At 34.3% G+C, this 57,671-nt stretch carries 51 protein-coding genes and 2 pseudogenes (1 of these 53 cut by a window edge); 23 read left to right on the top strand and 30 right to left on the bottom strand.

What is annotated here, in order from left to right:
- Nucleotides 1-103: 103 nt before the first annotated feature.
- Nucleotides 104-745: a porin family protein gene (locus CW752_RS10610; RefSeq protein WP_101239680.1), complete on the bottom strand. Its 642-nt coding sequence runs from the start codon at nucleotides 743-745 to the stop codon at nucleotides 104-106.
- Between the two features lie 181 nt (nucleotides 746-926).
- On the opposite strand from CW752_RS10610, the gene ppk1 reads away from it, so the two are divergent.
- From ppk1 to CW752_RS10585, 6 genes and pseudogenes are all read left to right on the top strand, one after another.
- Nucleotides 927-2,999 carry a polyphosphate kinase 1 gene (ppk1, locus tag CW752_RS10605; RefSeq protein WP_101239679.1) on the top strand — a complete coding sequence of 691 codons (2,073 nt, stop codon included), beginning with the start codon at nucleotides 927-929 and terminating at the stop codon, nucleotides 2,997-2,999.
- On the top strand, nucleotides 2,996-3,880 hold the full coding sequence (locus CW752_RS10600; protein WP_101239678.1) for an exopolyphosphatase: 885 nt from the start codon (nucleotides 2,996-2,998) through the stop codon (nucleotides 3,878-3,880). Before ppk1 ends, CW752_RS10600 begins: the two co-directional genes overlap by 4 nt.
- A 397-nt stretch (nucleotides 3,881-4,277) precedes the next feature.
- The gene (locus CW752_RS16900) at nucleotides 4,278-4,424 is read left to right on the top strand and encodes a bacteriocin-like protein (RefSeq protein ID WP_185117611.1); all 147 of its coding nucleotides are present in this window, start codon (nucleotides 4,278-4,280) and stop codon (nucleotides 4,422-4,424) included.
- Between the two features lie 60 nt (nucleotides 4,425-4,484).
- Nucleotides 4,485-4,595 (top strand): annotated as a pseudogene (locus CW752_RS10595) (IS1595 family transposase); the annotation flags it as partial.
- A gap of 68 nt (nucleotides 4,596-4,663) precedes the next feature.
- Nucleotides 4,664-5,317, top strand: coding sequence for an NAD-dependent epimerase/dehydratase family protein (locus CW752_RS10590; protein ID WP_101239677.1), 654 nt, complete (start codon nucleotides 4,664-4,666; stop codon nucleotides 5,315-5,317).
- Nucleotides 5,318-5,694: 377 nt separating this feature from the next.
- Nucleotides 5,695-6,084, top strand: coding sequence for a DUF3060 domain-containing protein (locus CW752_RS10585; protein ID WP_101239676.1), 390 nt, complete (start codon nucleotides 5,695-5,697; stop codon nucleotides 6,082-6,084).
- 66 nt (nucleotides 6,085-6,150) lie between these two features.
- Here the strand turns inward: CW752_RS10585 and CW752_RS10580 are convergent, their stop codons facing one another.
- Both CW752_RS10580 and CW752_RS10575 read right to left on the bottom strand, forming a co-directional pair.
- Nucleotides 6,151-6,399, bottom strand: a complete 249-nt coding sequence (locus CW752_RS10580; RefSeq protein ID WP_045500144.1) for a NifU family protein — start codon at nucleotides 6,397-6,399, stop codon at nucleotides 6,151-6,153.
- Between the two features lie 46 nt (nucleotides 6,400-6,445).
- On the bottom strand, nucleotides 6,446-7,552 hold the full coding sequence (locus tag CW752_RS10575; RefSeq protein WP_101239675.1) for an Mrp/NBP35 family ATP-binding protein: 1,107 nt from the start codon (nucleotides 7,550-7,552) through the stop codon (nucleotides 6,446-6,448).
- A 150-nt stretch (nucleotides 7,553-7,702) separates the two neighbouring features.
- On the opposite strand from CW752_RS10575, the gene CW752_RS10570 reads away from it, so the two are divergent.
- Nucleotides 7,703-8,158: a hypothetical protein gene (locus CW752_RS10570; protein ID WP_101239674.1), complete on the top strand. Its 456-nt coding sequence runs from the start codon at nucleotides 7,703-7,705 to the stop codon at nucleotides 8,156-8,158.
- A 177-nt stretch (nucleotides 8,159-8,335) separates the two neighbouring features.
- On the opposite strand, the gene CW752_RS10565 is transcribed toward CW752_RS10570, so the two are convergent.
- Nucleotides 8,336-10,678: an outer membrane beta-barrel family protein gene (locus CW752_RS10565; RefSeq protein ID WP_101239673.1), complete on the bottom strand. Its 2,343-nt coding sequence runs from the start codon at nucleotides 10,676-10,678 to the stop codon at nucleotides 8,336-8,338.
- A 96-nt stretch (nucleotides 10,679-10,774) separates the two neighbouring features.
- On the opposite strand from CW752_RS10565, the gene CW752_RS10560 reads away from it, so the two are divergent.
- Nucleotides 10,775-13,576: a GH92 family glycosyl hydrolase gene (locus tag CW752_RS10560; protein ID WP_101239672.1), complete on the top strand. Its 2,802-nt coding sequence runs from the start codon at nucleotides 10,775-10,777 to the stop codon at nucleotides 13,574-13,576.
- Nucleotides 13,577-13,769: 193 nt separating this feature from the next.
- Here CW752_RS10560 and CW752_RS10555 read toward each other — a convergent pair whose 3' ends face one another.
- Both CW752_RS10555 and CW752_RS10550 read right to left on the bottom strand, forming a co-directional pair.
- The gene (locus tag CW752_RS10555; RefSeq protein WP_101239671.1) at nucleotides 13,770-14,492 is read right to left on the bottom strand and encodes a phytanoyl-CoA dioxygenase family protein; all 723 of its coding nucleotides are present in this window, start codon (nucleotides 14,490-14,492) and stop codon (nucleotides 13,770-13,772) included.
- A gap of 11 nt (nucleotides 14,493-14,503) precedes the next feature.
- Nucleotides 14,504-15,754, bottom strand: a complete 1,251-nt coding sequence (locus CW752_RS10550) for a dicarboxylate/amino acid:cation symporter (protein ID WP_101239670.1) — start codon at nucleotides 15,752-15,754, stop codon at nucleotides 14,504-14,506.
- Between the two features lie 221 nt (nucleotides 15,755-15,975).
- Here CW752_RS10550 and CW752_RS10545 point away from each other — a divergent pair, with 221 nt between their 5' ends.
- The 4 genes from CW752_RS10545 (at nucleotide 15,976) to CW752_RS10530 (ending at nucleotide 22,043) form a co-directional block, all read left to right on the top strand.
- Nucleotides 15,976-16,458: a BON domain-containing protein gene (locus CW752_RS10545; protein WP_101239669.1), complete on the top strand. Its 483-nt coding sequence runs from the start codon at nucleotides 15,976-15,978 to the stop codon at nucleotides 16,456-16,458.
- A gap of 6 nt (nucleotides 16,459-16,464) precedes the next feature.
- A complete protein-coding gene (locus CW752_RS10540; RefSeq protein ID WP_101239668.1) occupies nucleotides 16,465-16,884 on the top strand; it encodes an SH3 domain-containing protein in 420 nt (139 codons plus the stop codon).
- An 89-nt stretch (nucleotides 16,885-16,973) separates the two neighbouring features.
- Complete coding sequence (locus CW752_RS10535) at nucleotides 16,974-19,739, top strand: TonB-dependent receptor (RefSeq protein WP_101239667.1); 2,766 nt, start codon at nucleotides 16,974-16,976, stop codon at nucleotides 19,737-19,739.
- 444 nt (nucleotides 19,740-20,183) lie between these two features.
- Nucleotides 20,184-22,043, top strand: a complete 1,860-nt coding sequence (locus tag CW752_RS10530) for a CocE/NonD family hydrolase (RefSeq protein ID WP_101239666.1) — start codon at nucleotides 20,184-20,186, stop codon at nucleotides 22,041-22,043.
- 277 nt (nucleotides 22,044-22,320) lie between these two features.
- Here CW752_RS10530 and CW752_RS10525 read toward each other — a convergent pair whose 3' ends face one another.
- The 3 genes from CW752_RS10525 to speB form a co-directional block, all read right to left on the bottom strand.
- Nucleotides 22,321-22,932, bottom strand: a complete 612-nt coding sequence (locus CW752_RS10525; RefSeq protein ID WP_101239665.1) for an alpha-ketoglutarate-dependent dioxygenase AlkB family protein — start codon at nucleotides 22,930-22,932, stop codon at nucleotides 22,321-22,323.
- Between the two features lie 393 nt (nucleotides 22,933-23,325).
- Complete coding sequence (locus CW752_RS10520; RefSeq protein WP_101239664.1) at nucleotides 23,326-24,168, bottom strand: bifunctional helix-turn-helix domain-containing protein/methylated-DNA--[protein]-cysteine S-methyltransferase; 843 nt, start codon at nucleotides 24,166-24,168, stop codon at nucleotides 23,326-23,328.
- A 69-nt stretch (nucleotides 24,169-24,237) separates the two neighbouring features.
- Nucleotides 24,238-25,095 carry an agmatinase gene (gene speB, locus CW752_RS10515; protein WP_101239663.1) on the bottom strand — a complete coding sequence of 286 codons (858 nt, stop codon included), beginning with the start codon at nucleotides 25,093-25,095 and terminating at the stop codon, nucleotides 24,238-24,240.
- A 186-nt stretch (nucleotides 25,096-25,281) separates the two neighbouring features.
- On the opposite strand from speB, the gene CW752_RS10510 reads away from it, so the two are divergent.
- Nucleotides 25,282-25,941, top strand: coding sequence for an HAD family hydrolase (locus CW752_RS10510; RefSeq protein WP_101239662.1), 660 nt, complete (start codon nucleotides 25,282-25,284; stop codon nucleotides 25,939-25,941).
- 121 nt (nucleotides 25,942-26,062) lie between these two features.
- Here CW752_RS10510 and CW752_RS10505 read toward each other — a convergent pair whose 3' ends face one another.
- Nucleotides 26,063-27,457: an arginine decarboxylase gene (locus CW752_RS10505; protein ID WP_101239661.1), complete on the bottom strand. Its 1,395-nt coding sequence runs from the start codon at nucleotides 27,455-27,457 to the stop codon at nucleotides 26,063-26,065.
- 499 nt (nucleotides 27,458-27,956) lie between these two features.
- Between CW752_RS10505 and CW752_RS10500 the strand changes: the two genes are divergently transcribed.
- Nucleotides 27,957-30,632, top strand: a complete 2,676-nt coding sequence (locus CW752_RS10500; RefSeq protein WP_101239660.1) for a M36 family metallopeptidase — start codon at nucleotides 27,957-27,959, stop codon at nucleotides 30,630-30,632.
- 79 nt (nucleotides 30,633-30,711) lie between these two features.
- Here CW752_RS10500 and CW752_RS10495 read toward each other — a convergent pair whose 3' ends face one another.
- The 4 genes from CW752_RS10495 to CW752_RS10480 all read right to left on the bottom strand — a co-directional run bounded on the left by CW752_RS10495 (nucleotide 30,712) and on the right by CW752_RS10480 (nucleotide 33,850).
- The gene (locus tag CW752_RS10495; RefSeq protein WP_101239659.1) at nucleotides 30,712-31,587 is read right to left on the bottom strand and encodes a tyrosine-protein phosphatase; all 876 of its coding nucleotides are present in this window, start codon (nucleotides 31,585-31,587) and stop codon (nucleotides 30,712-30,714) included.
- 134 nt (nucleotides 31,588-31,721) lie between these two features.
- Entirely contained in the window at nucleotides 31,722-32,351 is a 630-nt protein-coding gene (locus CW752_RS10490) for a thiamine diphosphokinase (RefSeq protein ID WP_101239658.1), read from the bottom strand.
- The gene (locus CW752_RS10485) at nucleotides 32,341-32,910 is read right to left on the bottom strand and encodes a cob(I)yrinic acid a,c-diamide adenosyltransferase (RefSeq protein ID WP_101239657.1); all 570 of its coding nucleotides are present in this window, start codon (nucleotides 32,908-32,910) and stop codon (nucleotides 32,341-32,343) included. The genes CW752_RS10490 and CW752_RS10485 overlap by 11 nt, the downstream gene beginning before the upstream one ends.
- 358 nt (nucleotides 32,911-33,268) lie before the next feature.
- The gene (locus tag CW752_RS10480) at nucleotides 33,269-33,850 is read right to left on the bottom strand and encodes a hypothetical protein (protein WP_101239656.1); all 582 of its coding nucleotides are present in this window, start codon (nucleotides 33,848-33,850) and stop codon (nucleotides 33,269-33,271) included.
- A 185-nt stretch (nucleotides 33,851-34,035) separates the two neighbouring features.
- Here CW752_RS10480 and CW752_RS10475 point away from each other — a divergent pair, with 185 nt between their 5' ends.
- Nucleotides 34,036-34,527, top strand: coding sequence for a DinB family protein (locus tag CW752_RS10475; RefSeq protein WP_101239655.1), 492 nt, complete (start codon nucleotides 34,036-34,038; stop codon nucleotides 34,525-34,527).
- Between the two features lie 64 nt (nucleotides 34,528-34,591).
- On the opposite strand, the gene CW752_RS10470 is transcribed toward CW752_RS10475, so the two are convergent.
- The 4 genes and pseudogenes from CW752_RS10470 to lptB all read right to left on the bottom strand — a co-directional run.
- A complete protein-coding gene (locus CW752_RS10470; protein WP_101239654.1) occupies nucleotides 34,592-35,545 on the bottom strand; it encodes a helix-turn-helix transcriptional regulator in 954 nt (317 codons plus the stop codon).
- Between the two features lie 43 nt (nucleotides 35,546-35,588).
- Nucleotides 35,589-37,316, bottom strand: a complete 1,728-nt coding sequence (locus CW752_RS10465; RefSeq protein ID WP_101239700.1) for an ABC transporter ATP-binding protein — start codon at nucleotides 37,314-37,316, stop codon at nucleotides 35,589-35,591.
- 166 nt (nucleotides 37,317-37,482) lie between these two features.
- Nucleotides 37,483-37,749 (bottom strand): hypothetical protein, encoded by a 267-nt coding sequence (locus CW752_RS10460; RefSeq protein WP_101239653.1) that lies wholly within the window; start codon nucleotides 37,747-37,749, stop codon nucleotides 37,483-37,485.
- 325 nt (nucleotides 37,750-38,074) lie between these two features.
- Nucleotides 38,075-38,800 (bottom strand): annotated as a pseudogene (gene lptB / locus CW752_RS10455) (LPS export ABC transporter ATP-binding protein); the annotation flags it as partial.
- 154 nt (nucleotides 38,801-38,954) lie between these two features.
- Here lptB and CW752_RS10450 point away from each other — a divergent pair.
- Nucleotides 38,955-39,254, top strand: a complete 300-nt coding sequence (locus CW752_RS10450; protein ID WP_101239651.1) for a TM2 domain-containing protein — start codon at nucleotides 38,955-38,957, stop codon at nucleotides 39,252-39,254.
- A 56-nt stretch (nucleotides 39,255-39,310) separates the two neighbouring features.
- Here the strand turns inward: CW752_RS10450 and hemB are convergent, their stop codons facing one another.
- On the bottom strand, nucleotides 39,311-40,300 hold the full coding sequence (hemB, locus tag CW752_RS10445; RefSeq protein ID WP_101239650.1) for a porphobilinogen synthase: 990 nt from the start codon (nucleotides 40,298-40,300) through the stop codon (nucleotides 39,311-39,313).
- 118 nt (nucleotides 40,301-40,418) lie between these two features.
- Here hemB and CW752_RS10440 point away from each other — a divergent pair, with 118 nt between their 5' ends.
- The 3 genes from CW752_RS10440 (at nucleotide 40,419) to CW752_RS10430 (ending at nucleotide 43,101) form a co-directional block, all read left to right on the top strand.
- Nucleotides 40,419-40,769 carry a T9SS type A sorting domain-containing protein gene (locus tag CW752_RS10440; protein ID WP_101239649.1) on the top strand — a complete coding sequence of 117 codons (351 nt, stop codon included), beginning with the start codon at nucleotides 40,419-40,421 and terminating at the stop codon, nucleotides 40,767-40,769.
- A gap of 105 nt (nucleotides 40,770-40,874) precedes the next feature.
- The gene (locus tag CW752_RS10435) at nucleotides 40,875-41,786 is read left to right on the top strand and encodes an ABC transporter ATP-binding protein (RefSeq protein ID WP_101239648.1); all 912 of its coding nucleotides are present in this window, start codon (nucleotides 40,875-40,877) and stop codon (nucleotides 41,784-41,786) included.
- Nucleotides 41,787-41,790: 4 nt separating this feature from the next.
- Nucleotides 41,791-43,101: an ABC transporter permease gene (locus CW752_RS10430; RefSeq protein ID WP_101239647.1), complete on the top strand. Its 1,311-nt coding sequence runs from the start codon at nucleotides 41,791-41,793 to the stop codon at nucleotides 43,099-43,101.
- Between the two features lie 221 nt (nucleotides 43,102-43,322).
- Here CW752_RS10430 and CW752_RS10425 read toward each other — a convergent pair whose 3' ends face one another.
- The 9 genes from CW752_RS10425 to CW752_RS10385 form a co-directional block, all read right to left on the bottom strand.
- Entirely contained in the window at nucleotides 43,323-43,991 is a 669-nt protein-coding gene (locus CW752_RS10425; protein ID WP_101239646.1) for a porin family protein, read from the bottom strand.
- Nucleotides 43,992-44,010: 19 nt separating this feature from the next.
- Nucleotides 44,011-44,883, bottom strand: coding sequence for a succinate--CoA ligase subunit alpha (sucD, locus tag CW752_RS10420; protein WP_066698256.1), 873 nt, complete (start codon nucleotides 44,881-44,883; stop codon nucleotides 44,011-44,013).
- Between the two features lie 90 nt (nucleotides 44,884-44,973).
- Nucleotides 44,974-45,876 (bottom strand): UDP-3-O-(3-hydroxymyristoyl)glucosamine N-acyltransferase, encoded by a 903-nt coding sequence (locus CW752_RS10415; RefSeq protein ID WP_101239645.1) that lies wholly within the window; start codon nucleotides 45,874-45,876, stop codon nucleotides 44,974-44,976.
- Nucleotides 45,877-45,943: 67 nt separating this feature from the next.
- Entirely contained in the window at nucleotides 45,944-46,510 is a 567-nt protein-coding gene (gene efp, locus CW752_RS10410) for an elongation factor P (RefSeq protein WP_101239644.1), read from the bottom strand.
- 12 nt (nucleotides 46,511-46,522) lie between these two features.
- Nucleotides 46,523-46,876, bottom strand: a complete 354-nt coding sequence (locus CW752_RS10405; RefSeq protein WP_101239643.1) for a hypothetical protein — start codon at nucleotides 46,874-46,876, stop codon at nucleotides 46,523-46,525.
- Between the two features lie 7 nt (nucleotides 46,877-46,883).
- Entirely contained in the window at nucleotides 46,884-47,672 is a 789-nt protein-coding gene (gene lpxA, locus CW752_RS10400; RefSeq protein ID WP_101239642.1) for an acyl-ACP--UDP-N-acetylglucosamine O-acyltransferase, read from the bottom strand.
- On the bottom strand, nucleotides 47,673-49,070 hold the full coding sequence (locus CW752_RS10395) for a bifunctional UDP-3-O-[3-hydroxymyristoyl] N-acetylglucosamine deacetylase/3-hydroxyacyl-ACP dehydratase (RefSeq protein WP_101239641.1): 1,398 nt from the start codon (nucleotides 49,068-49,070) through the stop codon (nucleotides 47,673-47,675).
- Nucleotides 49,063-50,094, bottom strand: a complete 1,032-nt coding sequence (gene lpxD, locus CW752_RS10390; protein ID WP_101239640.1) for a UDP-3-O-(3-hydroxymyristoyl)glucosamine N-acyltransferase — start codon at nucleotides 50,092-50,094, stop codon at nucleotides 49,063-49,065. The genes CW752_RS10395 and lpxD overlap by 8 nt, the downstream gene beginning before the upstream one ends.
- A gap of 71 nt (nucleotides 50,095-50,165) precedes the next feature.
- The gene (locus tag CW752_RS10385; protein WP_101239639.1) at nucleotides 50,166-51,392 is read right to left on the bottom strand and encodes an HD domain-containing protein; all 1,227 of its coding nucleotides are present in this window, start codon (nucleotides 51,390-51,392) and stop codon (nucleotides 50,166-50,168) included.
- A gap of 268 nt (nucleotides 51,393-51,660) precedes the next feature.
- Between CW752_RS10385 and CW752_RS16995 the strand changes: the two genes are divergently transcribed.
- From CW752_RS16995 to CW752_RS10365, 4 genes are all read left to right on the top strand, one after another.
- Nucleotides 51,661-53,301 carry a S41 family peptidase gene (locus CW752_RS16995; protein WP_101239638.1) on the top strand — a complete coding sequence of 547 codons (1,641 nt, stop codon included), beginning with the start codon at nucleotides 51,661-51,663 and terminating at the stop codon, nucleotides 53,299-53,301.
- Nucleotides 53,302-53,433: 132 nt separating this feature from the next.
- A complete protein-coding gene (locus CW752_RS10375) occupies nucleotides 53,434-54,978 on the top strand; it encodes a bifunctional response regulator/alkaline phosphatase family protein (RefSeq protein WP_101239637.1) in 1,545 nt (514 codons plus the stop codon).
- 111 nt (nucleotides 54,979-55,089) lie between these two features.
- Nucleotides 55,090-55,383, top strand: coding sequence for a YciI family protein (locus tag CW752_RS10370; protein ID WP_101239636.1), 294 nt, complete (start codon nucleotides 55,090-55,092; stop codon nucleotides 55,381-55,383).
- Nucleotides 55,380-56,144, top strand: a complete 765-nt coding sequence (locus tag CW752_RS10365) for an exodeoxyribonuclease III (RefSeq protein ID WP_101239635.1) — start codon at nucleotides 55,380-55,382, stop codon at nucleotides 56,142-56,144. The genes CW752_RS10370 and CW752_RS10365 overlap by 4 nt, the downstream gene beginning before the upstream one ends.
- A 56-nt stretch (nucleotides 56,145-56,200) precedes the next feature.
- Here CW752_RS10365 and CW752_RS10360 read toward each other — a convergent pair whose 3' ends face one another.
- Entirely contained in the window at nucleotides 56,201-56,572 is a 372-nt protein-coding gene (locus CW752_RS10360) for a septal ring lytic transglycosylase RlpA family protein (RefSeq protein ID WP_101239634.1), read from the bottom strand.
- A gap of 566 nt (nucleotides 56,573-57,138) precedes the next feature.
- Nucleotides 57,139-57,671: the 3' portion of a hypothetical protein gene (locus CW752_RS10355; protein ID WP_101239633.1), read on the bottom strand. Its footprint extends 202 nt past the window's final position; the window shows 533 of its 735 coding nt (coding positions 203-735); the start codon falls outside the window, past its right edge; its stop codon occupies nucleotides 57,139-57,141.

Genomic DNA, 57,671 nt, shown 5'->3' with positions numbered 1-57,671 from the left:
ACAAAAACAAAAACCCCGATATTATCGAGGTTTTATATGAATTAATATGGAAATTTTTTCAGCTAAACTACATCAATGTGCCATAGATTACTCTTAATTCAGATTAAAAAACATATCCAAATGATATATTAAAATTGGAATTATATATTTTAGGAGCATCCTGTACCACTGCCGAATTAGGAGTATACATCAAGGCATCCTTATAAATTTTTGTCATTCCGAGATAATATCCTACCGATGCCAGATAATGCTTGCTATATACATAATGGATTTTTGCCTTTATTCCGGCATCCAATGATTGCATATTATCCGGTTTATATTTGGTTTTCCCATTGACTACTTGATTGTACTCAACTTCTTTACTTAATAACATCCCAACTTCCGGCCCTAATGAAACTGAAAAATTTTCTACAGGATGATAAGTGAATAGTACAGGCAATCTCAGGTAATCTGTTTTTAATTTTCCGCTCAACGTAATGGGAGTAGCTTCAATAGAAGGGAAGATTGTTTTAAAATCAGCTCCCATTTGTGAATAGGCCAGCTCAACATCAATAGAAGCTTTATCAGATAAGTAGCTCCAAATAAATCCACCGGCATGGAAGCCCGTTCGGGAAGAGAAACCTTTTGAATCTGAACCGGAAAGACTGCTGAAATTTACCCCGGCAAAAAGTCCATATTTAGATTTATGCTGAGCATTCATTAATCCTACTGAGAGCAATAAGCTCAATAAAATTGTTTTTTTCATGGTATTCTAGTTTGATAATAAAAATATAAAAAAGCATTGAAATTCAGTCATATGATCATGTGTTATTTTCAATCAAAAAAGCCCTGGTTACCACTGCCACAAAATTAATTAAAGTTTAACCTAAGAAATAGGGTTAGAAATTGGACGAATTATTATTTTTGATAAAATATACACTTATATAATGTCACTACACTTTAATCCACGAGATATTACCTGGCTTGCCTTTAATGAAAGAGTTTTACAAGAAGCCATGGACGAAAAAGTTCCTTTACATTTAAGAATACGTTTCCTTGGGATTTTCTCCAACAATTTAGATGAATTTTTCAGAGTACGTGTTGCCGGATTAAAGCGTGCTATGGATTTTAAAGAAAAAGTGATTGCAGAATCATTTTATCAACCCCCTTCCAAAATCCTTCAGCGCATCAATGATGTAGTGATGAAACAACAGCTCAACTTCGACAAAACCTGGAAAAAAATCCAGACTGAGATGGCTGATCATAAAGTATTTATTAAAAATGCTAAAAACCTGACAACAAAGCAAAAAGAGTTTGTAAGACAATATTTTGATGAAGTGGTGGAGTCTAATGTGATCCCTATCCTGCTTCATGAAAATACACCAATGCCTTATTTAAGGGATAAGAGTCTGTACCTGGGAGTTGCCATGAGAAAAAAAGACTGGCAATATTCCAGCAACTATGCCATTATTGAAATTCCGTCCCGTTTTGTAGGAAGATTTGTACTGTTGCCAACAGAAGATCCGGAAGAAAAAAACGTTTTACTGTTGGAAGATGTTATCACTTTCAACCTGCCCCATATTTTTTCTTATTTCGGATATGATGAATTTGCTGCCAATGCATTTAAAGTAACCAAAGATGCAGAATTGGATCTGGATAATGATATCCGAACCAACTTTGCAGAAAAAATAGAAAAAGGCCTTAAAAACAGGAGAAAAGGAAAACCAACTCGTTTTGTTTTTGATAAAGATATGGACAAAGCTTTGCTGGAACTTTTGATCAGAAAATTGAACCTAACTAAAAAAGACAGCATCATTCCGGGTGGAAAAATCCATAATTTTAAACACTTTATGGATTTCCCTGATGTTTTTGAAGCCTACGAAAGACCTGTTGAAAGAACCTCTTTTACCCATCAAGCCTTCGAACACGGAGAAAGGGTAACTGATGTTATTTTAAAAGAAGATGTACTGCTTACATTTCCTTATCATAAATATAATCCTGTAATAGACCTTTTACGTGAGGCCGCAATGGATCCTGATGTAAAGTCTATACAGATTACGGCCTACCGTCTGGCAAGCAGCTCGAAAATCATCAACGCCTTAATCTATGCAGCGAGAAACGGTAAAGAAGTAACCGTAATGTTGGAACTTCAGGCAAGATTTGATGAAGAATCCAACCTGGAATGGAAGGATATGCTGGAGCCGGAAGGAATCACCGTTTTGGTTGGACTCCCGAATAAAAAAGTCCATGCTAAGTTGTGCGTCATCAAAAAAAGAGCCCACAACAAAACCATCCAATATGGATTTGTAAGTACCGGAAACTTCAACGAGAAAACAGCAAGAATCTATGGTGACCATTTGCTCCTGACTTCCGATCGTGGCATTATGGCAGATATCAATAAAGTATTTAATGTTTTGAAAAAACCGAAAGAAGATTACGTTTCGATTTTGAAAACTTGTAAAAATTTATTAGTTTGCCCACAATTCATGCGTGAAAAGATCGTTCATCATATCGATAAAGAAATTGAAGAGGCCAAAGCAGGAAGAAAAGCAGAGATCATCGTCAAAGTCAATTCTTTAAGTGACAGGTTATTGATCGAAAAGCTGTATGATGCCGCCACTGTAGGAGTGGTTATAAAACTGATCGTAAGAGGAATCTACTGTGCGGTCAACCAAAAAGAATTTAAAGAGAAAATAAAAGCTATAAGTATTGTAGACGAATATCTGGAACATGCCAGAGTAATGTATTTCTATAATAAAGGAGCCGAGGATATGTATATTTCTTCTGCCGACTGGATGACCAGAAACCTTGATTATAGGATTGAGGCAGCAGCTAAAATTACCGACAAAAATCTAAAAAAGGAATTAAAAGATATTCTTGATATCCAGCTTAGAGACAATGTAAAAGCAAGGATTTTAGATAAAAAGCTGAGTAATGAATATATAAGAAATGACAAAAAAGAATGTCGCTCCCAGATAGAAACCTATAAATATTTAAAAGCTAAAACCAGCAAAAAATGAAGATAGCAGCAATAGACATAGGAAGTAACGCCGCACGACTTCTGATTAATGAAGTAAAAATAAACAACAGAAAACCTGAATTCATTAAACTTAATCTGCTCAGAATCCCTCTCAGACTGGGTATGGATGTTTTCACCATTGGAAAAATAGGTACAGAAAGAGAAAAAATGGTCATCGATTCCATGAAAATTTTCAGTGATCTGATGAAAATCTATAAAGTAGAACATTACAGGGCATGCGCAACAAGTGCTATGCGGGATGCGGCCAACGGAGGTGATATTATCCGACAGGTGAAAGAAACTTCCGGAATCGATATAGAAATTATTTCAGGAGACGAAGAAGCTACCCTTGTCTTCGAAAACCACGTAGCAGAAGGTCTTGATAAAGAATTTGCTTACTTATACATTGATGTAGGCGGAGGCTCTACAGAGCTTACATTCTATGAAAACAATAAAATGGTATACGAAAGATCATTCAATATAGGAACGATCCGTCTTCTCAATAATCTGGTTACATTGGATAATTGGAAGGAAATGAAGGATGAAATCAAAAAGAACATCGTCAGCAAAAAACCAATTGTTGCCATTGGCTCGGGAGGAAACATCAACAAAGTATTTTCCATGAGTAAAACCAAAGACGGAAAACCTATGTCTCTTTCTCATCTTAAAAAAGTATACAAGGTTTTCAATGAACTTTCGGTAGAAGAAAGGATGACCAGGTATTCACTAAGAGAAGACAGGGCTGATGTATTAGTCCCTGCTTTGGCTATTTTCAACAACGTAATGTCTTGGGCAGACATCAACAGAATCTTTGTGCCTAAGATTTCTGTAGCAGATGGTTTGATCCAGAATATTTATAATCAGTTACAACATAAGAAATAATTTTTAAAGTATAGATTACTTGGAGCCGGGCATTTTCTGTCCGGTTTTCTTTTTAGGAGCTATTCCCGCTTTCCGCTGTATCTTTTTCTCCCGCTTCTACTCCATTTCAGAAAAAGGATGCCGCTGCAATCGGGGCTAGGGTAAATCATATCAACAATTGATGTCATTCCGGTAATCTTACAAGCATACAATGTGTCATTTTCCCTAATCATAATAAAATGGCAAATTAACTCATAAAATAAAATTCTTAAAACTTAAACAGACTCTTAATAATTTATTTCTTTTTAAACAAAAAGCATTCTATACATATTATTTTTTTTATTTTTTAACACTCACCATAATGTGAGTTAGTTTTTTTTTATTAATTTTATATCACCAAATTTTTAAATCAAATATTATGAAAAATTTAAAAAAATTAGAAAGATGCCAATTAAAAAAAGTGTCTGGAGGAGATGGGGATGACCCTGGGCACATAGAATTTCCAGTATTCTTTTGCCCAACTCTCGGACTTGTTCCGGAAGGTACATTCTGTCCAGAAGAATAAGTTCACTTAAAGTCACAACTAGAAAAAATGGCTGTCTCACCTGAGATAGCCTTTCTAGTATACATATCTTATTATTTAAATGAATTTATCGACAAACTTAACCGAAGATATTTTGGAGACGAACTCTTTGACAGGCTTGTTATTGCTAATACCACTGGATTAGATAAATAAACGGATATTCAAAAAAAATAAAGTAATTTTCTCCTCCCATTCGTCATACAATTATCAACAGCAAAACTATGAACCCGATCAAAATAATTCTTACCGGTGCTACCGGAATGGTAGGTGAAGGCGTCTTAATGGAATGTCTTGAAAATTCGGATGTTTCCGAAATTCTGAGTATAAGCAGAAAACCATCCGGAAAAACCCATCCTAAATTAAAAGAATATCTTGTCCCCGATTTTTTGTCAATAGACCTCAATGATGAAAACCTCAAGGGATATGATGTATGTTTCTTTTGTGCCGGAATCAGTAGTGTAGGAATGAATGAAGAAGATTATACCAAAATCACTTATGATACCACCCTTCACTTTGCAGAAGCAGTTCTGAATCAAAATCCAAACATTATTTTCAATTATGTATCCGGAGCCCAGACAGACAGTACGGAAAGTGGAAAACTAATGTGGGCAAGGGTAAAAGGCCGAACTGAAAATGCTTTGAAGAAGATGAATTTTAAGGCAGCTTATAATTTTCGTCCCGGATTTATGAAACCGGTTGATGGACAATTGAATGTAAAATGGTTTTTCAAACCTTTTATTTGGTTTTTTCCTATTTTTTTACCATCAAAATCATTAACTTTACACGAAGTAGGAAGAGCAATGATCAATACAGTACGAAAAGGGTATCCTACATCAACTTTAGAAATTAGAGATATTAAAAATTTAGCGATATGAGAGACATGTTAAAAAGAATTGTTCTGGTTATTTTTGTACTCTTGCTTCTGACTGCCGTTTCAGGATATTTTTACATGCAGAAACATCCCCTGGAAGGAAATAAGTCAGGAAAGATTTTAAATTTTTCAGGGAAACCCGCAAAATAATCCAATTCTAAAAAACACATTGATCTCTATTATTTCATCACTATTTTTTATTTTTAAAAACTATTTTTAACATTTCTATTCTCATTTTAATTAAAGGAGATGAACAATTTGCACACTCACTTGTCAACTTAGAGATTCTGAAGATCAATATTAAAATGATTTAATTTTTAAACAACGCAAGAACGCTATTTTATACTTATATTTACTTTTCAATAAAAAACCAAATTCAAAATGAAAAATATTAAAACAATAGCAATTCTGGCCATTCTATTATTGGGAACAGGTACAGTTTTTTCTCAATCCAGAAAAACAGAATCTACAAAAGGAGTAGAACAATCTGATGGAAAAACAATACAGGTAGATGGCGTAGGACACAAACTTAATTACACCCTTACTAATGGAAATGTTGAAGTTTCCGGAGGCGACAATACAGTAACGATCAAAGGAAATGCAGGAAAAATTTCAGTGTCAGGGACAGGTAATAAAGTATATATTGATAAAGTGAATAACATAGCCATAGAAGGAGGTAGTAATACTGTGTACTACAAAACTTCAGGAACAAAATCAGGAAAACCTAATGCTTCCCTTACAGGAGTAGACAATAAAGTAGTAAAGCAATAATAGATAATAAAAAAAAGACAGGCTTTGGAAAATGCCTGTCTTTTAAAAATATCTCAGATATAATTTTTACTCTACATTGACTACCTTTTCAATTTCCGGAGCATGTTGCTTGATTGTATTTTCAACTCCTAATTTCAGAGTAGAAAAATTCAACGAGCATCCGGAGCAGTTACCCAAAAGTTTTACAAAAACCTGATTATCTTTCACGTCAATAAGCTCAATATCACCTCCGTCTTTGTTCAAAAACGGTCTGATGCTTTCCAGAGCTTCCATTACTCTTGTTACTGTATCTTCGTGCGTTATGTTTGTTTCCATATTTTTTCAGTTCAATTCGGTTTTTTCAAATTTAATTGAAACATTATTATTTTGCTTTCGGCGAGCATCCTGCCATTGTGGAGATCTTCACTGCTTCTGTTGGAGGAAGGTTTTTGTTTCTTTCCACTAAGCTTTCTACCATTTTTCTTGCAGTTTCCGTGTAAATTTCTGCAATTTTAGAACCATCCTGAAGCGCAGCCGGTCTTCCGACATCACCTGCTTCTCTGATACTCTGAATTAAAGGTATTTCTCCTAACACAGGAATTCCCAAATCTTCTGCCAAATATTGCGCTCCCTGATTTCCAAAGATATAATATTTATTTTCAGGAAGTTCTTCCGGTGTAAAGTACGCCATATTCTCGATTAATCCAAGAACCGGAATATTAATACTTTCCATCTGGAACATGGCAATTCCTTTTCTTACGTCAGCCAAAGCAACATGCTGAGGAGTACTTACGATAACAGCACCTGTTACCGGAACCTCTTGAATGATTGATAGGTGAATATCTCCTGTCCCCGGAGGAAGATCTATTAATAAGAAATCCAACTCACCCCATGCGGCATCTCTGATCATTTGGTTCAATGCTTTAGAAGCCATTGGCCCTCTCCAAACTACGGCTTGGTTTGCGCCAGAGAAATATCCGATGGATAGCATTTTCACGCCATAATTTTCAATAGGTTTCATCATGTTTTTACCGTTCACTTCTACAGAAATTGGTTTTTCGCCTTCTGTATCGAACATCGTAGGAACAGAAGGACCGTAAATATCGGCATCCAATAATCCTACTTTAAAACCCATTTTTGCTAACGTTACTGCCATATTTGCAGAAACTGTAGACTTTCCTACTCCTCCTTTACCGGAAGCAATAGCGATAATATTTTGAATTCCGGGAATTTGTTTTCCTTTGATCTGACTTTGCTGAATTTCGCTAGGTTCCGGAGAAACGATTTTAAGTTTTAAATGAACATTTTCTCCAAACTCACTGGCAAAAGCTTGTTTCATTGCAGCTTCCAGCTTTTTCTTTTCGTGCATCGCAGGCGAATGAGCGGTCATGTCAATATAAACATCATCACCCATAATCTGAAGATTATTCACTAAATCGTCTACTTCTATTTCTTTAAGGAATTCCTGAACCTTTTCTTTCGTCAACATACTAAATATAAATTGTTCACAAATTTACGTTTTTTTTTGATAATTTAGAATCAATAAAATCTATAACATCAGGTGATAAATAAGATCAAGCACAATCTTATTCATCTGTTTTTTACCTTGCCAAACTTAAAACCATCAAAAACAAAATTTATGAAATCCAATGCTTATCCTTCTAAATATGCTGCTCCTAAAGGAATTTTCACCGTGGGAAAAACCAGATTCAAATGGTACGACCTGGCAGAAGATCCTTCAAAAATTTCAACACAGGATATCCATAATGCTCAAATATGCATAGAAAATGCTCAGGAAAACTTTCAGAACATCGATGATCTTGGTTTCGTGATTATGCACCGATGTGGTGAAAATTATCTTTTGTTGGTTTGTACATGGCGAAGTGAAAATGAATTATGGGAAAGTGTTTATTATGACGGCTCCGGAAAATTTGAGATCTGGGATAGAAACAAAATTCACCTTCCAACTTATTGTGTCTGGGAAATGGGAATTGTATACCATGAATCCCAGGCATGGAAAAAATATTTGGGAACTACAAAGGATGAAGATGACAAAAAGAATTATCTGAATGATCTATTTGAAGGGGAAGTATAACCCCTAACATAAGCAGAGATTCCTCATTTTATTCAGAATGACAATATTTGTGTGTATCACATTATTTAGTGAAACTAACCTAATTTTGTCATTGGCTCCGTCGAAATAGTATTATCTTCGATTTCCGAAGGAATCTCAATATCATATATTTTAACATATTTAAAGCATACCGATTTATCAATTCGCTCTGTTCTTTTCGTCAAATCTCACATTACGATCCACTCCTTTCACTTTTTTATTTCCAAAAGTATAGGTTGCCGATAACGTAAGTCTTCTCGCATCATAATAATTATTAAAAGAATGAGTCCCTGTTGTATAAAAAATTTGTCCTCTGCTTCGCGATTGTTTGAAAATATCTGAAACAAGGAGATTAACCTGAAGACTCTTCTCCATGAGACTAAGTTTAAGACCGGCCGTTACATTTCCTGTATATTCCCAATGCACCTTTTCAAAATTTGATGGAAGACGAAACCAATAATTTAAAACAAACTGAACCGTTTTGTTTTTAGTAAGGGAAACATTATTCTGAAAATCAAAATCATATCCACTTCCCTGTCTGGAAGCTGCATTAGTAGCAAAAACCTGTGTTTTCATATAAGAAAGATCCGCAGAATAATTGGCTTCCCAACGTTTAAAAAAAGTATCTGAATAATTAAGAGTGATTCCCATACTATTCTGATTAAAGAAATTGGCAAAAGTACTGATCCTGTTTTCCCCGTTAAGATTGACAATCTGACTGAATCCATCCAAGGTTCTCTGAAAATAGGCAGATGCCGATAGTTTTCCCCGGTACACATACGAAAGTTCAAAATTATGATTAAAGGAAGGCTTCAGAAAAGGATTTCCTGTAAAATAGGAATTGATATTAATATACCATCTGTAGGGATTAATTGCCCTGAAACCAGGTCTGTTGATTCGTTTTGAATAGGTAAAACTGAATGTATTACTTTCATTACTTTTATAAGAAATATATGCTGTAGGAAAGAACTTTCCGTAAGAATTTTCAGAAAATTGCCCTAACCTCAGAGAATTCCCGGTCACGGTAGAGTATTCATAACGAAGTCCTGCTTTTGCTGACCATTTTTCATTGAAAGATTTTTCAAAGCTGATATAGGCTGCGTAATTCTTTTCATTATATTTGAATTCATTGCTTTTTTCAGGATCTGTAACGTAGTTTCCATTGGTCAGATTTTGATAAAAAATCTCCGAATTGTTATCAAAATTGGTAAACTTCACACCTGCTTCTGTCTTCGCAAACTGATAAGGTAATGTAAGATCTGCCTGACCGGAATAAATTTTATAATCAACTATCGAAGGTGATTTTACCGTAAACTGATCTCCAGAATTCTCTCTCGTTGTAAAATCAATAATCGTCTTAGGAATATTGGAAAAGTAATTTCCTGTGATACTCAATTTATTATCTTGTTTTCCAAATTTCACATCATAATAAGCACTGATTGTTTGTTGCATACTTTTCGCTCTATGTTCAGCAGAGGTCAATAACGTACTCATATAATTTCCATTCTGAAAATAATCCGAAGTATTCATAATATCCATATTAGAATGCCCAAATCCGTAATCATAGATAAACCCAACATTAGATTTAGGGTTCAATTGATAATCAATACTCAGATTAGCCCCAAGCCCATCTCCAAAATCTCTTCGGTCATCAGAGCTTTTAAGACCATTTACGCCCTCTATTCTGTAATTCTCGTAAGAATGTTTTTCATACTTATTCTGTCTTAATTTCAGTGATGAACGTAACTTCTCATTTTGGTAATTAATCGTAACACTGTTTGAAGTTCCCGTATAAGTTTGCTGTTGCAAGCTGGTTGTAAGACTTCCGCTCCATCCCAGATTTTGATTTTTCTTTAAAACAATATTGATCAGTCCACTATTTCCCTGTGCTTCATATTTCGCCGGCGGGGTTGTAATCACTTCTATCTTTTCAATATTTTCAGATCGGAGACTTTTAAGATAAGTAACAAGTTCACTGCCCGAAAGATTCAGTATTCTCTCGTTGATCATGATGGCTACCCCACTTTTCCCTGCAATTGAAATTCCGGAATTATCATCCACTTTAATCAACGGGGTCGTAGCCATAGCCTCCGCCCCGTCCATCCCCTGAGAAGCAACAGAATTTACAACATTGAAAACCAAACGATCTGCTTTTCTTTCTATCAGTTTTTTTCTGGCAGTAAGCGTGACCCCTTCAAGTTGTTTTTCCTTTTTTTTCTCAATGAAAAAATCCTGTTTCATATCTCCCTGTATTAAAACATCTGTATTGGATACTTCTATACCATCCTGTATAAGTTTAACATTATAATTGCCGGTTTCAGAAAGCTTCAATGAGTAATTTCCTTTTTCATCAGAAATGGCAGTTTGCTTTTTTTCACCCTTTACGGCAATAACCTCAACATAAGAAACTGCATCTCCCGCCTGTGAAATTTTTCCTGTTATTGTTTGAGAAAATGCCAACATAGACAACAACATCGTCATAGAAAGAAATATCTTTTTCATTGATTCTAATAGTTTTTAATAAGACAACCCTTCTCTCTTCATCATTACATCTATCTTATTGTTTTTCGATATATTCGCTATTATAAAAATTATGATATGAAAAAGGGGCTGATTGCATTTTCTTTATTGATTACTCAAATCATCTACTCTCAAAACTATTCTCAATACGTTAATCCTTTCATTGGAACCGGAGGTCACGGACATACTTTTCCGGGAGCTATTGTTCCTTTCGGAATGGTACAATTATCTCCCGACACAAGAATTGATGGAAGCTGGGACGGATGCAGCGGTTATCATTATTCCGATTCTGTGATTTATGGTTTTTCCCATACTCACCTCAACGGAACAGGAGTTTCAGATTATGGAGATATTATGTTGATGCCAACAATGGGCAATCCAAGCTTGAGTAATAAAGATTATTCTTCAAAATTTTCTCATAAAAACGAGAAAGCTACAGCAGGATTTTATGCCGTTAAACTAGATAAAAACAATATCGATGTCCGTCTTACCACTACCAAACGAGTTGGATATCATGAATATACTTTCAATAATGCAGGAAATGCCAACATTATCCTGGACCTCAACCACAGAGATAAGCTATTGGAAGGTGAAGTGAAAATCATTGATGATAAAACGATCGAAGTTTTCAGAAGAAGCGAGGCTTGGGCTACCAATCAATATATTTATGCCAGAATTGAATTTTCAAAACCTGTAAAAATTTCAAAAAAAGAAGTTAACGGAAAACAGGAAAACAATCATTTCACAGGAACAAAACTGGCTTTAGCCTTTTCAACAGATGTCAGAAAAGGAGAAAAAATCAATGTAAAAGTGGCGCTTTCTCCAACCGGATATGAAGGAGCCGGAAAAAATATGCTGGCAGAAGGGAAATCAGTAAATTTTGAAACGATAAAAAAACAAGCCGAAACAGATTGGGAAAAAGAACTTTCAAAAATAGAAGTTAAGTCTGATGACAAAAACAAATTAGCCGTTTTTTATACAGCTTTATATCATGTTTTTACACAACCTAACATCAATATGGATGTTGATGGTAAATACAGAGGACGGGACAACAAACTTTACACTGCTAAAGACTTCGATTATTATACGGTATTTTCACTCTGGGATACTTTTAGAGGTGCCCATCCTCTGATGACTTTAATTGATAGAAAAAGAACAGCTGATTTTATTAATACTTTTATCAAACAATACGAACAGGGAGGAAAACTTCCCGTATGGGAGCTGGCGTCCAATGAAACAGAATGTATGATTGGCTACCATGCTGTTTCCGTCATTGCCGATGCTATGGCAAAAGGAATTAAAGGGTTTGATTATGAAAAGGCGTTTCAGGCTTCTAAAAATTCCGCTATGCTGGATATTTTCGGTTTAAACGCCTACAAACAGAATAACTATATCAGCATGGACGATGAATCTGAAAGCGTTTCCAAAACGGTAGAATATGCTTATGATGATTGGTGCATTGCCCAAATGGCAAAAATTTTAAATAAAAAAGAAGATTATCAATACTTCATGAAACGTTCTCAAAATTGGAAAAACCTTTATAATCCTAAAAACGGTTTCATGCAGCCAAGAAAAAACGGAAACTGGTACGAACCTTTTGATCCGAGAGAGGTAAATAACAATTATACAGAAGGAAATTCATGGCACTATTCATATTCTGTACAACAGGATATTCCGGGACTTATCGCCGCTCATGGCGGAAAAGAAAAGTTTGAACAATTTATTGATGCCATCTTTTCTGCACCGGATAAAACTACCGGAAGAGAGCAGGTAGACATCACAGGTCTAATGGGTCAATATGCACAGGGAAATGAACCAAGCCATCACATCGCATATCTTTATAATTTTGTAGATAAACCGGAAAAAACAGACACCAAAATCAAATATATTCTGGATAATTTCTACAAAAATACGCCGGACGGGTTAATTGGAAATGAAGACTGCGGCCAGATGAGTGCATGGTATGTTTTAAGTGCAATGGGAATCTATTCCGTGACTCCCGGATTGCCTGAATGGGAGACAACTACTCCTTATTTTGATGAAATTAAAATTCACCTTGAGGATGGCTCTACAAAAATCATTACCAAGAATACAAGCAAAACTGAACTTAAAAAATTAGGGTTTGAAGATATAAAAGCCACAAAGAATTTTAAATATACTCCACTTACAGCCTCTCCTGTTATCGCAGCAGATAGAATCTTTGATTTTTCTACTAAAGTAGAGATCACTCCATTGAATTCGGGAGATAAAGTATACTATATGACCATAGATGAAAGTGATGTTAACAAAAGGAAAACATTCATTCCTTATAAAGGTGCATTTTCTATCAGTAAAACCACACAGGTTACCGCTTATGCAGAAAGAAATGGTGAAAAAAGTTCAGTTACGGTAGCTAATTTCAACAGAAGACCCAATTATTGGGATATCAATACGCTTTCAAAAGCAACTCCTCAATATACTGCAAACGGAAAACTGGCACTTATTGATGGGATCAGAGGAGATATCAATTGGAGAAAAGGAGAATGGCAAGGTTATCAGGGACAAAATTTCGAAGCGATTATTGATTTTAAATCTCCTCAACAGATCACCAAACTATCCTCGACCTATCTTCAGGACAGCAAAGCATGGATCCTGATGCCTAAAAAAGTAGAATATTATGCTTCCATGAATGGTAAGGATTTTATTCTTCTGAAAACAATTGATAATACGGTAGATCCAAAAGATGAAAAAGTTCAGATTGAAAATTTCTCAGCAGAAATTCTTCCTACCGAGGCCCAATATCTCAAAGTTAAAGCCTACTATTTCGGAAAACTTCCGGAATGGCATCAAGGGGCCAATGGAGAGGCATATATCTTTATTGATGAGATTTCTGTAAAATAAGTCATAAGACTGAAAGTTGGAAGCTTGAAGTTATATTTGACAATTTACTTATTGAGGTTGGTTTGTTAGAAAATTTAACCCCTCAAAAATTTAATAAAATACTCCTAAGTATTAATCTTAGTCTTTCAGTGACTTCCAGTTTCCAGCCATAAAAAGTAAAGCCCTGCGAGAACTCGCAGGGCTTTACTTTTTATTAATTCATCCTTTCACTCCACTGTAAAGCTTCCGGAAGTTCCATATCTGAAAACTCAATATGAATGACTCTTCTTTTTTTTCCATTGGTGGTTCGATTTGAACCATGAAGTGTAAGAGGTTTCATGAGCATAATGCCACCTTTTTCCACGTCGCATATTTTTTCAGTTTCTATATTCCAATCAATAGTTTCCGGTCTATAGATTCCTTTGGCGTGGGATTTAGGAATCACTTTTAATGCACCGTTGTTTCCATCCGTATCATCCAGGTGAATCCTAATTGTATAAATATTTTCTAAAACATTCAAGGGAGGCTGTACAGCAAACTGATTCTGCTTAGTGGTCCATGGGCCAAAGCCTGACATTTCTAATTTTTTATCAACGGAAATTGTTAAATCCTGATGATAAGCAACATACCAATTGGAAGTTTCAGGTTTATCAAAATAAATACTTTTTACTACAAAATAATGTTCTCCGAAAATTTCTTTGATAATTTTTTTAATATTCTCATTAAAAACAAGATTCTTAATTTCCGGAATTTCTTTTAAAAACTGTCTAATAGCGAAGAGATCTTCGGACTTTCTGAAGTTTTCCCTTGAAGTATCTATACTGTTTAGAACGTTGAGTATCTTTTCAACTTCTTCTTCAGAAAAAACACGATTGATAACAGAAAAGCCATATTCATGAATATGGCCTTTATATGATTCTAAGTTCTTTAAACTCATGAATTTTGTATTTAAACTTTATCCAAAGGTTCGGTTAATTGTCCTTCCCATTTCGATACTGCAGAAGTAGCCAATGTATTTCCTAGTACGTTTGTCATACTTCTTCCCATATCACAGAAGTGGTCAATTGGCAAAATCAAAGCAATACCTTCTGGTGGGATTCCAAACATAGAACAAGTAGCTACAATAATTACTAATGATGCTCTTGGAACCCCTGCAATTCCTTTTGAAGTAAGCATTAATACCAATAACATCGTGATCTGCTGACCAAGGGTCATTTCAATCCCGTAAATCTGTGCAATAAAAATAGAAGCAAAAGTCATATACATCATACTTCCATCCAGGTTGAAGGAATATCCTAAAGGCAGTATAAAAGATACTACTCTGCTGTTACATCCGAATTTTTCAAGCTCTTCCACTAATTTCGGAAATACCGCTTCTGAACTTGTTGTAGAGAATGCAATCAATAATGGCTCTTTAATTCTTCTCAATAAATCAAAAAGACGGTTTCCTAAGATCAGATACCCCACTAATAAAAGGACTAACCAAAGAACTCCAATAGCAAAAAAGAAGTCTCTCAGATAGATGGCATATACTTTAAATATTTCAAAACCATTGGTAGCCACTACTGCTGCAATTGCTCCTAAAACTCCAAGAGGAGCAAACCACATGATGTACCCTACCATTTTAAGGATCGCATGAGCAATAATATCGAAAAGCTTTACAACAGGTTGAGAATATTCCTCTCCCAAGTTAGCCAAAGCAACCCCAAACATAATGGCAAATACAACAATCTGCAACACTTCATTGGTTGCAAAAGCTTCAAATAAACTTTTAGGGATCATGTGCTTTACAAAGTCTTCCATAGAAAAACTTTTGCTGCTTTTAAGTAGTTCATCAGCAGAAGCCACATCCTGGATTGGCAGCTTGGTTACATGTCCCGGCTCCAGCCAATTCACCAACATCAATCCGATAAAAAGTGAAACCAAAGATGCGGAAATAAACCAAAGCATCGCTTTTGTTCCTACCCTTCCAATCATTTTGATATCACTCATTTTAGCAATTCCCACCACCAGAGTAGTGAAAACCAAAGGTGCAATAATCATCTGTACAAGCCTGATGAAAACAGTTCCCAATAATTTAATGTTCTTGGAAAAAGGTTCTGCACTTTCCGGATATTTCACGTGTACTATGCCTCCGATTCCTACTCCCAGAACAAGGGCAATGACAATCGCTATAAAAAGTTTATTTTGTCCTTTCATATATATAGTTCAATTTGCGCAAATATAATGGTTTTTGAATTGACAGAAGATTTTCTTCAAATTGGGTTTAATCCTATATTAAGTTTTTGAAACATAAAAATTAATTCCCTGGTTTAGAAAATATTGCAAAAAATTTAAGAAACATTTATTGAATTTTTATTCCTTTGGTACAAATTTTATTGTTACATTTGATTGTATAACAACATTAATAAATATACAATATGAAAAAAACTATCGCAATGGCTGCATTAGCTGTAGCTGTATCTTTTGGAGCGGTTTCTTGTAAAAAGAAAATTTCTGATGCCGACCTTCAGACTCAGGCTACAACTGTAGTAACTTCTAATCCCGGTGCTTCTGTTGAAGTAAAAGAAGGTGTAGCTCACTTAAGCGGAACTTTTGCAGACCAACAGTCTAAAGATGCGATGATTGCAAAACTAAAAGCAATCAATGGGGTAAAAGACGTAATGGATATGTCTACTATCGCTGCGGCACCTGCACCAGTTGATACTAAATCTGCTGTTGATCCTGCTGTTCAGAAGAAAGTTCAGGATGCAGTAAAAGATTTCCCTACTGTAAAAGTAGAGGTTGTAAACGGACAACTTACTCTAACAGGAAATGTTTCTGGTCAACAGGCAAGAAAAATCAAAGAATCTGTTGATGCTTTGAAAATCGGGAAATATAACAATAACCTAATTGTAAAATAATTTAAGATGAGCGAATTACAAGATAAATATTCAAGCGTAGTTTCAGCAGCACAGTCTGCAGGAATTTCAAATCTTCAGGTTCAGGAGCAAGATGGTATTTTATATGTTTCAGGAAATGCTTCCAACACAGCTGCTAAAGATGCTGTATGGAACGCTTTAGGAGCTATCGACTCTACGTATTCTGCTTCAGACATCAATATTGATGTACAAGTTGCAGGTCTTTCTTCAGGAGCTTCTTTAACTGTGGCTACTGACGAGTCTAACCTGAATATCAGACAAGAGCCTTCTACTGAAGCTGCTGTTGTAGGTAAAGCTGCGAAAGGTTCATCTGTAACTTTAATTGAACAAACTTCTGATGACTGGTGGAAAGTAAAAACCGCTGATGGTCAGGAAGGATATGCTTATTCAAGATATTTGAGAGCATAATTTTATAAAAAATATTTTTTCAAAATATTTACGAAGAAACATCCCAATTTTGGGATGTTTCTTTATTTTTACCCTTAAATAAAAACTACGTGAGAAAACAATTATTACTATTAACATTGATCCTCAGTGTTCTGATAGTACATGCTCAAAAATTACACATCGACGGAAAGGTCTCCAACTTCGAAAAAAAACCAATAGAAAATGCTACGGTATATCTGTTAAAAGAAAAAGATTCCTCAATCATTAATTATACTGCCACCAATAAAGAAGGTAAATTTTCACTAAAAATTGATGAAGTGAAAGAACCTTCCATTCTGAAAATTGATGCAGAAAAATTATCTTCTTATTCCAAAAAATTTGAGAAAATAAATAGTCCACAATCTTTAGGTGATATTGAACTTGAGAAAAAAAATATTGTCAATGCTATTGATGAGGTAAAAATTACCGTATCTCCGGTAAAAATAAAAAAAGACACCATTGAATTCAATGCCGCTGCAATCAAAGTACGTCCTGATAGTAAAATAGAAGAACTTTTGAAGCAGATTCCCGGTGTAGAGATTAGCAATGAAGGAAAAATAACCGTCAACGGGAAGGATGTCGACCAAATTATGATTAACGGAAAGCCTTTCTTCGACAAGGATGGTAAAATTGCATTGCAAAATCTTCCGGCCGACATTATTAAAAACATTCAGTTTACAACAACCAAAACAAAGGAAGAGGAGCTGAGTGGAAAAACAGCCAAATCTCAGAATACTACCATTAATTTTAATATTGACGAAAAGAAAAATAAAGGGTTAATATCAAGGCTTACCGTTGGCTATGGATCAGATAAACGGTATGAAGTAAGCGGACTCCTAAGTTATTTCAAAGGGGATACTAAAATCAGTCTTTTGGCTTCCTCCAATAATATCAATTCTCAGGGGTTTTCCCGGGATGAAGTTTTTGATAGTATGGGAAATGGAAGAAATGCATGGATGATGCAGGGTGGATCCGTGTCTACTATAGGAAACACTACTTATTATAGCCAAGGTGGAGGTACAAAAGGAATTCAAAGGTCTACCACCATTGGTTTAAACTATAGTGATAAATTTGGTAAAGATGCCGATCTGGATTCTTTCAGTATCATGCATTCCGATTCAAATACAGAAACAAAATCCAAAGTTTCAAGAACCACTCTTCTTCCTGACTATACTCTTCAGACCAAATCCGAGAACAATGGTGAAAATGAAGCTAAACAATATAGTTTTGATGCTTCTGCCAGAATTAAATTAGATTCTTTGACAAGCATCTATATTGCACCCAGACTTACTAAAAGCAGTGGTTTTACGGTCAATAATTCTCAATCATCTACCTTGAGAGACAATGCTTTGTTAAATGAAAGTAAGTCTTACTCGAATAATCAGTCAGAAAGTAATGCATTCAATCCCTATATTTATTTCTCAAAAAAATTCAGAAAAAAAGGGCGCTCCATGTCTGTCAATATGAATACGACCTTATCTGAAACTAAAAGAGATAACTTGAATCAATCTCAAAATAATTTCTATCAGGATTCAGGAAATACAACTGATAATCGGGATCAATTGACTAAAAATAAAAGTCAAAACAATAGTTTTAATTTCAATACTGGCTATACCGAACCTATTTCGGATTCTGCAACCGTAAGCTTTGAACTTCAATATGGTTCGAAGTCATCCAGAGATATAAGAGATGTTAACGATTTTGATAATGCTACAGGGCAATACTCAAAGTATAACGAGCTTTTGTCCAATAATATGAAGCAAAGGGTAAATCAGATTACCCCCGAATTCACCTATCAGCTCAGCAAAAAGAAATTGAACCTATGGGCTTCCGCATATCTCGATATTTCAGATATGAAAGTAAACTCTATCTTCAACGGGCAACAATATGATCTTCAGAAAAATTTTGCCCTACCTGGATATAACATCAATGTATATTACCAGCTTGCTGAAGGAAAAAATTTGAGTGTGTATAATTACTCTAATTTTACTATTCCAACGGCAGAACAACTAACTCCTTATAGAGATGAATCCAACCCTTTGGTTACCTATACCGGAAATCCTGATTTAAAAAATACATGGAGTAATAATCTTTCTTTATACTTCAATAATTATAATAAAGTAAAAGATCTCAGTTATTATGTAAACATCAGTTTTACTTACAGAAATAATGATATTATTAATTTCACCAAATATGATGATGCCGGAAAGCAAGTTGTGACATATGATAATGTAAGCGGAAATAAAAGCCTTAATGCCGGTGGAGGTTTCAGTAAAACGTTTAAATGGAAGAGCAATAAACTAACCATTAGTCCCAGATTCAATATGAATTATGCATATAACAATGGTTTTATTAATGGACAGGCATTTACAAGCAACTCTTACAATTTGAATCCCGGCCTGAATCTTACTTATGAAATCAAAGATAAAATGACCATAAAACCTTCATACAGGCTCGGATATAGTTTTTCAAATTATACCAATTACAGTGTAGACAGGATAAATACCGCCAACCAATCATTAAAACTAGAATTGACCAATTATCTGTTTCAAAGCAAGTTTATTTTCGGAAATGATTTTGAATATAATACCAATTCCAATATTGCCCCGGGCTTTAAAAAAGACTTCTATTTCTGGAATACGAGTTTAGGATATTCGTTCTTCAAAAAACAATTTACAGCTAAAGTAAAGGTTTATGATGTATTAAATCAAAATCAAAGTGTAAGAAGAACCATCACCGATTCTTATTACGAAGACCGTGAAGATCTTATTTTAAAGCGATATATCATGTTTTCCCTTAGTATGAAACTGAACAAATTTGCAGGTAAAAAAATGTAAACACCATACTTTTATATATTTTCTAGATAATGGCCGGGAGTTTCCCGGCTATTTTTCATCACCATTGTGAGCCGAAAATGAATCAATCATCTCATATTCAATTGTAAATCAAAATCTACGCGATCTTATTATAAAAAAGAGTAAAATAAATTATGCAGTTTGGATTCCTACCGGAATGACAGAAAGCAATTGGCATCATTCAATAATATGATACATACGAATATTGTAATTCAGGAATCCAACCCTATATATTTCCACTATCCTTTTACAGATATTATTTTCAAAATCGGAATAATAAAGATCTTATTCTTTTTAGACGCTAATGATGAATTTTATAATGTTTACTCAATAAAAATATATTCATATTCCATTTTTAAAGGAAGATTCATATGGTAAGCTATAATAAGAGTATTTTTATTTCTAAATTAGCCGTAAATTTTTTTTATGAAAATCCATATTTCAGTTTTATTTATTCTCTTTTTCTTTCTGGGGAAAGCCCAAAAAGTGGAACAAAAAGATAATTTTGTTAAAGATAATTTCACCAAGAAAGAATTTTATATTCCGATGCGTGATGGAGTTAAACTTTTTACAGCAGTCTACATTCCGAAAGATATTTCCAATAAAAACAAATATCCATTCCTGATGCAGAGAACCTGCTATAGCATTGCTCCTTATGGTGAAAACGAATATAAAACCAAAATAGGTCCCAATACTTACCTTATGAAAGACAAATACATCTTTGTGTATCAGGATGTACGTGGAAGATATATGAGTGAAGGTACCTTTACCAACATGACTCCGCAAGTGGAACGTAAGACAAAAAAAGATATTGATGAAAGCACAGATACCTATGATACGATCGAATGGCTATTGAAAAATGTGAAAGATAACAATGGTAAAGTAGGACAGTTTGGAACATCATATCCCGGGTTTTATACAGCGGTAGGAACCTTGGCACAACACCCTGCTTTGGTTGCTTCATCTCCTCAGGCTCCGATTTCCGACTTCTGGAATGATGATTTCCTTCACAACGGAAGATTTATGCTGGGATATTTCAGAACTCTTCCGGTTTTTGGAGTTCAAAAAACCAAACCGGAACAACAAGCCTGGTATATGGATTCTTTCATCAAACAAACCTCTGAAGATGGATTAAAATTCTACAGAGACCTGGGTACATTGAAAGATGGCTATGAGAAATATTACAAAAATAATTTCTTTATGACAGAAATTATGGAACATACCAATTATGATGAATTCTGGCAAAAAAGAAGTCTTCTTCCCCATCTTAAAAATATCAGTCATGCGGTAATGACTGTCGGAGGATGGTTTGACGCAGAAGACCTTTCAGGACCACTTAATATTTATAAAACCATTGAAAAAAACAGCCCAAAAGCAAAAAACACAATTGTAATGGGGCCTTTCTCTCATGGTGGATGGTCACAGGAACAGGGAAAACATTTTCATAGTGAAACCTATTTCGGAGACAGCATTGCTACCTATTACCAGAAAAATGTGGAAACGAAATTCTTCAATCATTATTTAAAAGGAAATACCAAGGAAGATGCAGGGCTACCCGAAGCTTTGATGTATGACACAGGTGCTAAAGCATGGAAAGAGTTCACTTCTTATCCACCAAAAAATGCACAAAAAGTTAATTTTTATTTATCTGATAAGACATTAAAGAAAACCTCCGGACAGGGCTATTCTGAATATTACAGTGATCCCAATAATCCTGTATTAAGCTCCGATCATTTAAAAGATTTCAACGGTTTTACCCCAAGAAACTATATGTCGGAAGACCAAAGATTTGCAGAAGGAAGACCTGATGTTTTAACGTTTACAACCGATGTTTTGACTGAAGATATCACATTTGCCGGAGAGATCATGGCAAAATTAAATATTGCCTCCTCTTCTACGGATGCAGACTTTGCCGTGAAACTAATTGATGTTTATCCTGAAGATTTTAAACCGTTGGAAAAGAAAGATGGTGTGATCTACGGAAATTATCATCAAATGGTCAGAAGTGAAATCATGCCTGCAAGATTCAGAAATACAAGAGAAAAAGGAGAAGCCTTAATTCCTAATCAGAAAACCGCTGTGAACTTCAGACTTCAGGATGTTGTCCATACTTTCAAAAAAGGACATAAAATCCAGATTCAGATCAGCAGTACATGGTTCCCATTATTTGCAATCAATCCACAGAAGTTCTTGGATAATCCGAATTTTGCTACAAAAGAAGATTATACCAAGGCATTCATCAAAATATACGATGACAGTTCTATTGAAGCTGATATCTTGAAATAAATTACAAACGCTGCTCATTTTGAACAGCGTTTTTTTGATCTCTCGCTGATTGTGCAGATCCTTGCTCTAAAAAGCAAGTTTATTTACCACAAATGACGCAGATCCACAAATGATTGCGTTAGAATTTGCGTGATTTGCTCAATCTGCGAGAGTTTTTCTTCTTCAATGGTCCTGAAGGTAAGATTTACTCTTGGTCTGCTCACTTTTGTTGGCAGAAGCAGCCTTGTCAAGTTTTAATATCTTGACAAGGCTAATTTTTAACAGATTATTGAAGTTTTTACTCTTCAATTGTTCTGAAAGTAAGATTTACTCTTGGGGTCTTTACCCTAGTGGTTGGAGGAAGTCTGTGAAGCCAGTTGTCCTGGGTCGTTCCTTTCATCACCAGCAAACTTCCGTTTTCCAGGAATATTTCTACCTTTTCTTTTGTTCTTTTATGTTTGAATAAAAACTTTCTCTCTGCTCCAAAGGTCAGGGAAGCAATAGCTCCATGCTTTTTAAGATCTGTTTCACCATCGCTATGATAGGCCATACCTTCACTTCCGTCGTGATATAAGTTAAGCAGACAGGAATTATAAGTTTCTCCTGTCACTTCTTCACATTTCTTTTTTAATTCCAGTAATTCCGGAGTCCAATATTTCGCATGTTTAGTCCTTTTTGAATAGGTATACTCAAAAGGTTTCTCTCCGAACCAGGCAACTTTGCGTTTCGTTAAAATCAGTTTTCCGAAGATCATTGCTTCATCATTTTCCCATGGGATCTGATTGAACAAATAATCATAATAAAAATCGGATTTCTCCTTTGAAAAAACTTTTCCATAGTAATGAACACTTCCGTCATGCGGAAGTATGTTTAAAGGATAATCTGATATATCTTCGAATAAACTCTGCATAATATTCTTGTAAAAAGATGAGATGATTCTAATAAATAAGCATTTTTATTAAACACAAATGGCACGAATAATTTCACAAATAACACAATCGTTTTGATCAATAGGAAGAGGTTCTCAAAAGTCAAACAATCCGGATTTTGTCATTGACTACGTCGAATCTTCGATTTCTGACACAGACTGAAGGTCTGCGAACGCAGTTCAAAAGAATCTCATTAATGATCAGTTGTTTGAGATTCTTCACTCCATTTCTGAACTACGTTCGTAAACTTTCAGTTTATGTTCAGAATGACACTTTTGGAAACAGCCCCTTTAATAAAAAATTAAATAAATCTATTGGCTTTAACCAAAACTTAATGCTTCTGTATCATTTTTAAAACACCAGATTGTTTCAGTTTACAAGTAAACTTGCGAACTCTCCCAGCCCACAATCATCTGCTTCCTATCACTTCCCCATCGGTAGCCGCCAAGATGACCCGTCGATTGGATCACACGGTGACAAGGGATAAGAAATGCCACAGGATTACTTCCTATAGCCGTTCCTACAGCTCTCGAAGCCTTAGGATTTCCTATTTTTTCAGCAAGGTTACCATAAGTAGACAGTTTGCCCATAGGAATCGTTAATAAACTTTCCCAAACCTTTAGTTGGAAATCGGTACCTTTTAAATGAAGTTTGATTGTGTTGAGTTTTGTCCAGTCTTTATCGAATATGGACAATGCGTTCTTTTGAAGAATATCTTGTTTTTCAAAAAAAGAAGCATTAGGAAATTTATGTTTTAAATTCCCTAATGTTGTTTCTTTATCGGTTTCAAAAGCCATATGGCAAATCCCTTTTTCAGTAGAAGCTACCAAGACATTTCCAAAAGGACTTTCAGAAAAGCTATAATTGATCGCCAGATTTTTTCCACCGTTTTTATATTCTGCCGGAGACATTCCTTCTATTTTCACAAACAGATCATGAAGTCTGCTTGTACTGGATAATCCGGTCTCGTAAGCCGTATCGAATAAACTTGCTTTTTCTTCCTTCAATAAATTTTTAGCATGCTCAAGACTGATGAACTGTAAAAATTTTTTCGGACTTGTTCCCGCCCAATCCGTAAAGATCTTCTGAAAATGAGCCGGACTCAAGTGAATATTCTCTGCCACTTCCTCCAAACTTGGCTGAAGCCTAAAATTGCTCTGGATATATTCTATCGCTTTGGCAATTCTGTTGTAATCTATTTGATTTTGTGTGGACATTTTAATTCTATTTTACCTCACAAATTTCCAAAGAATATACGGCAGAAAAAATCCGATTCTTGCGGAATATTAGTTGTTGTTATAAATATCGTAGTAAGCAAGCATTTTGTAATATAACTTAGCAGACAAGAAAGCTGTTGGTTTAGCCATTGGAGAATCCATTAATTCTACAATATCAAAAGCCACTACGTTACATTTTTCAAATACTTTTCTTAATAATTCCAATGTAGGATACCACTGTAATCCACCTGGTTCAGGTGTTCCTGTAGATGGTGCAATGGAAGGGTCAAAAGCATCAAGGTCAATCGTAATATATACGTTTCCTGAAACTTTTTCCAACACATCATTAACCCAGTTTTCGTTATTGGCGATTTCGTGGGCAAAGAATACTCTTCCTTCCGGTAAATACTGAGCTTCCTCAGCATCCATAGAACGGATTCCCACTTGTACTAGATTATGCTTTTGGTTAGCTTCAAAAACAGCACACGCATGGTTAGAAGTAGAACCATGGAAATCAGGACGTAGGTCTGTATGAGCATCTAACTGAAGAACCGTTAAGTTCTCAAATTTCTCACCTACTGCACGGATAGAACCAATAGAAACAGAATGCTCTCCTCCAAAAAGGGTAAATAATTTACCATCATTATTTAAAAGCTCTTTTGTTTTTTGATAAACTGCTTCTGTCATCGCCTCAGGAGTTGAATTTTCAGAAACTTCTCCTGCCAAATATACCCCCTGAAGGTAAGGTTCAGTCTGTGTTTCGATGTCATAAAGCTCCATATTTTCAGAAGCGTTTAGGAATAACTCAGGGCCTTTATCAGCTCCTTTTCCCCATGTTGAAGTTCCATCATAAGGAACTGTTACCAACATTACTTTTGAATTCTCTAACGTTGCGTTTTCTTCGGGAATTCCAGCGTATGTTTTCATATATAATTATTAATTAAAAAATTAAATGATTGAAAGATTAAATGATTTCACAAAGATACAAAATACTCCTTGAGTTATAAGTAATGAACGGTCTGTTATGAATTATTAACCTTTATCCTGATTTTTAAATTTTTAAATCTCTTCATGTTTAAATTTTAAAAGTTATTTTTGCAAAAAACTTTAAATATGCCTTTAAAAGCTGTTCTTTTCGATATGGATGGGGTAATTGTAGACACAGAACCATTACATAGGAAAGCTTATTTCAAAACATTCGATGAGTTGGAAATCGCAGTTTCCGAAGATTTATACACCTCCTTTACAGGGGCTTCTACCAAAAAAGTTTGTGAAACATTGATCAGTCAATTTGATTTGAATCAGACTCATGAAGCTATCGCAGGTATTAAAAGATCTCACTTCAAAGATTATTTCTATAATGATGACGAGTTTGATTTAATTCCGGGGGTTAGAAAATTGATTCAACATTACCATGAAAACGGAATAAAACTGATCTTAGCTTCGTCTGCAACGATGACTACCATCAATATGGTTTTTGAAAAGTTCGGATTGGAAAAATATTTCAGCGGAAAAATTAGTGGTGCTGATTTAAAGGAGTCAAAACCTCATCCCGAAGTTTTCTTATTGGCAGCTGAAATGTCTGGAGAACCCGTAGAAAACTGTATGGTCATTGAAGATTCCACCAATGGAATTTTGGCTGCTCACAGAGCAAAAATTTTCTGTGCGGCTTACAGAAGCCCACATTCAAAAAATCAGGATTATACATTAGCTGAAACAGTAGTTTCCGATTATGAAGACCTCGAACTTGATAAAATTTCAAAATATTTTTAAATAACAAAAGCTCTCAGAATCTGAGAGCTTTTGTCTTGTATAAGTTTTGGCTAAAGCCAATAGATTTATTTAATTTTTCATTAAACGGGGCTAAAGCCCGTCCCTATTAATCACAAGGTTATTATTTATAACCAAGAAGTTTCAATACATCTTCCGGTTCCTGTTTTTCACGGAAAATTTCATACTGCAATTCCCCGTTCTCATCTTTCTGAATCAAGATGTGTCTTGGCTGAGGCATCAGACAGTGATGTACTCCACCATAACCTCCGATTGTTTCCTGATAAGCTCCTGTATGGAAGAAACCGATATATAAAGGTTTTGTATCACTGAAAACCGGCAAATAAATTGCGTTAGTATGCTGTTCAGAGTTATAATAATCATCCGAGTCACACGTCAAACCTCCCAGGAATACTCTTTCGTAAGTATCTTCCCAACGATTCAATGGAAGCATAATGAAGTGTCTTGAAATCGCCCATGTATCAGGAAGTGTTGTCATGAAAGAAGAGTCAATCATATTCCACTTTTCTCTGTCATTTTGACGTTTCTGAGAGATAATTTTATAAAGGTTCGCTCCACTTTCCCCTACCGTAAAGCTTCCGAATTCAGTATAGATGTTAGGTTCTTCTACACCTTCCTCTTCACAGAATTTTTTGATTTGGGAAACAATTTCTTCTACCATATATTGGTAATCGTAATCAAAGTTCAGAGAAGTTTTGATTGGGAAACCTCCACCAATGTTCAATGAATCTACTTCAGGAGCAATTTTTTTCAAACGTGCATATACACGAAGACATTTGTACAATTCGTTCCAGTAATATGAAGTATCTTTAATCCCCGTATTGATGAAGAAGTGAAGCATTTTCAATCTTGCATTCGGGTGCTCAGCAATCTTTTGACTGTAGTAAGGAATAATATCTTTATATCCGATTCCTAATCTTGATGTATAGAATTCGAATTTAGGTTCTTCTTCAGAGGCGATTCTGATTCCTATGTTAAATGTAGAGTCTATACTTTCCGTAAGCTTATCCAGTTCACGATAATTATCAAGGATAGGTGTAATATTTTCAAAACCACTATTGATCATATCTGAAATCTTCGTCAGATAATCATCAGTTTTGAATCCATTACAGATCACTTCAATATTTTTATCTACCTTCTCCTTTTCATAAAGAGACTTTACAATATCCATATCGTAAGCAGAAGACGTTTCTATTGAGATATCATTCTTCAGGGCTTCTTCCAATACAAAGTTGAAATGACTGGATTTTGTGCAGTAGCAATAGGTATAACTCTTTTTATATTCAGTTTTTTCAAAAGCTTCTTTAAACCAGCTTTTAGCTTTCTGAATATTTTGAGAAATTCTCGGCAGATAGCTAATCTTTAGCGGAGTGCCAAATTGTTCAACTACGTCCATCAATGGAACGTCGTGAAACAACAAATTGTTCTCAGAAACATTAAATTCCTCTGTAGGAAAATATAATGTCTGATCAATAAGTTCCGAGTACTTTATTTTCATTTCTAAACAAGTGAATTAAGAAATGCAAAATTGCTAAAAAAGTTTGATTTTTAGGTGTTAAAATTATTATAATTTTCTATAATAACTGAACGAATATATTTTATCATATTTTGCTATATAATAAATAAAACATCATCCTATTCTGTAAGAAATTAATTAATAATTAGTAGTAATAATTAATTAATCAATAAAAAAAACATTCAGCATATTTACCAAAATATTTATCATATTTTGCTATTGATAAGAATTCAGATATCTTTCAAGTTACTCACATTACACAATTAAGCAATACCCTGCTGACAATCAAATTATTACAATTAAAATAATTAATCCTTTATTAGAGAAAAATAAAAAACATAAATATTTCGCATCGAAATAAATAAAAAATTAATAATAATTCAATAAATAAATTAAATACAAACAAAACAATCATTTTAAAAGCTATTTTTTTTGATAATTCATTTTTTTATACATAACTTATGAGCCTAAAAAAATACACATGAAAAAAAAATTACTTTTGCACATTGTCCTGTTTTCTATGGGTTCATTTGCACAAAACCGTCTCGAAATTGTTAACAACTTTTTAAAGACAGAAGCAGTAAACAAAAGAATAATTAGTAATCCAATCGATTACAATGTATTGAATGATCACGAAACTATAAATGGTATTGAATACGTAAAAGTACAACAGAAAATTAATGATATTCCAATTCATGAGGCTTTTGGAACTTTTTCCATTAAAAATGGGAAAGTAGAAAATTTCAACAACAACTTTATTTCTCTATCCAAAAATAAGAATCCAGCTACCTCGCCAAATTTAAAAGCAACATCCGCGATTGAAAAATTTGCTCAAAAATCAGGAAAAAACTTTATTCTTATTAAAAGCATAGCAGATGTTAAAAAAAATGTAAATCAGCTGAAACAGCAATCAACAGGTAATGATGTAATTTTTGTTGAAAATATGCCAACTAGTCTTGTTTATTACAATGATAACAATCAATTGAAATTAGCTTGGGTTTTACTAACTGAAATTCGCAATTCCGGACTGACCAAGGAAAACGAACATCAGGCCTCTTCTTTTGAAGCAATAATTGATGCCAATACCGGAGACATGCTGTCAAAGACTCCTATTATTAATTCATGTACATTCCAACCCGACTTTATAAATAATAATGTGTACCAAAATAACCCAAAGGATTTTGAATGGATAACCAAGGAATATAAAAACAATCTTTTTACAGTTAATGGATCATATAATGTAGTTCCAGCTAATTTTAACAGTCCACTCGACCATAATTACACTATGCTCACCAACGCTGCTGATCCGCAAGCTTCATCAGACGGATGGCACAAAGCATTAAATTATGCTTTAACGAATAATCCTGCAATAACCGATGAATATACCATCGGAAACAATTCACACATAGGATATGATGAAAATGGGGAGTTCAGTGACTTAATAGCTACTTTTCAACTTTTTATTTTATTAAATACAACATATATCAAAAAAGAGTCAAAAGGTAATAATTATGTATTTGATTTCCCCAACCCCGGAACTTCAACCAACTATAATCCAGTAAATTACAAAGACCTCGCTAATACTCAAATGTTTTACTCTACCAATTTCATTCATGATGTACTTCATTATCATGGTTTCAATCCTGCTGCAGGGAGCTTTCAGGCAGATAAAGGAGAGGGGTATAACTTAATAGGGTTTACTACTTCTGGCTTAGGACAAAATAAACAAATCAATAATGCAGTAATGGGATATTCTGCACTTTTAAAAAATCCTACAGCTCTTTTTTATACTTTCGAAACTCCTAATAATGCAGGAGTATTGAAGATTCCTAGTGGAACACTTACTGGAGCGTATCCGGGTGGCATAGGAAACAATAGCTTTGCTTACAATACTTCCAATGTTACCGGAGATCTGGTTTTATATAATGATGGGGCCGGTGGGGACCCTAACGACGGTTGTGAAGCACCCATGAATTCATCAGCTTTTTCAGATAAAATTGTAGCTGTTAACAGAGGTACCTGTAACTTTGCCGCTAAGGTAAATAATATAAAAAACTTCAATCCCAAAGGCATCGTTATCCTTAATAATTCAACAAGCGATCTGCCTAATACTCTTGATATTGTTAACCCTAGCCTATCCATACCCGTAGTTGGGGTCAATAAAGGAATTGGTGATCAGATCCGTACGGCATTAAATAATAATCAAACCGTAACATCCATACTCCCTGCAATAGGTTTTGCGATCACAAAAAGAAATGGAAGCTTAGACAGTCAGGTTATTTTACACGAATACACCCATGCAGTAAGCAAACGCTTAATGAATAATGCCCAAAACGGAGAAGAGCAAATGGGAGAAGGATGGGGTGATTATTTTGCCATCAACCTTACTCAAAAACCAAGTCAAGTTTCTACTGACCAGATTAACATGGGTGAGTACGCCTTCGGTGGTGGTGGATTGCGTGTACTTCCTTACACAACAGATATAAGTGTAAACCCTCATACATACGATTACTTAAAGACAATAGGTGCTGGGGCCAATTTAGAACATCCTACCGGGTATTTATGGGCTCTTATGCTATGGGAAATGCATTGGGCTTTAGTCAATAAATATGGTTTTAATCCGGATATTAAAGGATCAACCGGAGGTAATAATATTTCTCTGAATCTGGTTATACAAGGGATGAAAATGGGAGTGCCCAATCCTGGATTTGTAGATGGACGGAATGCTATATTACAAGCTGATGATGCTTTATATGGCGGCCAAAACAAATGCGATATATGGAAAGCTTTTGCAAAAAGAGGTTTAGGGTATAGTGCTAATCAAGGGACTTCTGCGTCACGCACAGATGGCACTGAAGCTTTTGATATGCCACCTGCGGCTATTTTAAATTGCTCCCAATTAGCAGTCAATGAGGCTGTCAAAACAGACTTATCTATATTCCCTAATCCTGCTAAAGATTTAATCTACATTAATACTACAAACAAGATAAAGAATATAGAATTTATCGATATGGTGGGGCGTGTAATTTCCAAACAAGATATTCAACAAAATGACCGCAAAGCACAAGTCAATACTTCCTCTCTGCCTAAAGGCATATATATTCTAAAGATTTATACTGATCAAGGAGAAATCTCCAAAAAGGTAATTAAAAATTAACCCATAAAATCCCTGATAAGATCAGGGATTTTTAATTTTCTAATTCAATATTATTTAAAAAGATAAGTCAACCCAAATATCAATACGTAAACTTTTCAATATACTCCTTTCTTTTGCTTTCGGAGATTCCCAAAGCCTTTTCAATATAAGTATCTGTTGAACCGTACTTTTTATTGATCTCCCCAAAAGCAGCATCAAGATACTTTTTTTCCACCCAACTTAATTTTTCTAAAACCTGTATATCCATTTTGGGATATACAAAATGTAGGTTATTGGCCAATCGAAGCCTATTCTCTACAAGGTCTTTTCTATAATTATTAGATAAAAGATATTCATTATAAATTGTCTCTTTATCGAACTTCAAGATGGTTAAAATTAATGCTGTAATGATTCCGGTTCTATCTTTTCCAGCTGTACAATGATAAAGAACCGGTTCTTTAGACTCTAAAGTTTCTGTAATAATTTTCTTGATTACTCCCGGATTTTCAGTAACATATTCTCGGTAAAAATCTACCATTCTTTTGTCTGCATCAGCTCCATTTACTTTTCCTTTTAAAACAAGCTTTTTAGCCTGATCCAACTGGTCTCCTTCATCTTCAAAGGCAGAATAATTTTTATAAATAATATTTTTTGGAAGATGATCCGGTTTCTGAGCTATTTCTTTGGAATTTCGAAGATCAATAATCTCTTTGATTCCTAAGTTTTCAATTTGATCAAAAGATTTGCTTTGAAGTTTATAAAAATGGCCGCTTCTATAAAAAGCACCTTGTTTTAGGATTCGTCCATCTTTATTTTTAATATTTCCTACGGCTCTGAAATTATAAACCTTTTTAATATTAATACTTCTTTCCGTCTCATTTTTGCCATATTCAGGTGTTTCAAAATATTGTGTTTTGCATGAAAAAACACAGAATAATGAAATGGAGACAAGCGGTATTTTGATTAATGTATTCAAGAGATTTTTGTTTAGCCACAAAAGGCATGAAAATTTTAATAGTATTAAGTTTTGGCTAAATCCAAGCGAACTTTATTTTTTATAAAACGGCTAAGCCTGTTTCTATTGATACAATCATTGATATTTATTTCAAATCAAAGATAATTTTTCCCGATAAAGATCAATAAATCTCCTTTTTCATATTCAATAGAAACCTCATCTTCAACAGCAAAATTTCGTGTTCCTATTCTTGAAGTGATATTTAAACTTCCGTGCGTCAAAGGCCAATTTAGCCCTTTTGTTGTAACATTCTCTACAAAAGGGAAAGGGTATAATGAAATCATTTTGTCTTTCACACCTTCTATCATAAAATTCTTTGGAATGAAATAATAAGTTGAAAATTCATCATAAAATTTCAAATCCATTTTATCTTTAAAGGCGTAGGCAACAGTTAGGTTTCCTAAAAAATGATCCTGTTCTCCTCCACTTCCTCCAAAAACGTCTATTTTTTCAAATCCTTTTTCAACAATAATATCCAATGCCTTGTGAAAATCTGTGTTATTCTGATCCGGCGTATGGATAAACCTTTCTTCATAAATATTTTCATCAGACCCGGAATGTGAATCAAAATCTCCGGAAATAAAATCCAGCTTATCCAATGGAAAATTCATTCTTTTCAGATAATGAAAAGCACCATCTGTACAAGCGATTAAACCATAATTTTCCAAATTGGGAAAAGATTTTGGAGCATCCCCATTGATGAAAAGTAATACTTTATCTTTCATTCGGGTTCCAGTATTCTTCCGATTCGTTATTCAATTTTGAAATATATCTTGCCAACACAAAAAGATAATCTGAAAGTCTGTTCAAATATTTGATTAATTCAGGACGTACTTCTTCTGATTCATTTAAAAATACCAATGAACGTTCCGCTCTTCTGCAAATAGTTCTTGCTGCATGTAAAAATGTAGCTGATTTTCCTCCTCCGGGAAGGATAAAATACTGAAGAGGTTCCAGTTTTTCATCAAAAGCATCCATCCATTGTTCCAATTCTTCAATTTCTATTTCAGAAATAATAATAGGAAGACGCGATTTTCCATTCGCCAACATCAGTTTATCCACAGGGGTAGCAGCTTCTGAACCGACTGTAAATAAATCAAACTGTATTTTCTTCAGTTGTTTCAATACTTCTTCATCTTCAATATGGCTTTTTGCAATCCCGATGAATGAATTCAGCTCATCTATATTTCCATAACTGTCTACTCTGGCGCTGGCTTTGGAAACTCTTGTTCCACCATAAAGTGCCGTTTGACCCTTATCTCCTGTTTTTGTATAAATTTTCATACTACTAAAATACTTTAATTTGTATAAAATACAATGTAAAAAGTAAAATGTATTAATGAAGTTGTTTAAACTTTTATATTGATTATTTTTAACCACAAAAGTTTAACCACTTAAGTTTTTTAGAGCCAGGCCTTATGCATAATAAGTACACCTAAGCTTTGTGAAAATCTTTGATTTTCATCTTATGTAGACTTTTTTTAAACAAACTTACTTAAGTGAACTAATGTGTTGTAAAATGAAAGCTGCTGTGGTTTATAAAGTTTAAACAACTTTAAAGATTAAAAACAAATTCGTGTAATCATTTTTATCAAAAATGACATAAAAAAACGGCCGGTAGAAACCGGCCAATCCAAATTATTTATTTTACCTCTACATAATGTATTACGGTCTGATTTTTTGGGTTGTAGATTATCGTACTACTATTCGGGAATCTTTTTAGCTTATAATATTCAATGCTCTTATCATTTTTAATATCTTCTAAAAAGCTTGTATCAAAGGTATTTTCCGGAATAAATTTTGAGAGCAGACTTATTTTATCAATAATACTTTGACCGTCAATTTTTTTGGCAGCTTTATCTGATTTACTTTCGTCAGAAGTAGATTGCCCTTCCAAAATGGGAAGCAAAGCAGCAATATCTGCTTTATATTTTAAGATATATCCCTCTGATCCACCAGGAAATTTAAATTTCTTTCCTTTTTCTTCAGAAACAACAGAGGTATTTGCGCCAGGGAAAACGTCATTAAATTTCACATCCTGAGAATTGGTTAAAGAATTGATAGATTCATTTACGGTTTTCTTTACCGTCTCTTCTACTGCTTGTTGAGCTTTCTGCTGTACCGTTTCTGTTGTTTTTTGAACGGTTTGATCTATTTTTTCTTCAATTTTATTACATGATATTAATAAAAGCCCTGTCATAACAGGTAAAATATACTTCTTCATAATTCTATTCTAATGGGGTCAATTTCTTTTTTTATTAATTCACTTCTCTTTTAACGGAAAAGTAAGGTTGGATATTTCAACAAAGGAATAAAATATTTTTTAGTATTAAAAATCCTGCTGACAAACTGTTGTCACAACCTGCGCTTACCTTTGTTTCAACAATAACAAACAAAAACCATACAATTATGACCACTACAGCAACAGCCACAAAACAATTCATGACATCGGATCAATTATTAGAAGATTGGCAAGGGCACAGAAACCTGACTAGAAGAGTTATTGAAGCTTTTCCTGAAAAAGAATTATTTGAATTTTCAATTGCCGGAATGAGACCTTTTTCAAAAATGGCATTAGAACTGATCAGCATCGGCGGGCCTGCGTTAAAAGGAATTGTTGAAAGCAATACGGAAGCTCATGACGAAGAAAGTTTTCATCCAAAGACCAAAGAAGAAATTTTAAAAAAGTGGGATGAAGAAACTGAAGTAATCAACCATTATTTTAGTCTAATTACCGAAGAACGCTTCCAGGAAACGTTTAACTTATTTGGACAATATGAATTTCCTGTGTATCAAAACATTCTTTACTTTATCGATAATGAAGTCCATCATCGTGGACAAGGATATGTTTATTTAAGAGCCTTAGGAATTGAACCTCCTTTCTTCTGGGAGAGATTTTAATAAAAAATAAACCATTTCATCTATTTGTCAATAAAATCAAACCTCAACAGTGATCTGTTGGGGTTTATTGATGTCTTTCTGTCATTTTTATGAGAAGCTCATTCAGTTTTGTACGGAGACTTTCCGGTTCTAAAACAGTAGCATAATCAGCAAAAGTAATAAGCCAACGTGGGAAACCATCGTCAATCCATTCTGTTTCGAAAGTGAGTTCCACTCCATTTTCTGTTTCCGATTCCTTCGTCAATCCATAATATTTTTTGGAGTTAACAATATGGGACATAATCTTTTTATCCACTAAAATTTTAGCCATAACTTTATTCCCATGTGTTTTTTTTCGGTAATCATTTACCTGGCCATATTCCTGTAAAAAAGGAGTTTGTGTTTTGGAAATTTTTAAGATCCTGTCTATTCTGAACTGTCTGAAATCATTTCTTAAAGTACAATATGCCATGATATACCAAAAATTAAATTCAAAGAAAACTCCGACCGTTTCAATTGTTCTGGTCGTTACTCGTGAGTCTACTGTTTGATATTCTATATTCAATTGAGTTTTCTCTGCAATACTTTCCAGGATAATAGGAATCACATTTTTAAGAGAATCTTCAGTCTGTGCATGAAAGTTAAAAACATCAATCTGTTTTTCGATATTCCGGATTAGATTCTTATCCGAATGTCTTAGCACAGAACGTACCTTTTCCATGGCAGTCTGATAATGACTCCCCAGACTTTGATGGGAAAATTTCTGCATCAGTTTTTCAGCAGTGATGAAGCTCAATACTTCTTCTTTAGTAAACATAACAGGTGGAAGCTTATACCCATCCATCAGCGAATATCCATTTCCAGCTTCTCCTACAATAGGAATTCCGGCATTTTCAAGGGTTTTCACATCCCGATAAATCGTTCGGATACTTACATCAAATTTTTCTGCAAGATCCTGAGCTCTTACAAGAGATTTAGATTGCAGCTGGGTAAGAATAGCTGTTACTCTATCGAGTTTTTTCAAGTAATGATCGTTCATGGGTTTACTATTGCAGACTTAAAATTGATGGTTAGCAAAATTATTAATTATCTTTAAGAGTATTGACCAATTTATCTAAATTTAAACTGCGTGCTGAAGCGTCAAAAATCTCACGATAAACACCATCTTTATTATACAATTCATCATGAGTTCCATTTTCTACGATTCGTCCCTTTTTCATTACATAAATCACATCCGAATCCAGAATCTGAGATAAAGAATGTGAAATAATAATAACAGTTCTTCCTTCTTTTATGGCATCCAAAGAATTTTTGATTTGTTCCGTAGCAATAGCATCCAAACTTGCTGTAGGCTCATCCAGGAAAATAATCGGAGGATTTTTCAGAAATAATCTGGCAATCGCAATTCTCTGTTGCTGTCCTCCTGAAAGCTGGGTAGCATCATGCTGATACTGATCCGGAAGATCCATAATCTGATCATGCAGATAAGCTTTTTTAGCAGCTTCTTCAATTTTATTAAAGTCGGCATTCATATCTCCATAACGGATATTGTCTTCAATGCTTCCCTGAAAAATATGATTTTTCTGAAGTACCAGTCCAAGATCACTTCTCAAAAAGGTGTTGTTATATTCATTCAAATTAACACCATCCAAAACAATTTCTCCGGAATCCGGAAGGTAGAATTTACATAAAAGATTAATAACCGTTGATTTTCCTGCTCCACTCAGCCCTACCAGAGCTGTCGTTTTCCCATTTTCAATCTTCATCGAAACATTATGAAGAGCTTTTGTTCCGTTAGGATAAGTAAAGTCAACATTTTTTAACTCAAAAGTGCCCTTGATTTCTTTTTCCACAAAGTCCCCATTGGGTTCAGTTTCGTTATCTGCATTTAAAATATCAAAATATCCTTCAGCATAAATCATCGCATCATTCATATCATCATAAATCCTGTGCAATTGGCGGATAGGCGCCGAAACATTATTAAAAAGCATAATATGAAGCATAATTGCTCCAATCGTCATCTGTTGGTCAAGAACAAGATAAACCGTTAAAAGAATAATTAAAACAACTCCAAACTGCTCGATAAATGTTTTTAAACCATCATAAATAAAGTTCGTTTTTCTGGTAAACATTTGGCTTTCCATCAGCTCCATCTGCAGATCATATTGCTTTTTACCTTCAAATTTTTCACGAACAAAGCTTTTGATCACCATGATAGAATTGATCAGATTCAGAAGGCCTGAAGTTTTCTTTTCTCTTTGATTTCTAAGCTGTCGACGTACCCCGCTCAATTTTTTAGCCTGCAAAGAACTTATATAAAAATAGATAGGAACAATGATGGTAGAGACTGCTCCTACATATACATTCTGCATATACATAATGATCAGAGCGATAATTGCATTGGAAAAGAGCGGTAAAATATCAATGAAAAAATTCTGAACCAATTTGGTTAAACTTTCGATACCACGATCAATTCTAATCTGTAACTTTCCTGATTCGTGATTCTCATCATTAAAATAAGCTACTCTGTATGTCAAAATTTTATCAATTGCCGACTGGGCTAAAGTAGAACTCACATTAATTCTAATCTTTTCTCCATAAAACTTCTGTCCGAAATTGATAAAGATGTTTAACAATTCCTTTCCCAATAAAATAATGGAAATGACGATAAGAATATGAATTCCCTCAGTCATCGGATGTGGAAGATGAGTAAGTTTGGTCACCTCATCCACCGTATATTTTAAAACAATAGGATTCACCTGTGCTGCAAGTGCCCCCAGAAACGTAAGAAACAAGGTTCCATAGATCATTAATCGATAGGGCCTGATAAATGGGACAAGCTGTTTATAAATTCCGAATAAAGTAATTGTTCTGTTAAAAGGTTTAGCCATAGGAATTGTTTAAACTTAAAAACGTACCGTTTTCAAGAGAAAAGGTACGTTTTTATTATGATTTTTAGCAAAAGTTTGTTTAGTTTTAAATTATATTTTTTAGACTTCCATCATCGTTAATGTGTCTAAACTGATAATTTTCATCTACAATTTCCCCACCTGCTTTCACAAAGCTATCCCACATTCCACACCAATCTTCCAGATCTCTTTCATCAAGTGTATCCCAGCGAATTATCGTAGAATGTTCATGCTCTTTTAAATGGGTTAAAACTCCATATTCATTCCCAAGAAAAACCTTAGTTCCAATCTTAATATTTTGAATAAATGTCAGAACTTTATGGTTATCCCTCATACATATAAGTAGTCAGGTAATGTAATTCCGGTTTGCTCGCTTCCTTAGATTCTGCCTGTGCCTGATCTAAAGAATATTGTGAAGTAATTTCTTTTCTTTGGAATACAAACGAATTGTTCGCGTTCTTATCTACCACTTCATTAAAAATATGTTCAATTTCAGAATTGGCTAATGAAGCGAAACTGATATCTTCAAAGCCATACATCAGTCTCAGGTCATCATATTGTCCAAAATGTTCATCCACAAATCCTTGCAAATGCACTTTAGAGTCAAAATTTCCTGCCCAGATATTGTAGGCATATTTTTTCTTTTTAGGCTTATCTAAAATGCTTTGATATACGAAGTTTTCACCTAAATATGCTTCTCTTACCTGTGGATCATTCGCAAGATCTTCAGGAAGTCCTTCTTTAAGGATCTTTCCTTCAAACATAATGTACGTCTTATTCGTAATGGCCAAAGTCTGTTGTACGTTGTGGTCTGTGATCAGAATTCCGATATTTTTATCCACTAAACTTCTTACAATTTTCTGAATATCTTCTACAGCAATCGGGTCAACTCCTGCAAAAGGTTCATCCAAAAGGATGAAGTTTGGACTTGTGGCAAGACAACGGGCAATTTCCGTTCTACGTCTTTCTCCTCCGGAAAGAAGATCACCTCGGTTTTTACGAACATGTTGTAAAGAAAATTCTTCGATCAGCTCATCACATTTAATCTGTTGTTCACGTTTTGAAAGTTTTGTCAATTGCAATACTCCCATAATATTTTCTTCTACAGATAATTTTCTGAAAACAGATGCTTCCTGAGCCAGATACCCGATTCCTTTCTGAGCCCTGCGATACATTGCATCAGAAGTAATCTCTTGTTTATCCAAAAATATTTTCCCTGAAGTAGGCTTAACCAATCCTACAATCATATAAAACGATGTGGTCTTCCCTGCTCCATTGGGGCCCAGCAAACCAACAATCTCTCCTTGTTGAACCTGTACAGAAACTCCTTTTACAACTTTTTTAGGACCGTATTCTTTGATTAAGTTTTCTCCTCGTAAAATCATAGGGCAAATATATCAAAAATATAAACTTTACTTATATGTTAATGTAAACTTGTTTGCATTACATGTAAACTTGTTTGCTTACCCATCATTGTAACATTTTACAATATTAAACTACTTATTGTAAAACAAATCAATTCATTATAAATACTAAGAGATGGAAAATTACGGTTACACGAACACAGAAACAGAGAACTCTCAAAATCAACAAAACAATATTCCTTATCGTTCGGAAAAGAAAATTCCTGCAGCACTATTAGGTATTCTTGTAGGTTGGCTGGCTTTGAATAAGTTTTATTTAGGATACACCAGAGAAGGTGTTATCCAACTTGTGCTTAATATTGTTACTTGTGGAATAGCCTCTGTTATTCCTTTTATTGAAGGAATTTTATACCTCTTTATGAGTGATAAGCAATTTGATGACACTTATGTGTACGGAAGAAAAGGTTGGTTATAAAATCATTTCATAAAAAAACACCTCAGCTGAGGTGTTTCTTTTTGAATATTGTTTGATTATTTATTTAAAATCATTGCTGCTTCTTTAGCAAAATAGGTAAAGATCATATCTGCTCCTGCTCTCTTGAAACAAGTAAGGTTTTCAATGATTGTTTTATCATTATCCAACCATCCGTTTTGAACAGCTGCCTTTACCATAGCATATTCTCCACTTACGTTATAAACTGCAATCGGCAGATCAATAGCTTCACGTACTTTGGAAACGATGTCTAAGTAAGGAAGTCCTGGTTTGATCATGATGACATCTGCTCCTTCTTCAATATCTTTGAATACTTCATTCAATGCTTCGCGAGAATTGTGAAAGTCCATTTGATATGTTTTTTTATCCTTTGGAACTTCCATATCATCTTTTGGGGCACTGTCTAAAGCACTTCTGAAAGGTCCATAAAAAGAACTTGCATATTTTGCAGCATAGCTTACAATTCCTACGTCTGTAAATCCACTTTCTTCTAGCGCTTCACGAATCACCTGCACTCTCCCATCCATCATATCACTTGGTGCTACAAGATCAGCACCTGCTTCAGCATGTGATACTGACATTCTTGCCAATGCATCGTTGGTAGCATCATTTAAGATTTTCCCATTTTCAATAATTCCGTCATGGCCATAGATTGAATAAGGGTCTAATGCTACATCCGGCATAACAACCATTCCCGGAACAGCATCTTTAATCGCTTTAATGGTATTCTGCATCAATCCGTTTTTATTCCATGCCTCTTTTCCAGTATTGTCTTTCAGATTTTCTGACACTTTCATGTACAAATTGACAGCTTTTACGCCTAAAGAAAATAATTCCTTACATTCTTTCACCGTTAAATCTATACTCCTCCTAAAAATTCCCGGCATCGACGGGATCGGTTCTTGCATGTTTTCGCCCTCCATTACGAAGATAGGCATTACAAAATCATCAGTTGTAAGCACATTTTCTCTTACCAAACTTCTGATAGATTCATTAACTCTAAGTCTTCTATTTCTTGAATGTATCATTTTGGAATACTTTTTGAATAAGTTTCTACAAATTTACTACAAGTTCTATAAAAAACTATTGTATGAGATTATAGAATTTGTTATATTTGTTATATATATTCGAGAAATTATAAATTTGATGAAAAAACTTTTACTTTTATTTTTATTTGTAGGCACTTTTGTTGGGTTTTCCAACAATTTACAAGCTCAGCTTAGAGAGCCGGGTTCCATCTCACAAAAATCTGACGATGGAGTAATGGTGGCCTATCCAAATCCCGCAAAGGATTACCTTATCATTAAGGCAAAGGATTCTTCTTTAAGAATCAAAAGTGTGACTTTTTATTCAATTTTGGGTATGCAAGTTGCTAATTATACGGTCAATATGAATTCTGGTGAGATTAATATTGAAAAATTAAAACCCGGAAAATATTTGATTCGATATATCTTAAGCGATAATACGCAAAAAGTTACTCAAATCGTAAAACAATAAATTAAAATCCTGATAATCATCAGGATTTTTTCTTTTACATTAATCCTGTTCAATAATTCCGTAACTTTCAGGACTTTTTTATACTAATTGTAAAAGAACAATTTAATGCTAAAAGCTGAACATATTAAAAAGACCTATAATGCCGGAAAAAAGGTCGCATTGGATGATTTCAGCATCCATGTTCCAAAGGGCAGTATTTATGGCCTTTTAGGTCCCAACGGAGCCGGAAAAACCTCTTTCATCCGCATCATCAATCAAATTACTCAAGCAGACTCCGGAGATATTTTCATTAATGGAGAAAAACTGAATCCCAATCATATTAAAGCCATCGGTTATATGCCTGAAGAAAGAGGGCTATATAAAAATATGACGGTTGGTGATCAAATCCTTTATTTTGGAGAATTAAAAGGAATGAGTAAAAACGATGCTCTGAATGAAGCCAAAAAATGGTTTGAAAAGCTGAATATCGATCAATGGTGGAAGAAAAAACTTTCAGAATTATCTAAAGGAATGGCACAAAAAATTCAATTTGTGGTCACTGTTCTTCACCGTCCGCATCTTTTGATTCTGGATGAACCTTTTTCAGGGTTTGATCCTGTAAATGCCAATTTGATTAAAGATCAGATCATCGATCTTAAAAATAACGGGACCACCATCATTCTGTCTACCCACAGAATGGAAAGTGTGGAGGAAATGTGTGATTATGTTGCATTGATAAATAATTCAAAAAAAATTATTGACGGAAGAGTTTTTGATGTAAGAGAAAGGTTTAAGAAAAACATTTTCGGTATTACTCTTTCTGAAGTGAATCATGAACAATTTGATAGCTTTAAGAATAGATATGAGATCTTCAATTTATCCAATGAAAATAATCTTATTTCTTTTGAGTTGAAAAATGAATCAGACCAAAACAATATTCTTCTGGATCTTGTGCATGTCGGAAAAGTGAGATCATTCGACGAAAGAATCCCTAGTATGAATGAAGTATTCATCAATGCAGTAAGTAATCATTCTTAATTTTATGAAAAATATTTTTTTAATTACAAAAAGAGAGTTTCTTACTCAGGTTAAGAAAAAGTCTTTCATCATATTAACGTTATTAGCCCCTCTTATGATTATTGCTTTTGGAGCAGTAATCGGATTGATGTTTAAAGCTAATGAGTCGCACAGTATCATAGAAGTTGTTGATAAAAGCGGTTTATTTACGAACCAGCTAAAATCTAATGATAAACTTGACTATGTCTTTGTTTCCGCTGCGGATGAAAAATCCAAGATCAATAATTTGAAAGGGAATGAGTCAATGGAAGGTATTCTGATTTTGCCTGAGCTCAAAAACCAAAATTTCAATGAACTTGAAACCTCTACCCGATTAATTGTTAACAGTAAAATAGGTCTCGATACTAAACAAAAAATTGTTTCTGATATTTCGAATGTTATCAAGAAAGAGAAGATCAAGCAATTGGGTATTGAAGAAGCGCAATTAGATGATCTTGATAAAAGTTTCAGTTTGAAAACCATCAATGTTGCAGATAACAATAAGGAAGATTCTGACCTTGCCTTCGGTGTAAAAACAGGCCTTAGTATGATTTTGATGTATGTTACGTTTATGTTCATCATTATCTACGGAGTCAGAGTTATGCGAAGCGTTTTAGAGGAAAAAAACAACCGTGTTGTGGAGATTATTATTTCATCTGTAAAGCCTTTCGAATTGATGATGGGAAAAATTCTGGGAGTTACATTGGTAGCTTTAACTCAATTCATCATCTGGATCACTATGTCTGTTATTGGAGCATTGGTGTTAAATACTGGATTTTCGTCCATTCAAAAGAATATTCCGGGTGGAAATGAACAAATTGCGAACAAACTTGATATTACAGAACTTGCTACTCAGATATCCCACAGCTTACTGGAAATGAACTTTCCACTCATTATTTTTGTGTTCATTATCTTTTTCCTTCTAGGATATATTTTTTATAGTTCAATTTATGCAGCAATCGGTTCTGCTGTAGACAATGAAACTGAAACCCAACAATTCACATTATTTGCTGTTCTACCTTTAATGCTAGGAATGTATGGTAGTTTCTCATTAATGAATAACCCTGATGGTCCATTGGGCTTTTGGTTATCGATCATCCCTTTCACATCGCCTGTTGCGATGATTGCAAGAATACCATTCGGAGTCCCTGCATGGCAAATTGCTTTATCTATTGCTTTATTACTGGGAACAACCATTTTTATGATATTTGTAGCCGGAAAAATTTATCGTGTAGGTATTTTGATGTACGGCAACAAAGCCACGCTAAAAGAGCTTTGGAAGTGGATTAAAGGATAAATTAAAATGTAAAGAAAGTTTAAAATAAAACGGGCAGATTTGCAAATAAGCAAGTCTGCTTTTTTTGTTTTTGAAACCCAATATACTTGTACTTTAATACGCATTCAAAAACAGAAGTAAATAGATTTTGCTTTCTCAGCTTCTTTCCTCTACCAATAACATATAAACAAAAAATCCCGAAAATTACTTTTCGGGATTTTTTTATATTCTGAATAATTATTTTATTTGAATATGTAGCTTAGCGTAAGAGCAAGAACCTGTTCAGACTTTTTCTTGTCGGTACCTCCTCTTTCTTTTGCAAGACCAGGATAAGTATCACCAAGGCCAATGTCATATTTAACAGCAACTTCTAATTGTCTCTTATAGCTATATCCTACTCCTAGTCCAATTCCCCAGTTAAAGCTTTTCGCTTTACCGTTTACTCCCGGATAAGCCGGATCAGTAACATCAGGATCGTAATAAGGTCTGCCTATCGGAGCATTTTTAACATTTTGACTTAGCAAAAAGTTAAATCTCGGTCCTACTAATCCAAAGAATTCTGATGCAGCTTCTGAAAAGTATCCTTTAAAATAGACAGGCACACTCAGATAGTTGTTAGCATATACTGCGTCGTAACCATCTTTTCCTTTAGCGTCACTATCTTTCCCTGTTTCTCCCGCACCATAGTACGAAAGTTCCGGTTGTATAAAAAATTGGTTTGCCTTTCCTACCGGGATCAGGGCCAAAGCTCCACCTTGGAAAGCGTATCTAGGGCCGGAAGGATTATGGGCATTTGCTACTCTGGAGTAGTTTAAACCTGCGGTAAGACCAAATCTGGTATTTTTCCATTGCACCTGTGCAAACGAAAGAGCAGATAAAGTCAAAGCTGAGGCTAATAAAAGTTTTTTCATATGGGTTTGGTTTTATAGATTATCCTAGAACTTTTGCAACAGTAGCACCGATATCAGCAGGAGAATCAACAACGTTGATACCGTTCTCTCTCATGATTTCCATTTTTGCCTGTGCTGTATCTTCTGCACCACCTACGATAGCACCAGCGTGTCCCATTGTTCTTCCTTTTGGAGCTGTTTGTCCAGCGATAAATCCTACAACCGGTTTAGTAGATCCACTAGCTTTGTACCATCTAGCTGCTTCAGCTTCTAATCCTCCACCGATTTCACCAATCATTACAACAGCTTCCGTTTCAGGGTCGTTGATGAATAATTCAAGAGCTTCTCTTGTAGTAGTTCCGATAATTGGGTCACCACCGATACCGATTGCAGTAGAGATACCGTAACCTGCTCTTACAACCTGATCAGCAGCTTCGTAAGTAAGGGTACCTGATTTTGAAACGATACCTACTTTCCCTTTTTTGAAAACGAATCCAGGCATAATACCAATTTTAGCTTCTTCAGAAGTAATGATTCCAGGGCAGTTTGGTCCGATTAATCTGCAGTCTCTGTCAGCGATATAAGATTTTACTTTTACCATATCAGCTACAGGAATACCTTCAGTAATACATACAATTACTTTGATACCTGCTTCAGCAGCTTCCATAATTGCATCTGCAGCGAATGCCGGTGGTACGAAAATAATACTAACGTTTGCTCCTGCTTTTTCAACAGCGTCAGCTACTGTATTAAATACCGGTTTTCCTAAGTGCTCGCTACCTCCTTTACCCGGAGTAACTCCACCTACTACGTTTGTTCCGTATTCAATCATCTGACTAGCATGGAAAGTACCTTCGTTCCCTGTAAATCCTTGTACAATTACTTTAGAATCTTTGTTTACTAAAATTGACATTTTATTGTTGTTTTAATTTATTTATTATTTTATTAATGCTCACAAATTTACTCAAATTTCTTTGATTTTGGATAAAACCTTTGGAATTGTTTATTTGAGATTTCTCAGTTTTACTTCTTTTTTCAGATACGACTTAAAATCTTCAGCAAATAACCCGATATAGGTTCCTTTTTTAAGATCTTTATTGACTCCTGCTTTGGCTAATAACACAGTGCCTTTCTCTATAGTGAGCCCTGAGGCAATTCCTACTTGCCCCCAAATCGTTACTTCGTCTTCAATGATACAGCATCCTGCGATACCAACCTGAGAAGCAATCAGACATTTTTTTCCGATAACCGTATCATGCCCAATCTGAATCAGATTATCCAAAACAGATCCTTCTCCAATTACAGTAGAGTCAGTAACTCCTCTATCAATCGTACAGTTGTTTCCAATTTCAACATGATCTTCAATGACAACATTTCCAACAGAGATTAGGCGATCAAAATTCCCGTTCAGCTTTCTATAATAAAAAGCATCTCCTCCCAATACAGTACCGGACTGAATGATGACATTATCACCAATAACGGTTCTATCTCCGATCACAACATTAGGGAAGATAAGGCAATTTTTCCCAATTTTCACATTGTTTCCAATCACTGCAGAAGGATGAATCTTTGTTCCGTCTCCAATTTCTGCATCATGAAGTTCTTCTGTGAAATTATATATTCTTGTAAAATGTGTATTGATTTTATTGAAATCCCTGAAAGGATCATCAGACACTAAAAGAGCCTTGCCTTCTGGACAATCAACTTCTTTATCAATTAAAATAATAGTCGCTGCAGAATTTAACGCTTTATCATAATATTTGGGATGGTTGACAAACACAATATCTCCCGGTTTTACCATATGAATTTCGTTAGAACCCAAAACTTCAAAGTCTTCCGGTCCCACGAATTTTGAGCCTATTAAATCTGCAATCGTTTTAAGCTTTTGCGGAGAATGAAATCTCATAACAATAGTTTTTCTTATAAAACAAAATTCGGACTGCTAATGCAAACCGAATTTATGTAAATTTTATTTATTCTTTTACTCTTTCTAAGTAGCTACCGTCTTCAGTGCTTACTTTAATTTTGTCTCCCGGTTCAATGAACAAAGGAACCATTACTCTTGCTCCTGTTTCAACGATTGCGTTTTTAAGAGCGTTTGTTGCAGTGTTTCCTTTTACACCTGGATCAGCCTCGATAACGTCAAGATATACTGATTGTGGAAGTTCAGCAGAAAGAGGCGTTTCATCAGCTTCTTTCAAAATGATGGTTACTTCTTCACCAGCTTTCATAAACTGAGCGTTCTCAATCATTTCTTTGTTGATGTATAACTGAGAGAAATCGTCATTATTCATGAAGTGGAATCCATTCTCGTCATCATAAAGATATTGGAACTTTCTGGTAATTACTTTTACTTCGTCAATTTTGTGCCCTGCAGAGAAAGTATTATCAATTACTTTACCGTTGGTTACTGACTTTAATTTTGTTCTTACGAAAGCAGGTCCTTTTCCTGGTTTTACGTGAAGGAACTCGATTACTTTAAAAATATCATTGCTATACTCGATGCAAAGCCCTTTTCTGATATCGTTGCTTGTTGCCATTAATATATTATATTACTTATTTAAAATTATGTTTAGAACGGACTCAATTCTGTCACGTGGTGTTTCATTTATTTTTATCCTTCCAAATTCATTTTCAAAAACATTTTCGTTAGATTTAAAATAATCTACTTCTTTTTTAAAACCATTATTTTTAACATAAACAGCTTTTAAACTTTGATTGATATTCAGGTTTGTGTTTTTCACTAACTGATCTGTCAAAGTATCTTGTTTTTGATGGATACTGAACGAATTCAAATATTTCATATCCTGAGTCAAATTTACAGTATCTCCCTGCAATTTTACTTGACCAAAAGCCCAACCGGTTGAAAGTAAAATAAAACTTAATATGAAAAGGATTCGTATCATATTGTTATTACTCTTTACCTGTTCCGTACCCTTTTACAATACCTCTCGGGGAGTTTTGAATGAATTGTAAGATTTCATCTCTTTCAGCGGTAGGAAGCATTTCTTTTTCAATATATGCTAAAGCTTGAGAAACATTCATTTTCATCTGGAAAATAGCTCTGTAAATTTTTTGGATTTCAAAGATTTTTTCATTAGAAAATCCTCTTCTTCTTAAACCAACAGAATTAATACCTGCATAAGAGATTGGGTCTCTCGCTACTTTTACGTAAGGAGGAATATCTTTTCTGATCAGGGAACCTCCTGAAATCATTGTATGTTTTCCGATTTTACCAAACTGTTGAACAGCTGACAAACCACCCATTACTGTAAAATCACCGATCTCCACATGTCCTGCAATACCACAACCATTAGCGATAATTACATTATCTCCGATGATACAGTCGTGAGCCACGTGCGAAGTTGCCATAATAAGACAGTTACTTCCTACTTTCGTATATCCTAATGCTTTTGTTCCTCTGTTGATGGTAACACATTCTCTTAAAGTCGTATTATCTCCAATAATGGTTTGTGTATCTTCTCCATCAAACTTTAAGTCCTGAGGAATTGCAGAAATTACTGTTCCGGGAAAGATTTTACAATCTTTTCCGATTCTTGCCCCCTCCATAATGGTAACATTGGGACCAATCCATGTACCTTCTCCAATTTCTACATCTCCTGCAATTGTAGTAAATGGTTCTACAATTACATTTTTGCTGATTTTCGCACGTTTATCTACGGCTGCTAACTGATGAATCATTTAATCAACTTTATTTTTTGCAACTTGAGCCATTAGCTCCGCTTCTACTGCCACTGTATCTCCTACATATCCGTACCCTTGCATGTGAACGATACCTCTTCTGATAGGCTCTATCAATTCAATTTTGAAAATAATAGTATCACCCGGAACTACTTTTCTCTTGAATTTCACTTTATCTATTTTGATAAAATAAGTAGAATAGTTTTCCGGATCCGGAACACTTGCCAGCACCAGAATACCTCCGGTTTGGGCTAGTGCTTCCACTTGAAGAACTCCTGGCATTACAGGCTCTTTAGGGAAATGTCCAACGAAGAAAGGTTCATTCATTGTAACATTTTTCAATCCTACTACATGTGAATCTGAAAGTTCAAGAACTTTATCGATCAATAAGAACGGGGGTCTATGAGGCATTAACTTCATAATTCCGTTGATATCAAACACCGGCTCTTTAGTTAAATCAAAATCAGGAACATTTTTTTTCTTCTGTAATTTCCATTGACGGTTCAGCTTTTTAGCAAACTGCGTATTTACATAATGTCCTGGTTTATTAGCAATAACTTTTCCTTTGATTTTCACCCCGGCTAATGCCAAGTCACCAATTACATCTAGTAATTTATGTCTTGCAGCTTCGTTAGGATAGTTTAGGTTTAGGTTATCCAAAATACCATTTGGTCTGATAGAAACGTTATCTTTTCCAAATGCTTTTTTCAATTTTTCTGTAGTTTCCGGAGTAAGATCTTTATCTACATATACAATAGCATTGGAGATATCTCCTCCTTTGATCAATCCATGATCTAAAAGCATTTCCAATTCGTGCAGGAAACTGAATGTTCTTGCAGAAGAGATTTCATCTTTAAACTCAGAAATATTTTTAAGAGTAGCATTTTGGGTTCCCAATACTTTGGTTCCAAAATCTACCATAGTCGTTACTTCGTATGTATCTGAAGGGATAATTGTAATTTCCGAACCGGTAGCCGGATCACTATAAGTAAGAACTTCTTTTACTACCAGGTATTCTCTGGCTACACTTTGCTCTGTAACCCCTACACTTTCGATAGCTTCCACAAAGAATTTTGAAGATCCATCCAAAATTGGAGGCTCAGAGGCATCCATTTCTAAGATTGCGTTATCAATATCACAACCTACTAAAGCTGCTAAAAGATGTTCACAAGTTGTAATCTTTACTCCCAGCTTTTCTAATGTTGTTCCTCTTTCTGTTGCTACAACATAATTTACATCCGCCTCAACCTGAGGATGTCCCTCAAGGTCTGTTCTTACAAATACAAAACCTGTGTTTTCTTTTGCAGGTTTAATGGTAAGTTTTACTTCTCTACCAGTATGAAGACCAATTCCAGAAAGAGTTACCTCTTTCTGAAGTGTTTTTTGCATATCACTCATTAGTATTATCTTTTGAGTTATTCTCAAGATTATTTATTCTGCTTACAATTTCAGTAAAATTTCTGAAATGAACATAATTCCTTAGATAATCATTATAGCTGATTGCAGGAGAACCATATAATGTTTCTTTATCATTAACGCTAGAATTCACACCACTCTGAGCCTGAATTTTCACTTGATTTCCGATTTTAATATGTCCTACAATTCCTACCTGACCTCCGATTTGATTCCAGTCTCCAATGGTTGTAGAGCCTGCAATTCCTGCTTGGGCAGCGATTACGTTATTTTGACCAATTTTTACGTTATGGGCAATTTGAATCAAGTTATCGATTTTTGTTCCTTTTCCAATAATGGTAGAGCCTATTGTAGCTCTGTCAATACTGCAATTAGAACCAATTTCAACATCATCTTCAATAATAACATTCCCTAATTGTGGGATTTTTTTAAATCCATCTGCTGTTGGCTGAAAACCAAATCCATCTCCACCTATCACTGTATTGGAATGAATCACACAATTATCACCGATAATGCAGTAATCATAAATTCTGGCTCCACTGTCAATTTTACAGTTTTTACCAATTTTCACTCCTTTTCCGATATATACATGTGGATAGATTTGTGATCCCTCACCGATTTTAGCCTTTTCAGAAACATAAGTAAATGCTCCGATATAAGCTTTATCACCTATCACAGCTGTGTCATGAATAGAAGAACCATTTTCGATACCTTCTTTTCTTCCCTTCATTTCCTGATATAGATTCATCAGAATTTGGAAAGAAAGATAAGCATCTTTCACAACGATTATAGTAGGGTTGTAATTATTTTTAGCCAGAAGTTTTTCCGAAACAATAATAACGGAGCATTTTGAGGTATCCAAAAAATGAGAGAAACGATCTTGTGCTATAAAAGAAAGATGTCCTGATTCTCCATTTTCAATTGGTGAAACCCCTGTAATAAGTGCGTTCTCGTCACCTATTATTTTTCCGTCAATAAAACTTGCAATTTGCGAAGCTGTAAATTCCATATTCTGCAAAGATAAGAAATTCTAGAATTTGCAAACACGTTTTGGTTTGAGATCGTAAATTTTAATAATTTTTAAGAATCTATTTGTGAAATATCTCTTGGGAACATGAGGATATATCTTGTTGTTTTATGAACCATTAACCCTGACAAAAGCTGATCTTCCGACTCGTGTAGTCTCGTTTTTTTACCATTTTTCTGCAATAGATAGATAGGCTGTTTCTCTGTATTGTAAGGTAAGAGTTTTCTTTTAATCTCATGAACAAGTGCCATACCATTATCAATATCAAAAAATTTATTAGTCTTTTCTATTTTTTCTTTAATAATTTCTTCATCAAATGGATGTGACGAAATAATTGTTTTTGGAAGATTTCTTCCGATTACACATTTACACCAGTATGATAAAATGAAGTCATCAGAATTTTGCCATTCTTTCATAGCCTGAATAATATCATTATCATCAAGTTGTGTAAATCGTTCTATATCCTCATCGGTTGCAGAACTTTTTCCTCTGTATAAGAAATATTTGAGATTTTCTGTAGCCGGAAGCTGATGCCCTTGAGAAACCAAATATTTTGCTCTTTCCAGGATTTTAACCAAAAGAAATTCGGCCAAAGCAGATGTCTTATGGTAATAAACCTGCCAGTACATAAACATTCTGGCCGTTAAAAAATTTTCAATAGAATAAATTCCCTTTGCATCGATAACCAATTCTCCTTCTTCACAAACATTCATCATCGAAATAATCCTCTGGGTATTGATATTCCCCTCCGATACTCCTGTAAAAAAGCTGTCTCTTTTTAAATAATCCAATCGATCAACATCAAGCTGGGAGGAAATAAGCTGATTGAAAAATTTTCGATGATATTTTCCCTGGAACATTTCAATCGCAGTAGATAATTGCCCATCAAACTCATCATTTAATTTATTCATCAACAATAAGGAAAGATTTTCGTGGTGCCAGTCGTCCATTAGCATACTTTCCAAGGCATGAGAGAATGGACCATGACCAATATCATGCATCAAAATTGCCAGCATTGCTCCTTTTTCTTCTTCTTCAGAAATTTTAACACCTTTCTGTTTCAATGTTTCCAATGCAGTAAACATGAGATGCATCGCTCCCAGGGCATGGTGAAACCTAGTATGCGTAGCTCCCGGAAATATCAGATTCAAAAGACCGGTCTGCCCTATCCTTCTTAATCTTTGAAAATAGGGGTGCTCAACAATATCAAATAAAATTTCGTGTGGAATTTTAATAAACCCATGAACGGGATCATTGATTATTTTTAGCTTATTCTGCATTGAAACGTCAAATATTAATAAACAAAGTTAGGCATTTTAAATGGGAAGGATAATTAAATTAGTATTAAAAGGCCGGAGACTGGAAGTTATTGAGTACAATGGGTATGGATGATTGGGCTATATTCTGAATACTTAATATATTATTTTTTATAATATTGACCATCATAACCTTTTTTTTCAGGTTTTTTACTTTATATTATTATTCAAAAGCATTGTATTTATTACACTAAAAATTTATCTTTGATATAAAAACACATAATAACCTTTAATGAGAAAATATACTCTCTTCATTTTATTATTTTTTAGTTTACATTTCTCCGCACAAGCTTTATCCGAAACCCAGAAACTGGAATCTCTTTGTAGGGTTTGGGGATTTCTAAAATATTATCACCCTAATGTTGCCAAGGGAAATTTAAATTGGGATCATCAGCTTTTTCAAAAAATTAAAGAGCTTGATAACATTCACGACAAAACAGGTTTAAATATCTTGTATTCCAACTGGATAGACGATCTTGGAAAAATTGCACCATGTAGAGTATGTTTAAAAGAGAATAAAGAAGTTTATTTTTTAAAAAACTTTGACCTTAGCTGGATTGATCATCCTAATATATTCACAGAAGATGTCGCTCAAAAGCTTCATTATATTCAAAATAATAGAAACATTGGGGACAATTATTATCTCGGGAAAGGAGGAAGAAAAATCTATTTTAAAAATGAGAATTCTTATGGTTCCGGCTTCTCGTCCCAATCCATCTCTTTATTTGAATTATTCAGATATTGGAACTATGTTGAATATTTTTTTCCCTATAAATATAAAACCGATCAAAACTGGAATGATGTTTTAACAGAAATGATTCCAAAGTTTCTGGCGATTAATAACGACGAAAACTATCAATTAACCTTAGCCGAATTGGTAACCAAGACCGATGATTCTCATGCATTTCTTTTCTCCAGACTCATCAGTCTCAATCAATATGGAAACAAGAAAATTCCGGTAGAATATTCATATGCCGAAGGGAAATTAGTCGTTACAAAAATTAACAGCAATTCGTTCCATGAAGAAATTCCCTTACAAACAGGAGATATCATTTACGATATTAATGGCAAAACCATTCCTCAAATGGTCAACGACTTTGGGAAATACGTTCCGGCATCCAACTCTTGGGGAAAAATAAAGAAAGTTAAGAACCTGTTCCTTTTCAGCAATGAAGATTCCATTTTTGTAAAAATTGAAAGAAATGGGCAAAATATGGAGATTACAGCTAAAACCTATTTTGTTAAAGATATTATTACTGAAAAAAGTCTTACTCCTGAAAAGTGGAAATTCATAGACAACGACAAAAAGATTGGTTATGTCAACATGGGAATTATTGAAAACCAGGACCTTGATGAGATGTATCAAAACCTAAAATCGACACAATCCATTATTTTTGATCTCAGAAACTACCCTAAACAAACCATCAGACCTTTAAGCGAACTCTTTCTTCCGGAAAAAACGATTTATTATCAGTTTACTTTTCCTGAAACCGATTATCCCGGCAAATTTTACAGCAGAAAAAACAGTATTGGCAAAAAAAATCCGAATTATTATAAAGGAAATGTTATAGTTTTGGTAGATGAAAATACACAGAGCCAAGCTGAAACAACAACGATGATGTTTAAACAACATCCAAAAGCCAAAATAATTGGAAGTAATACCTCAGGAGCTAATGGTGACATTATTAAATTTAAAATTGCTGATCTGGAAACCAGTTTTTCCGGTCTTGGGGCTTATTATCCTGATGGAAGAGAAACACAAAGAATAGGTATTATTCCCGATATCATTGTAAAACCTTCTGTTATAGGAATAAAACAAGGTAAAGATGAAGTTCTGGAAAGAGCTTTGCAATATATAAGGACCAATGAATAAATATTGTAAAAATGATGAAAGATTTTATTACTTTTCATTTAACTAATATTTAACTTTTAATCTCTCTATTTTGTGAGATTTTAAAAGGATTTGGTCAACATTTTGATACAATAACCATGTAAAAAATAAATTATGTCAGAAAAGATATTATGGATCGATGATGAAATAGATTTACTTAAACCTCATATCGTATTTTTAGAAAAGAAAGGTTATCAGGTAACTCCTGTTAACAATGTGAATGAGGCTTTGGAACTTATGGATTCAGAGAAATTTGCTTTAACGCTAATTGATGAAAATATGCCCGGCATCTCTGGCTTGGAAGCTATTCCTATGATTAAGGAAAAAGACAACTCCCTTAAAATAGTAATGGTAACCAAAAGTGAGGAAGAGCACATCATGGAAGAAGCTATCGGTTCCCAAATTGCAGATTATATTTTAAAACCTGTAAATCCCAACCAAATATTACTTTCATTAAAGAAGAACCTTCAGCAGGACAATTTGGTGGAACAAAAAACGATTTTACAATATCAACAGGAATTCCGAAACCTTTCGATGGAACTTTCTTATCTAAGAACGTATCAGGATTGGGCTGAATATTATAAAAAAATTCTTAGCTGGGAAATCAAATTTGATAAAGTAGCAGACAATGAGTTTGCCGATCTTTTACAATCACAGAAAGAAGAAGCAAATATTCAGTTTGCTAAGTTCATTGAAAAAAATTACGAAAATTGGCTTACTGATTCTGATAAACCTATCATGAGTCACACGCTTTTCAAAGAAAAGGTAAAACCTGAAGTTGAAAAAGAAAAAGTTCTTCTTCTAATGGTTGACAACCTTCGTTATGACCAATGGAAAGTAATTGAACCATTATTTACAAAATATTATAATAAAGTATCTGAAGATTATTATTACAGTATTCTTCCTACCGCCACACAATATGCAAGAAACTCGTTCTTTGCCGGTTTAATGCCATCAGAAATTGAAAAACGCTTTCCTGACAAATGGTTTAATGACAATGAAGAAGGAAATAAGAATGAATTTGAGCGTGATTTCCTTGAAGATCAAATGAAAAGAATTGGTCTTGGATCCAAATCCATGAAATACCTCAAAGTCTTGAATGCCGATTTTGAAAGGAAAATCTATGATGATTTCAATCAGCATAAAAACAATGATCTTTTGGTGATTGTATACAACTTCATCGATATCCTGTCACACGCAAAAACTGATAATCATATTGTAAATCAGCTTATCCGTGATGATAAAACTTTCCGTTCTCTTACATTCAACTGGTTTGAAAATTCTTCTTTAATGAAGATTATCAAAACGGCAGCAGAAAATGGTTATAAACTAGTGATCACTACTGATCACGGAACTGTATATGTAAAGAAACCAAGCAAAGTTGTAGGTGACAGAGAAACATCTACCAATATCCGATATAAAACCGGTAAAAGTTTAACGTATGATGATAGTGATGTTTGGGCGATCACCAATCCGGAAAAGCTATTTCTTCCCAAAGGAAATTTAAGTTCTAAATATATTTTTGCTAAAAATAATATATTCCTGGCTTATCCAAAGAATTATAATCACTTTGTAAATTACTATAAAGAAACCTACCAGCATGGAGGAATTTCACTGGAAGAGTGCATTATTCCTATCAGTATTTTAGAACCCAAGTAGTTTTTTTCATAGTTTATTTAATTTTGGGTTTAAAGCGGGAAAAATCAATTGATTTTTCCCGCTTCTTTTTTTATAATCTTAAAGAGTTCATATCTTCGTAAAAAATAAATCATGTTTATTATTTCACTCACTTATAAAACACCTCTTGAAAGTGTTGAAATTCACATTCCGGAACACAACAATTTCCTTCAAAAGTATTATGATTCCGGACATTTTATTACTTCGGGAAGAAAAGAGCCCAGAACCGGTGGTATCATCATATCTAACGCACAATCAAAAGATGAAGCAGAGCAAATCATCAAAGAAGATCCTTTCTATATCCACCACATAGCGGATTATGAAATTATCGAATTCATTCCTTCTAAGCACAATGAAAATTTTAAATCCTTTATAAAAGACTCATGAGATTAATTACATACAACGTCAACGGAATCCGGGCAGCATTCACTAAAGATTTCTTAGGCTGGCTAAAGACCACCGACCCTGATATTATCAGCATTCAGGAAAGTAAAGCAGGAAATGATCAAATTGATATTGAAAGCCTTGAAAAATTGGGCTATCATAGCTATTGGCATTCAGCAGTAAGAAAAGGCTACAGTGGTGTCGGAATTGCCTCAAAAATTAAACCTAATCACGTAGAGTATGGATGTGGTATTGAAAGTTATGATAATGAAGGCAGAATTATCCGTGCAGATTTCGATGGATATTCTGCTATTTCAGTGTATGTTCCTTCCGCCTCTAATATTGAGAGGTTAGATTTTAAAATGCAGTTTTGTCACGATTTTTTAGATTATATCAAAAACTTAAAAAGGGAAATTCCTAACCTTATCATATCTGGTGATTTTAATATTTGTCACGAAGCTATCGACATTCACGATCCAGTCCGTTTAAAAAATGTTTCCGGATTTCTTCCTATGGAAAGAGAGTGGATGACTAATTTCATCAACGAATGCGAATTAATCGACAGTTTCAGGTTTTTCAATAATGAACCGGATAATTATACCTGGTGGAGCTATCGACAAAATTCCAGGGCAAAAAATAAGGGTTGGAGGTTAGATTACAATTTTACCACCTATAGTTTAAAAGATAAGCTTAGCAGAGCCGTTATTTTAAAAGAAGCTGTACATTCTGACCATTGTCCTGCTTTATTAGAATTAGACGTTTAAATCTACAAATAAAAAAACCAGCTGAATCAGCTGGTTTTTAATTTTAAATCATAAGATTAATCGACAATTTCATATTCGACTGGAATAGTACCATGGTTGATATCTCCAATCTCGTCGAACGCAGCTTTAGACATGTCTAAAGATCTTGATGAATGGTAAGGTCCTCTGTCATTAATTCTCACTATTACTTCTTTACCATTTCTAAGGTTAGTTACCTTAACGTTTGTTCCAAATGGAAGCGTTCTGTTTGCTGCAGTAAACTTTGAGTTATCAAAAATTTCTCCGCTAGCGGTTTTTCTACCGTTAAATTTATCGTGGTAGTACGATGCATAACTTGTTTTTTTCGCATCTAAGGCATTATTCGTAAAGGAATAAACACCTAAGGTTGAAATCATCATTATGATTACGAGAATGAATCTTTTCATCACTTTGAACTTTTATTGGTTTTGACGGAGCAAATGTATCAGGAATCTTTTAAAGTCCCCAGTCGAAATGTTAAAAACAGTTAATAAAAACCTAAATAAACGTTAACTATCTTTGTAACCTCCTATTAATAGGCAATTTAAAGCATACTGTTAAAAAACGTTAAAAAAACACCTTAAAAGTTAACATAATTAACTAATTTGTGCATAATTTTAAAAAACATATTTCACAAATAACTGATTAACAGTATTTTAGAAAAATTTAATATTTTGAATAAAAAAAGATTAAATTTAAAAATGAATTAATTTATCACCCAGCAAACAAACTCATCCGAATATGCAAAAAGAGCATTAAGTCCAGAAATGAAGGTATCTTTTTATTAATTCAAATATTAGACCTAATCTATTTAAACTTCAATTCAATAGAAGAATGGATTACGTCAATATTTATTAACCGGAAAAGAATAAAAAATATTCTGATTAACTAATTTAATTGTACTATTCCTCTACAAAAAACAAAAAACCAATGAGAGGGAACTCATTGGTTTTATATGTAATTAAATATTAATTTATTATTTTAAATATTCCAATACGTAGTCATAAGTATCAGCAGGATAAACTACTGACATACTTGGAGAACCTGTAACAGCGTTACCAGCTCCTGTTCCAAGAGTATAAGAATATAAACTTCTGTCATATACTATGTTTGTACCAGCTTTATAGATTGTAATACCATACATAGCTGTCATTCCTGTAGGAGAAGGAATATTAACAGCAGTAGAAGTACCACTAGCTGTGAAAGTTCCTTTGATAGCATATACCTGAGCGTTATTTACTAACGTATTTGTAATCGTTTCAGTTGGAAGAATATTTACTTTATTGTTAATAGCCGCACTACTTCCCATTGGTAACCATTTACCCGCCGCTGTTGTATAATTACCAGGTCCAGCTGTAGGGTTGGAGAAGTAATAGAATCCAGGAGTAACCGCTTGAGTACCAGATCCTGAACCAGTTGCAGGTGTATTACCTGTAGCTGTATTATATACGATCATACCATCGTACCCAGTAGGAAAGTTCAAAGCTCCTGTATTTGGGGTAGCAAAAG

Origin of the sequence: Chryseobacterium sp. PMSZPI (assembly GCF_002835665.1) — a bacterium.
Lineage (GTDB): Bacteria > Bacteroidota > Bacteroidia > Flavobacteriales > Weeksellaceae > Chryseobacterium.
Note: the sequence above shows the minus strand (reverse complement) of the source record. Positions and strands in the feature narration are given on the sequence as shown.

Coding starts and splice junctions, on each gene's coding strand:
- CW752_RS10405 (WP_101239643.1), bottom strand. CDS start 46,876: ATGATACGAATCCTTTTCATATTAAGTTTTATTTTACTTTCAACCGGT.
- CW752_RS10450 (WP_101239651.1), top strand. CDS start 38,955: ATGGAAAATTACGGTTACACGAACACAGAAACAGAGAACTCTCAAAAT.
- lpxD (WP_101239640.1), bottom strand. CDS start 50,094: ATGGAATTTACAGCTTCGCAAATTGCAAGTTTTATTGACGGAAAAATA.
- CW752_RS16995 (WP_101239638.1), top strand. CDS start 51,661: ATGAGAAAATATACTCTCTTCATTTTATTATTTTTTAGTTTACATTTC.
- CW752_RS10430 (WP_101239647.1), top strand. CDS start 41,791: ATGAAAAATATTTTTTTAATTACAAAAAGAGAGTTTCTTACTCAGGTT.
- CW752_RS10565 (WP_101239673.1), bottom strand. CDS start 10,678: ATGAAAAAGATATTTCTTTCTATGACGATGTTGTTGTCTATGTTGGCA.
- CW752_RS10470 (WP_101239654.1), bottom strand. CDS start 35,545: ATGAACGATCATTACTTGAAAAAACTCGATAGAGTAACAGCTATTCTT.
- CW752_RS10485 (WP_101239657.1), bottom strand. CDS start 32,910: ATGAAAATTTATACAAAAACAGGAGATAAGGGTCAAACGGCACTTTAT.
- CW752_RS10490 (WP_101239658.1), bottom strand. CDS start 32,351: ATGAAAGATAAAGTATTACTTTTCATCAATGGGGATGCTCCAAAATCT.
- CW752_RS10505 (WP_101239661.1), bottom strand. CDS start 27,457: ATGAAAATAAAGTACTCGGAACTTATTGATCAGACATTATATTTTCCT.
- CW752_RS10480 (WP_101239656.1), bottom strand. CDS start 33,850: ATGAAGAAGTATATTTTACCTGTTATGACAGGGCTTTTATTAATATCA.
- ppk1 (WP_101239679.1), top strand. CDS start 927: ATGTCACTACACTTTAATCCACGAGATATTACCTGGCTTGCCTTTAAT.
- lpxA (WP_101239642.1), bottom strand. CDS start 47,672: ATGATTCATCAGTTAGCAGCCGTAGATAAACGTGCGAAAATCAGCAAA.
- CW752_RS10375 (WP_101239637.1), top strand. CDS start 53,434: ATGTCAGAAAAGATATTATGGATCGATGATGAAATAGATTTACTTAAA.
- CW752_RS10425 (WP_101239646.1), bottom strand. CDS start 43,991: ATGAAAAAACTTTTATTAGCCTCAGCTTTGACTTTATCTGCTCTTTCG.
- CW752_RS16900 (WP_185117611.1), top strand. CDS start 4,278: ATGAAAAATTTAAAAAAATTAGAAAGATGCCAATTAAAAAAAGTGTCT.
- CW752_RS10530 (WP_101239666.1), top strand. CDS start 20,184: ATGAAAATCCATATTTCAGTTTTATTTATTCTCTTTTTCTTTCTGGGG.
- CW752_RS10385 (WP_101239639.1), bottom strand. CDS start 51,392: ATGCAGAATAAGCTAAAAATAATCAATGATCCCGTTCATGGGTTTATT.
- CW752_RS10610 (WP_101239680.1), bottom strand. CDS start 745: ATGAAAAAAACAATTTTATTGAGCTTATTGCTCTCAGTAGGATTAATG.
- CW752_RS10545 (WP_101239669.1), top strand. CDS start 15,976: ATGAAAAAAACTATCGCAATGGCTGCATTAGCTGTAGCTGTATCTTTT.
- efp (WP_101239644.1), bottom strand. CDS start 46,510: ATGGCAACAAGCAACGATATCAGAAAAGGGCTTTGCATCGAGTATAGC.
- CW752_RS10365 (WP_101239635.1), top strand. CDS start 55,380: ATGAGATTAATTACATACAACGTCAACGGAATCCGGGCAGCATTCACT.
- CW752_RS10370 (WP_101239636.1), top strand. CDS start 55,090: ATGTTTATTATTTCACTCACTTATAAAACACCTCTTGAAAGTGTTGAA.
- CW752_RS10600 (WP_101239678.1), top strand. CDS start 2,996: ATGAAGATAGCAGCAATAGACATAGGAAGTAACGCCGCACGACTTCTG.
- CW752_RS10540 (WP_101239668.1), top strand. CDS start 16,465: ATGAGCGAATTACAAGATAAATATTCAAGCGTAGTTTCAGCAGCACAG.
- CW752_RS10585 (WP_101239676.1), top strand. CDS start 5,695: ATGAAAAATATTAAAACAATAGCAATTCTGGCCATTCTATTATTGGGA.
- speB (WP_101239663.1), bottom strand. CDS start 25,095: ATGAAAACATACGCTGGAATTCCCGAAGAAAACGCAACGTTAGAGAAT.
- CW752_RS10415 (WP_101239645.1), bottom strand. CDS start 45,876: ATGAGATTTCATTCTCCGCAAAAGCTTAAAACGATTGCAGATTTAATA.
- CW752_RS10560 (WP_101239672.1), top strand. CDS start 10,775: ATGAAAAAGGGGCTGATTGCATTTTCTTTATTGATTACTCAAATCATC.
- CW752_RS10550 (WP_101239670.1), bottom strand. CDS start 15,754: ATGAAAGGACAAAATAAACTTTTTATAGCGATTGTCATTGCCCTTGTT.
- sucD (WP_066698256.1), bottom strand. CDS start 44,883: ATGTCAATTTTAGTAAACAAAGATTCTAAAGTAATTGTACAAGGATTT.
- CW752_RS10465 (WP_101239700.1), bottom strand. CDS start 37,316: ATGATCTATGGAACCTTGTTTCTTACGTTTCTGGGGGCACTTGCAGCA.
- CW752_RS10510 (WP_101239662.1), top strand. CDS start 25,282: ATGCCTTTAAAAGCTGTTCTTTTCGATATGGATGGGGTAATTGTAGAC.
- CW752_RS10440 (WP_101239649.1), top strand. CDS start 40,419: ATGAAAAAACTTTTACTTTTATTTTTATTTGTAGGCACTTTTGTTGGG.
- CW752_RS10395 (WP_101239641.1), bottom strand. CDS start 49,070: ATGAGTGATATGCAAAAAACACTTCAGAAAGAGGTAACTCTTTCTGGA.
- CW752_RS10580 (WP_045500144.1), bottom strand. CDS start 6,399: ATGGAAACAAACATAACGCACGAAGATACAGTAACAAGAGTAATGGAA.
- CW752_RS10520 (WP_101239664.1), bottom strand. CDS start 24,168: ATGTCCACACAAAATCAAATAGATTACAACAGAATTGCCAAAGCGATA.
- CW752_RS10555 (WP_101239671.1), bottom strand. CDS start 14,492: ATGAGTTTAAAGAACTTAGAATCATATAAAGGCCATATTCATGAATAT.
- CW752_RS10525 (WP_101239665.1), bottom strand. CDS start 22,932: ATGCAGAGTTTATTCGAAGATATATCAGATTATCCTTTAAACATACTT.
- CW752_RS10590 (WP_101239677.1), top strand. CDS start 4,664: ATGAACCCGATCAAAATAATTCTTACCGGTGCTACCGGAATGGTAGGT.
- CW752_RS10460 (WP_101239653.1), bottom strand. CDS start 37,749: ATGAGGGATAACCATAAAGTTCTGACATTTATTCAAAATATTAAGATT.
- CW752_RS10435 (WP_101239648.1), top strand. CDS start 40,875: ATGCTAAAAGCTGAACATATTAAAAAGACCTATAATGCCGGAAAAAAG.
- hemB (WP_101239650.1), bottom strand. CDS start 40,300: ATGATACATTCAAGAAATAGAAGACTTAGAGTTAATGAATCTATCAGA.
- CW752_RS10475 (WP_101239655.1), top strand. CDS start 34,036: ATGACCACTACAGCAACAGCCACAAAACAATTCATGACATCGGATCAA.
- CW752_RS10570 (WP_101239674.1), top strand. CDS start 7,703: ATGAAATCCAATGCTTATCCTTCTAAATATGCTGCTCCTAAAGGAATT.
- CW752_RS10500 (WP_101239660.1), top strand. CDS start 27,957: ATGAAAAAAAAATTACTTTTGCACATTGTCCTGTTTTCTATGGGTTCA.
- CW752_RS10575 (WP_101239675.1), bottom strand. CDS start 7,552: ATGTTGACGAAAGAAAAGGTTCAGGAATTCCTTAAAGAAATAGAAGTA.